Below are 56,681 nucleotides of genomic sequence, written 5' to 3' on the forward strand. Positions count from 1 at the left end.
TTGTTCGTCAGTTCTAAATTTATACGACAAAACAATCAATTGATTTCAGCGGGAACTGTGAGGCGCTCAGCGCATGCCGTCGATATGCCACCATTCGGGGCAAACATCGGCGAACGCGTGCGAGACCGGGCGCAGCTCCGGCAGATCGGCCCGATCGAAGCTGCCGGTGCTCAACGCCACCGTCGGCTCGTCGTCGATCGCCCCCAGCGTGCTGCCGCAGCGCGGGCAAAAGGCGCGGCTGGAATAGGGGGAAGAGCGGTAGAGCGTGGGCATGCCGCCCGGGCCGTTCCACTCGACGGCCTGACGCGGAAATTCGACCCAGCAGAGCGTCGGTGCACCGGAGTGGCGCCGGCAAAATTCGCAGGAACAGCTGTGTGGGTTACCGGGCAGGCCGTGCACCTGAAAGCGAATATGTCCGCACAGGCAGCCGCCGCTATAGCCTGGATTTTCCATGAGTTCTCCGTCATAAACGCGGGAATGGCGATGAAAATCACTATAGCGGCATCGCGAAAAAATAACAGGCCCCGTCGGTGGCTTACCAGAGTAACGGCGCCGGCTCGCGGCCGTTTTCGGCATAGTACAGCGATGGCAGGAACTGTGCCAGATAGCTGAACTCGTTGTAGCAGTGGCGCATCAGGTTAAACCCGATGTCGTCCGAGAGTTCGTCGTGGGCGTTGGCGCAGGCTTTACCCAGCAGGAAACGGCTGCGCAGCACGCACCCGTACGGCGTATCGCGCGCCAGATGCAGCATCTCGCCGTCGCAGGGATCGCCGTTGTCATCCAACGCCACCTGATCGCCGAAGCCGATGCGCGCACACACGGCGGCGGAGAGCGCCTGCGCATCACGCGCCTGGCGCAGCGGCTGCGGCGCGAAGAAGTCCTCGGCGGCGTGAAACTTGAGGCGTGCCGCGACCGGCGGCAGTTCCGCCAGCCATTCGACCGCTTCGATGCTGGCGCCGACGTAGCTTTCCCCTTTTTTCCAATGGCGATCCCAGCCGCGATGTTCGACGTGATCGTGCGGGTGCCACCAGTTGATGTGCTGCGTGTTCTCAAAGAAGGTGAACCACCAATCCAGCATGCGCCCCTTGCAGCCGTGCAGATCGGTACGGACCGCGACGGTCAGCAAACCGTCGGCGCTGCGACTCAGCCCCATCTCCAGCCGCAGCGGTTCAGGTTTGAGCAACTCGTTGATATCGTTAACGCCCCAGGGCGCCAGCAAGGAAGGATGTGTCATAATGGGTTCCTGTTTTATTTTGGAAACGAATTGTGTTTCCAAAATAAAACTATGCCGCTATGCTGAGTCTGTCAATGCTTGTGAGGAATAAATATGGCGAACCCGAATGAAGAACCGCCGCGCGCTCGCGGCCGGCCGGCCACGCCGGAAACGGCGCTGCGAGCCGCGCTGGCGCAAGCGACGCTGGCGTTGCTGCTCGACGGCGGCTATGCCGCAGCAACGGTGGACGCGGTGGCGAAACGCGCCGGGGTGGCTAAAAAAACCCTGTATCGGTTTGCGGCCAATCGCGACGAACTGGTCGCGCAGGCGGTGAGCGGCTGGACCGAGGCGTTTCAGCCGGCCTTCGCCCAGGATGCCGGGCAACGGGCGGCGGTGGTGCCACTGTTGGAAAAGGGGCTGAAGGCCATAGCGCAGCAGGTATTGAGCGCCGAGGCGGTAGGGATGTTTCGGCTGCTGCAAAGCGAGTTTCCGGGGCGCGAGGCGCTGCTGGACAGCTATCAGCGCAACGGCATTCAGCGCGGCCGGGCTACGGTGGCGGACTGGCTGCAGCGCCAGCAGCAGTGCGGCTGGCTGCGTGCGCGCGACTGGGCGCAAACCAGCGACTTGCTGTTGGCGATGACCATCGCCGAACCGCTACGGCAGATGACGCTGGGACTGTTGCCGCCGGGCAGCGCGATCGACGAGCGCATCGCGGCGGCGGTGGCGCTGGTGATGCCGGGTTTGCTGGCGGAAGCGTGAATACAAAAAAGGGCCGACGAATCGGCCCTTGAACAACAGGATGCAAAACGTCTGCGTTACAGCTTCGGCCCAGCGTTCACCAGCTTTTCGCCCGCCGGGGTGACGGTATATTTGGCGAAGTTATCGATAAAGCGCTGGGCCAGATCCTGCGCTTTCTCCTGCCACAGCGATTCGTCGGCATAGGTTTTGCGCGGATCGAGAATCGACGGATCGACGCCCGGCAGCGCGGTCGGCACTGCCAGCCCGAAGATCGGCAGCGTGAAGGTCTCGGCCTGCTCAATGTCGCCATTCAGAATAGCGTCGATAATGCCGCGCGTATCTTTGATAGAAATACGTTTGCCGCTGCCGTTCCAGCCGGTGTTGACCAGGTAAGCCTGGGCGCCGGCGGCCTCCATGCGTTTCACCAGCACTTCGGCGTACTGCGTCGGGTGCAGCGTCAGGAAAGCGGCGCCGAAGCAGGCGGAGAAGGTCGGCGTCGGGGCGGTGATGCCGCGCTCGGTGCCGGCCAGCTTGGCGGTGAAGCCGGACAGGAAGTGGTACTGGGTTTGCTCAGGCGTCAGGCGCGATACCGGCGGCAGTACGCCAAAGGCGTCGGCGGTCAGGAAGATGATCTTGCGCGCATGGCCGGCTTTGGACACCGGTTTGACGATGTTCTCGATGTGATAAATCGGATAGGAGACGCGGGTGTTCTCGGTTTTGCTGGCATCGTCGAAGTCGATGCTGCCGTCGGCCAGCACGGTGACGTTTTCCAGCAGCGCATCGCGGCGGATCGCCTGATAGATTTCCGGCTCCGCCTGCGGCGACAGCTTGATGGTCTTGGCGTAGCAGCCGCCTTCGAAGTTGAACACGCCGTCGTCGTCCCAGCCGTGCTCGTCATCGCCGATAAGCTGGCGTTTCGGATCGGTGGAGAGGGTGGTTTTGCCGGTGCCGGACAGGCCGAAGAACACCGCCACGTCGCCTTTCTCGCCCACGTTGGCCGAGCAGTGCATCGAGGCGATGCCCTTCAGCGGCAGCAGGTAGTTCATGATCGAGAACAGGCCTTTTTTCATTTCGCCGCCGTACCAGGTGCCGCCGATCAGCTGCATGCGTTCCGTCAGGTTGAAGGCGACGAAGTTCTCCGAATGCAGCCCTTGCTGCTGCCAGTCCGGGTTGGTGCATTTGGCGCCGTTCATTACCACGAAGTCCGGCTCGAAGTCCGCCAGTTCGGCGTCGCTCGGGCGAATAAACATGTTTTTCACGAAGTGCGCCTGCCAGGCCACCTCGGTAATGAAGCGCACTTTCAGGCGCGTGTCGGCGTTGGCGCCGCAGAACGCGTCCACCACGAACAAACGCTTGCCGGAGAGCTGGTTGCCCACCAGCGTCTTCAGATGCTGCCAGACTTCCGGCGAGAGCGGCTGGTTGTCGTTCTTGCCGGTGCCGTTGTCCGACCACCAGACGGTATCGCGCGTGGTGTCGTCGCGCACGATGTATTTGTCCTTCGGCGAACGGCCGGTGAACTCACCGGTCGCGACGTTGACCGCACCCAGTTGGGTGAGGGTGCCGCGTTCCAGCGGCGGCAGGTCGGCGCGGGTCTCTTCGGCGAACAGCAATTCATAGCTAGGGTTATAGACGATATCGGCGGCCTGATGGATGCCGTAGCGAGCGAGAGTTTGTGGGGTAACAGCGCGTGAAGACATATTCTACTTCCTTATGAGTCATATTATGCCTCTTTCCCGAGCGGTGCCGCGCGCAGGATTAAGGTTCGGATCAAGCTGACCGGATTCAGCTACTGCGTTTCCGGTTCTTTATTAATAAATCAGGGGGCTTTTTCGCCCTCCTATAGCATAGCAGCGAATTTAAACCTGCTTACTTTAATTACAAAATGCTGACGATAATTAATTAAAACCAACCTTGGCGGAGGGTCACAATATTGAATTTCGTCGGTGTAATTTAGTTTTGCATTTTTATTTTTTATCATATCTTCAGGGCTGTCTACTGTTTTATTTCTTATTAGAAAAAGCGAAATCCACAATAGGATTTTTCGTAATCATTTGTTTTTGCTTGGCAATGGCGGGATGTTGCGCCAGGTGAATCTAACCGTACTGTACGCTTGTCAGCAGGGTGAATAATGAAACAGATAAATGCAGAACTGGCCTGTGATAAAAATACGGCATCGTCCGAATCCTCAGGATTAATTAATCAACTTCGTCAAATGGATATCGGCGCGGTACCGATCGCGTTGTTTATCACGATTTGCGCCATCGTGGCGATTTCTGCCTATGCCAACTTCCTGCCGAAAAATATGATCGGCGGCCTGGCAGTGATAATGACGCTGGGCTTTGCGCTGGCTCAGTTGGGAAAAAGCATTCCCGTGCTGCGCGATATCGGCGGGCCGGCCATTCTGTGTTTGATGGTGCCCTCGGTGCTGGTCTACTTCAACGTGTTCCAGCCCAACGTCATGGGCACGGTCCATCTGCTGATGAAAGACGCCAACCTGCTTTATTTCGTCATCGCCAGTCTGGTGGTCGGCAGCATTCTCGGCATGAACCGGGTGATCCTGATCCAGGGGATGATTCGCATGTTCGTGCCGCTGGTGGTGGGTACGATCACGGCGGTGATCACCGGGCTGCTGGTGGGCAAGCTGTTCGGCTTTACCTTCTATCACACCTTCTTCTTCATCATCGTGCCAATCATCGGTGGCGGCATCGGCGAGGGGATTTTACCGCTGTCGCTGGCCTATTCGGCGATCCTGGGCTCGACGCCGGACGTCTATGTCGCGCAGCTGGCGCCGGCGGCGGTGCTGGGTAACATCTTCGCCATCGTGACCGCCGGGGTGTTGGCGCGTATCGGCATGCAGCGCAAGGCGCTGAGCGGCGACGGCATGCTGATCCGTTCGGCGCAGGAGAACGCGATGTTCGCCATCAAGGAGCAAAGCGGCAACGTCGATTTCCAACTGATGGGCGGCGGGCTGCTGGTGATCTGCGCCTTCTTTATCGTCGGCGGCCTGTTCGAACACATCGTGCATATTCCCGGCCCGGTGCTGATGATCCTGTTCGCGGTGCTGTGCAAGTACTGCCGGGTGATCCCGGCCTCGATGGAAACCGGCGCGCACAGTTTCTACAAGTTCGTCTCCACGGCGCTGGTGTGGCCGCTGATGATCGGTCTGGGCATGCTGTACGTGCCGCTGGAAAGCGTGGTGGCAGTGTTCTCGGTCGGTTATGTGGTGGTCTGCGGCTCGGTGGTGCTGTCGATGGGGCTGGTCAGTTTCCTGATTGCGCCTTACCTGAAGATGTTCCCGGTGGAGGCGGCAATCGTCACCTGTTGTCACAGTGGCCTGGGCGGCACCGGCGATGTGGCGATCCTGTCGGCGTCGAACCGTATGGGGCTGATGCCATTCGCCCAAATCGCCACGCGCATTGGCGGCGCTTCCACGGTCATTGGCGCGACGCTGTTGCTCGGTTGGTTAGTCTGAGTCCAGAGTTTCTTATGGATAACCGGGGTTGGATTGCCCCGGTTTTTTTATGCTTTTTTCCGCTCATCGTGATAATGCTGATGATTATCTTGAAAATCATTCGTATGGCGCAAATGCATAGTCGGACTTTATCTGAGAAAATTCTGTACTCGACGAAAATGTGTCTATTCTTTTCTCTTAAGGGATTATCGTTCTCATTCAGAGTGCCGAGGGAAGGCGCCACCGCATTACCGATATCCCCGTATTGATTCAACACCGGGCCGCTGCCGTTCAGGCAATCCGCCAGTTGGGGCATCCCCCCGATTGAATTGACGAATATGGAGATAAGGTTATGTCATCAAGCAATGCTTCCGTTAAGGCCGAAGGCGTATTAGCCCTGTTGGGCGCTTATAAACCCGATGAAGACGACACCATTACCGTGCTTCATCCGTCGAAAACGTTCGAAAACGCCGGCCTGGAGCTGGTGCGCGGCGATCGCAGTTGGCACGACAAGGGCGTGACCGACACGCCGGTCTCTCTGACCTACAGCTTCTGGGAAAAGGCGCCGGGCAACATGTCGAGCATGGGCATCAGCGGCTTCAGCAGCTTTAACGCCGAACAGCGCGAGCAGGCTAAACTGTCGCTGCAGTCATGGTCAGACGTGGCTAACATCACCTTCACCGAAACCAGCAACACCGCCGCTGCCAGCATCAAATTCGGCCTGTTCGACTACAGCTCGCGCGGCTCCTATGCCTTTGCGTATAACCCGGACACCTCGCCTTCGGTCGCCGGGCAAACCTGGTATAACGCCAAGAACCATACCTTCGTCAACAACCAGATCCATGAGAACGAGTACGGTCGCCAGACCTTCACCCATGAAATCGGCCATGCGCTGGGGTTGCAGCACCCGGGCGACTATAACGCCGCGCCGGGCGTCAGCATCACCTACGCTAAAGACGCGACCTACTTTGAGGACAGCCGCGCGCACAGCCTGATGAGCTATTTCAGCGAAAGTAACACCGGGCAGGACTTTAAAGGCGCGTACTCTTCCGGGCCGTTGCTCAACGACATCACGGCGATCCAGCATTTCTACGGTGCCAACATGGACACCCGCACCGGCGATACGGTTTACGGATTCAATTCCAACACCGATCGCGACTTCCTCACCGCCACCGGCGCGCAGGACAAGATAATTTTCACCGCCTGGGATGCCGGCGGCAACGACACCTTCGACTTCTCCGGCTTCGGTCAAAATCAGCGCATCAACCTGAATGAAAAGGCGTTCTCGGACGTTGGTGGCCTGAAAGGCAATGTGTCTATCGCCGCAGGCGTGACGATTGAAAATGCCATCGGCGGGTCGGGTAACGATGTGCTGGTCGGGAACGCCGCCGATAACGTGCTCAAGGGCGGCGCGGGCGATGACGTGCTGTACGGCGGCAAAGGGGCGGATCAGCTGTGGGGCGGTGCCGGCAAGGACACCTTCGTCTACTTTGCGGCGGATGAGTCGACGGCGGCGGCGCCGGATTGGATCCGCGACTTCGTGCGCGGCGAGGACAAGATCGATCTGACGTTGTTCAACACCGGCAGCGCCGACGGCATCCGCTTCGTCGATCAGTTCAGCGGCAAGGCGGGCGAGGCGAAGCTGAGCTACGATGAGCAAAATCACGTCAGCGATGTGGCGATCAACCTGGGCGGCGCCTTTGACGGCAACGACTTCCTGGTGAAAGTGGTGGGGCAGCCGCTGGATGCCGGCGATTTCGTGTTGGCGTAATGCAGGCAACAAAAATAGGGCGTTTTGGGCAAAAACCCGACAATTCCTATTAATTACGTCATATTAGCGTGACATAGTAGCGCGCAGAAGGCCGGGCTTGCATACCTCGGGCTTCTGTCGAATCGCCAACCTTTTCGGTTGGCGATTCATTTTCCGCCTTTCAGCATGTTGATGGCGGCGCCGAGTAGGATGCGCCGTTCGATATCGTTGCTGTCCGCCAACTGCCGCGCCAGATGTTTTTCCAGCGTTTCCACCGACAGCGCTTCACCGCGATGGCGCAGCTGCATCACGCCGTCGCCGATCAGGCGTGCGACCTCATCCCATACGGGTTTAATCTCCTGTTCCGAGAACGTCATGGTCTACACCTCGGTGGGTTGATTTTTGCCCAATGTAACAGCTGAACTGCGGCTTCGCTACCCGCCGCCTAAAACAGGAAGCATAAAAAACAAGCCATCAGTATTTCTTCTGGTTTTTACGCTCAATACTGACGGTGTCGAAAAGCAGGAGAAAACATCATGAACTGGGTCGAAACCTTGGCGGAGTACTACCGCCTGAGCCGCACGGGTGAAACGCAGCATTGGCTGTGTCGCCGCTGGTTGCTTCAGGGGGAGGCGCGTTTGGCCTATTTGCAGGAGTTGCTGGAGCCGACCGCGCCACGGCGGCGATGAACAGGGCGCCGGCGTTCGGCCGGCGTCGTCTCGCGGCATTAACCGAAGGCGATCGCCGCCCAACGCAACAGCAGCAACGCCAGGCAGATCAGCAGCAGCACCACGACCATTTTACTGAGCTTGTTGCCCATGCGTTTTGTTGCCACGTTGCGCCCCTTTTAGCTGAAATACCACCCGCCGGCGAGGGTGATGAGGACAAGCGTCACTAACGCGACGCCGTTGAGTAAATCGCTGAAGGTATCGTCAGCATCGATGTCATTTTGCTGCATGTTACCGCCTGGCAGTCGCCATTGGGTGAATAATGTTCACAGTATGCGCCCGGCAGCGCGGCAGGCACAGCGAAGAAAGGTAAAAACGCGTAAAAGTGGCGCTGGCAAAACGCGCAGTCGCGCTTGCGACGGATGCAGACGGCCGGCAATACGTTGTACTATCCTGTCTGCATTGATGCATTTTTCCTAAAGGTATAATCATGGCGACGGCAATTCCACAGAAATACGAGCACCTTGAGCGCTGGGCGTTCGGCGATACCGAGCAGCAGGCCGATGAAGTCGTGCAATTGATCCTCAATGGCACCAAAACGGCCACCTGTTCTAACCTGGACGGCGAAGGGATCCCACAGGCCGGCGATCTGTTCCTGGTGGTGGACGGCAAGGGTGAGCCGGTTTGCGCAGTCGAGTTGACCGCGGTGGAAATGAAAACTTACGATCAGGTTGATGAAGCGCACGCCTTTGCCGAAGGCGAGGGCGATCGCTCGCTGGCGCACTGGCGCAAAGAGCTGCAGCGCTTCTTCGAAGAGTATGACCTGTTCTCGCCGGACATGACGCTGGTGCTGATGAATTTCAACGTCGTCGACAAATTTTAATCTTATGCGCGCCGTTCCCTACGAGTGCCAGTGGGCGAGCCCGGAGCTGGCCGCCGATCTGATCGCCGGCCGCGCGACGTTGGCGCAAGACGAAAATTGGGCGCGCAGCGGCGCCCGCGATCGGGCAGAGTACGTCGAGTGGGCCAACCACGTGTGCGGCATGGCCTGCCTGAAAATGGTGCTGGGCCACCGCGACGGCGAAGCGCCGCCGCTGCTGGAGCTGGCGCGCCGCAGCCTGCCCTACGGCGCCTATGTACGCGAAGGTGAGCGGATAAAGGGGCTGATTTATGCGCCGTTCGTCGAGTATGTGCGCGAGCAGTTCGCGCTGCAAGCGGAGGTGAAGGTGGGGCTAGAGGCCGCCGAGGTGCCGGCGCTGCTTCATGAATGCCGCTACTTTATCGCCTCGGTGCATCCCTCCATTCGCCGGCCGGAGAGTACGCCGCCGCAGCGGGGCGGGCATCTGGTGCTGATCACCGCCGCCGATGCGCAAAGCGTGATCTTCCACAATCCTTCGGGCGACAGCCCGGCGACGCGGGAGCGGGTGCACCTGCCGCTCAGCCGCTTTGCCCCTTTCTTTGCCGGCCGCGGCATCGCCATCGCATAAAAAAACGCGCTGTTTCCGATGAAAACAGCGCGTCGTCAGCAGTTCTGATGCATTTTCATGCCAGCCGCATCACCCAGGCGTCCGCTTGCCGATCGTAGTGTTGCTTGTACAGCAGCGACTGTTTGCCGTCGAGGATGGCCGGGATGCTGGTATGTTCATCCCAGCCGTCCAGCTGCATGCACAGATCCGGATCGGACTTGCAGGGAATGCTCAGGGTGCCGGTGCGGTCGGCGCCGGCGTGAAGATGCGCGTCATCGACCTCGAAGCTGCCAATTTTTACGACGGTTTTGCTCATGGGAACTCCTTGCTCAATGGTGTGGTAGGAGGTTAGACCAGTTTGGCCGTTGGTAAGAGCATAGCCAAATGAGCAAAAAATGCCACATAAAAATTACATTTTGGAAACAATTTCCACGCCGGCAAAACACAACGCCTAGTACTCCACCACAAAACTGAGCGTGTCCTGATAGCTGCCGACCGCCACTTCCGTCTGCGCCGCATTGACCGCCGCCTTATACGGGATGCTTTGCGCCAGGCCGGTGCCAGCGCCGCTCTGTTTGTTGGTGCTATCCCAAACGGTCGTCGTATTAGGCAAGTAAATCTGGTACTGCATGAAATTACTGGTACCGCTTTTCATGCGTCGCCAACCGGAAACCGGGTTATTGCCGTTGGTGAAATAGGTGTTGTATCCCTCGGTTTTGGTGCAGGTCAGGGTGATGCTCTGATTGACAGGATTGAACTGCCCGACCAACGCCATGCTGCCGAAGTTGACGTTGGGCGCGGTGCCGATCAGGCAGTCTTTGGTGATGGTGACGCTGACGCTGACCGTGCTGGGTTTGTCGACGCCGTCCCACCAAACGCACAGGCCGAGCACGCCCAGGCCGCAAATATGGTAATTCCAGATCAGGTTGATGCTGTCGGTATAGGTACCTGCGCGCACGTTGGCGCCGGCGGTGGTTTTGATATACAGCGGAAAGTTGACGTTGGAGGAAATCAGGATCAGCGACAGCAGGTTCAGCGAGCTGTAGTCGATGGTTTGGCCGATGCTGTAAGGATATTGGTAGTTGGCGTCGGGGTAGATCAGGTAAGCGATTTTATCGCCGGAACCGTCGGTGTTGGCAACCGCCATATTGTTGGTGGTGGAGGCGATCTTGACCGTGACGGTGTTTTGCGTGAGCAAATTGAGGCCGAGGCCGGTGCAGTTGAGGCCGGCGGTGCCCTGGGCGTTGATCTGCCCATTGTAGACCACGAAAGAGCTGCTCCCCGGTAAGGTGACGGTGCCGTTGGTGGTGGCGCAGTCGGCGAATGCGCGCTGACAGAGCAGCAGCGAAAGGGTTAACAATAAGGCTTTCAATCCCCGAAACATAGTGACTCTCCGTCGTTGAATTAGCGGCAGACAACCGGGCCGACGCGCTGGATGCCCTGAGGCTTCGCCAGACTGAATTCCGCCTGGCACGGCGGGCCGCCGTCGGCCGGGATCACGCTCAGGCGATTGTGTTGTTGCACCGGGTCGATATAGGTCATGCCATCCCAACCGACATAGCTTTGCTGATGGCCGCCAACCACCGCCACCTGGCTGCCGTTGGCCAGCGGTTTGCCTTGCTCGTCAACCAGTTCGACGTCGGCGGCGGAGATGGGTTGGATGGGAAACTCGACCAGAAAACCGCTGTGATCGCGAATGGCGACGGTTTTTTCCACCGTCGGCAGCGCGACGTCGGCGGGCAGGCTGAGCGGATCAATCTGGAATTTCGCATGGTAGTAAGAGGTGACGGTCGGCACCAGTAAATAGCCCTGGGCATCGGTCTTGCCGATCGGCTGGTTCTCATAGCTCACCGGAATGTCGGCGTATCCTTGCGTGGACACCAGCGCAAAGGCATCGTTGATGGTGTTGGTGGCGTACACGCCGCCGTTCATCGCCACCAGCGAACCGCTGATTTCTCCCCAGTGGTTGGTTTCATCACGGGTACCGTATACGCCCGCTCGGGCTTCGAGCCTGCGGGTGCGCCAGGTCAGATCCGCCTGGCGGTAATCGCCGCCGCTCGGGTTATTGGCGTAGGCCAGATTCCAACCGAAACCGCCATCAGTCGGCGCGGCGCGGCTGTAGCTGACGCGTTCGCTCCAGCGGTTGTTGTTGTCGCGCGCGGCGCTGAAGCTGGCGGTACCCCAACTGTCGAACGGAATGGAGAGCTGCAGTTGGGCACTGTAACCGCTGCTGCCGATTTCCCGGTTCAGCGAGGCGTACAGGCTGCTGTTGCGCCAAAGCGACACACTGTAGGACAGGTTCATCAGGCGAGTTCGTTGGGCGATGGCGTCGCGTACGTCAAAATAACCGGCGCCGAGGCTGCCGAGCCGGCCCAGGCTGACGCTGCCGGTCAATTGATCGGTGCGGCGGCTCAGACGGTAGTCGCTTTTATACACGGAAATGTCGCCAAAATCGGCGCTGCGCAGGATACGTTGCGCGTTGAGGCTGAAGCGTGAGTTGCTGTAGGTGTAGCCAAAACTGCTCTGATCGCCGTGGTTGCCGGTGTAGCGATAGACGGGCTGGGGATCCGGCTGTTGCAACGGCCTGCCGGTCAGCGGGTCATAATACGTGGGGGATTGTATCGGCCGGCCACCGTTAAACGCTTCGTCGCCGGCCTGGCTGACGCTGTAGGACGCGTTGAAAACCCCCCATTGCCCAACGCGAATGTCGGCGCCGCCGCCGCCGACCGCCAATTCGGCTGCGCCTTCGGCGCGTCCTTCCAGGGTTAACCAATCAGTGACGCCGTAACGTAAACTGGCGCTACCAACCCATTGCCCGTAATCGGCAGAATTCAACCCGTAGTTGCGCCGCAGCAAACCGGTGGAAACGCTGAAATCGCTCATGCCGGTCTGCAGCAGGTTGCTGGCCACGTAGAACGGTACCGTGGTGCTGACCTGACGCCCGAGGGCGTCGGTGGTGATGACCGTGGCCTGACCCGCACCGTTAATGTAGGGCACGCTGTTGAGGGTGAACGGCCCGGGATTGATGTTGGTGGTGCTGTTTTTATAGCTGTTGATGTATAAATCGACGCTGCTGGGCAATGCTGCCTGGCCGGAAAATTGCGGTAGCGGATAGGTGATAATATCCGGGCGTACCGCGAAATTGCGCGCCAATTGCAAGCCGCCGATGCGCACGGCGCTGCTCCAGGGGAGCGAGCCGGTGGTTAAGTCACCGGCGATCACACTCAGCATCCGCTGGTCATCGTTGAAGCGCCAGTAGCTGTCGTATCGAATATAGCGGCCGCCATCGTCGTTTGGCCCGCCGTTAAACCCGCTGCGGTAGATGCCGGTGTTGGCGATGACGCCGAAACCGTCGAACAGCCGCTGTTCGCTCCACGCCGACAGGTAGCCTGGTCGGCCATTGCCGTTGCTTTGGCTGGCATAGATGTCGTAGTTAAACAGCAAACCCAGGCTGCTTTGCGCCGGCAAGCGTTGCAGCGGTGAATGGGCGCCGATGGTTTGCTGCGGCAACCAGTCGTTGGGCACGTTGATCAGCAACTGCTGGCTCTCGCCGCTGTAGCTGACATCCACCTTCTCCAGCCGATCGACGGCGATGTCTTTCGCCTGTTTATCCGCTACCGGCAGCCCGGCGTCGAGCAGTTGCTGGGGCGTCATGTAGTAATGGCCGCCGCGATAGTTGACTGGCACGACGTTGCCGGTTTGGCGCCCGTTGACGACCGGCTCCAGATACAGCGTGGTGTCCGGCATGCTGACGGCACTGGGCGGTGGGGGCAGATCGTCGCCGAACGCAAACGGCAGCCAGCCGCCGGCCGCCATGCTCAGCATGGCAAACGCCAGCGGCTTGAGGTTGAAACGCCGCGTCGATAGCCTCTCTATCGGCTGCACCTGGGCCTCAATAAGACGGAATGGCTACGGGCTGTTTGTTGTCATTGACCGTGGCCATCAGCTTGCCGCTGCTGAAACCGCCGGCGGGTGGCAAAGCGAAGCGCATCTGTGAACCGGGCAGCACGTATCCCATCAGGCCGGGATTTAGGCTGCGCCCTTGCAGCGTCACTTTCGAGATTCGGGCATGCACTGCGCCTTGATTTCGCACCTCCAGCCAGCGTTCGCTGCTTTGCTGCTGTAAACGATAGCTGAGCTTGGGTTGGCTGGCGGTCGCGTAATCGCGCGGTTTTTCGCTGTCCTGTTTGGTCCAAATCCCCTTGCCGCTGACGAACAGCGGCACCGAGTAGCGCATCTGGAATTTCAGCCCCATCTCTGCACCGCCGGGGGCGGCATCCGATGATTGTTCTTTCACCGGCACTTCATCGACCAAAATGCGATAGGCGCGCTCCTGTCCCGCCGCCGGCGCCGACTGTTTGATCAGGCGTATCAGCTGGCGTTTGCCTGGCGCGATCGACGCCACCGGCGGACTGGCGATCACGTCGCTTTGGTTGCTGTAATCGTCTTTGCCGGCGGTTTGCTTCCAACCCAACACGCGAATTTGCATATAGACCGGTTTGCTGTCGCGATTTTCAAGCCACAGCGCGGTGGCCTGTTGTTGATCTTCAATCACCGGATCGATCGGCCAAATGAGTATGGAAGCCGCGGCCAGGGCGTGCTGTTGGCTTGCCAGGAGCAAGGCTGCCGTTAACGGCAGACGGAAGGGTATGCGCATAACTCAATCCTTATTGCAAAAAAACTTAATAAGTGACCGTCAACAAGACCGTATCGCTGTAAACGCCACTGGTGGGCAGGGTACTGGTCGAAAACAGACGGGCGTAAACCTTGATTTCTTGCGTGCTGCCGGTGGCGGCGACGGTCTGCGCCGCGCCGCCGTTAGCGCCATCGCCCCAAAGGGTGGCGTAGTTGCTGTCTTGAAAAAGTTGATACAGCAGCGTTTCCGACGTGACGGTGTTTTGTAATTTTCTGCCGCCGGCGATGGATCCGGTCACGTGATTGCCGACGCCGAGGGCCAGCGTGACGCTCAGCCCCGGGTTGCAGCGAAACAGCACCGAACCGGCGCCGCTGCTGGATACGACGCTGACTGCGTTGCTCAGTGAGGACAACTGGCCGAAGTTCAGGGTGCCGAAGGTGGTCACGTCACTGACGCCGCTGCCCAATACGCAGCCTTTAACCACGGTTGCATTGACGGTGAACGGCTGGCTTTTGGCTAAGTCGTTGACGCCGGTATCGCTTTGGGCCGGGGAAAGCGGCAGGCAGAACAGCAAACCGCAAATTGAAGCGCGCATCGTCATTACCAATTGATCGTGACCTGTACCGTATCGGTGTAGCTGCCTGTCGGAGGTGTGGATTGCGCCGGAATCATGCCATAGACCGGCAGCCAGTTGTCCGAACCGTTGGCGGTTTGTGACACGCCCGTCAGATTATCCCAAATGGTGCTGTGGGCGGCGTTGGTATACAGGTTGTAATTCACCCGTTGGCCGGCCGCGCTTTGCAGGTAGCGGGCAGCGGTATTGCCGCTTTGCCCGCCGCCAAGCAGAACGCTGTAGCTGGTGCCGTTGGTGCATTTCACCCGAATGGCGCCGGCGTTTTGTTGCCCGGCGACGCTGGTTGCGGTGCTGAGAAAATACAGCGTGCCGAAATTCAGCGTGCCGAAGCTGACATTGCCGCCTGAGCTGCTGCCGGCCTCACAGGCGCTGAGCAAGGTCGCGCTGACGCCGAGGGTCGCGGTTTTACTGTCGGCCTGCGCCAACAGGCTGCACGCCCATAATCCGCAGCAGCAAAGCGCGCGCCGCACCGTTACCAGGTGACCGTCATCGTGACGGTGTCGTTATAGGTGTCTGCCGCCGGGGTAGAACCGGCCGCCGGGACGCGGCCATACACGATCAGCGGAACGGCGGCGCCGGTGCCGGTGCCGGTCCGCGCGTTGGCGCCGCTGCCCCAGGCGGTGGTGCGTGCGGCATCCTGGTACAGGTTATAGCTGATGAAGGCACCTGCCGTGCTGGCCATGCGGCGTTGGGTGCCTGAAGTGACATGGAGCCCGTTGTCCAGCGCCACCGTGTAGTCTGTGCCGGTAGTGCAGGTCAATGACAGCGTACCGGCCCCCCCTGCGCCGGTGGCGCTGGCGTCGATGATGTTGGCCAGTGAAGAGTAAGTACCGAAGCTGATGGAGCCGAAGTCGTTGACGGAACCGCTGCTGCTGCCGCCCCCCACGACGCAACCGGCGCCGATGGTCAGCGTCACGCCTAACGTGCCTTGAATGGTGCCTGCTGCGTTAGCCGCGCCGTTGGCGCACAGCAGGGTTGCTACCGAGGTCAATGCCATCAGAGTTTTTTTCATCTTATATTCCTTGCCGTATGAGAGAAAGCCCGCAAAGACGCCACCCAGAGGTGAGTTGAACGTATTCATTTAGCTGCACTTTAATTAATAGAATAAGAATCGGGAATTGTCTTGATGAAAACGAGAAACTTTTTATTCTCATTCCCCCGGTTGACGGGGCTTGTAGGCGAGGTATACCGATAAAGTGAAATGATTAGAATAATAACGAACGGCGATGGGAATATTATTAGCGTTATTTTATTGCCGGGGAATTTCATTCCCCGGCGCGGTATCGTTTACAGGTGGAAATCCAGCACGCCGTCGCGCACCAGTTCGCGCGGCAGGTTATTCTTTATGCGGCTGCCGATGCGTTTGGCGATGCCCAGCGGTTGCCCCTGATAGGTGACGATGCACTCGTCGCCCGCCGGCGGCTGCTCAGGGTAGAGATCGCGGCCGTGATACCACTCCTGGGCCAGCGCGGCGTCCAGCTCGAAATGCTGTTTGCCGCCGGCACCCGCGAGGGCGATCGCCGCTTCGTGCTGCCAACGGAAACCTTTCGGGAAGCGCTCCGCCAGCTTGAGGCCGATACGCGAGAAGCGCACTTTGCCAAACAGCGGCTCCAGCTCGGCCGGGAAGAGCCAGATTTCCTTGTCGCGCTCCCACAGTCGGCTGTCATCGCCCCAGGTTAAGCCGGATGCGGCGGCGGCTTGGGCGACCAGCGCCGCCTCTTTGCCGGACAGCGGGCTGAACGGGAATTTACCGACTTTATAGGTCGGCTTCGCCAACGGCGCCACGGCGTGTTTTTTACGCAGGCGGGCGACGAAAAACCCTTCGCTGTCGTAAATCTGCGGGAAGACGTGCAGGAAGCCTTCGGCGGTCAACGCCTTGTCGGCGCCGGGGAACAGCTCACCCAGCGGCTCGACGCTGACTGCGTCGCCATAGGTATCCAGCAGCCAGCGCACCACCTGCTGATTTTCCTGAGCATTGAGCGTGCAGGTGGAATAAACCATCACGCCGCTCGGTGCCAGCGCATGAAACGCGCTGTCGATCAGCTCGCGCTGGGTGGCGGCGATCTCGGCGACGCTGTCCGGCGACCAGTTGCTCATGGCGTCCGGATCCTTGCGCACCACACCTTCGCCGGAACAAGGGGCGTCGAGCAGAATGGCGTCGAAACTCTCCGGCAATGCAGCGCCGAACACCCGGCCATCGAAGTGGGTCAGCGCGGTGTTCTTCACGCCGCAGCGGCTGATATTGGCGTGCAGCACTTTCACCCGGCTGGCGGAGTATTCGTTGGCGACGATGCCGCCCTGGTTGCCCATCAACGCGGCGATCTGGGTGGTTTTGGAGCCCGGCGCCGCCGCCACGTCCAGCACTCGAGTAGGCGCCGCGTCGCCCGAGAACAGCGCGCTGACCGGCAACATCGAGCTGGCCTCCTGAATATAGAACAGACCGCTCAGGTGTTCGGCGGCGCTGCCTAATCGCAGCTCTTCATCGTCGCGCTCGATCCAGAACCCTTCCGCGCACCAGGGAATGGGCTCCAATCGCCAGTCGTAATCCTGCACCAGCGCCAGGAAGTCGGCGACGCTGATTTTCAGCGTGTTGACGCGCAGACTGCGGCGCAGGGGGCGCTGGCAAGCGGCGATAAAATCGTCCATCGCCAGCTCGGCGGGCATGATGGCGCGGGTGGCGTCGAGGAAAGCGGGGGGCAGAAAAACGGCGGTGGATTTGGCCACGGGGCGAACTCTCAGGGTGCAATAAAGACAAGGGCGAGAGTTTATCACAAAGCGGAAAAAAACAGGGCCCGGCATTGCCGGGCCCTGAGGAAAACGCGAAAGTTAATCGCGCGGAATGGCGGTGCCCCAGGTTTTCCAGTCCTTCGGCTCCTCCGGATTCAGCAGGAAGTGCTTGTTCGGCGTCGCTTTCGGCGCCAGCGGAATAGTCGGCGGGGTGGCGAAGGCGATACCGCCGCGAATGAACTGCTGGAAGGTGCCGCTCTTGATCACGCCGCCGGTCAGGCCGAACTGCAGGTTGTAACCCGACGCCAGCCAGAACACGCTGTTGTTGCGCACCAGATGTTGATACTTCTTGCTGATGCGCAGCGCAACGTGCACCCGGTCGGACATGGCGCCAAGGTAGAAACCGGTGATGGTGCCGACCTCTACGCCGCGGAACAGCACCGGCGTGCCGATCTGCAGCGAGCCGGTTTCGGCGGCGTCGAGCACGACGCTCAGGCCGTCGAGATAGCGCGAGTCGGTGATGCTGGCCTGCTGCAGTTCGAAAGTGCGCAGCTCGCGGCCGCGCCCCGGCTCCACGTTGATATAAGGCTGGAGCAGGGTATCGAGGTTGCTGACGCCGGCGGCGGAGATCTCCGGCGACACGATCGAGAAGCGGCTGCCGAGGCGCGCGAAGGTCTGCACGTATTCCGGATACAGCACCGCTTTAGCCAACACTTCGTTGCGCTCCGGCGCCAGCTGCAGCGACTCCACCTGGCCGACGTCGATGCCGAGGTAACGCAGCGGCATGCCCGCCGACAGCTTGCTGGCGTCGTAGGTTTTCAGCGTGATTTGGCTGCCCACCGCGCGAGCGGCGGTTTCGCTGGCGTAGAGCACGCGGTTGGCGCCCTTGTTCAGCGTCACGCCCTGTAGATTATCGAAGCTGATGGCGCCTTTCAGCGCGCGGTTGAGCGGGGAGGCCTGCACCGTCAGGCCGCTGCCGTTGAGCTGCACTTTGGCGCCGCCTTCGGCCCAGAAGATGCTTTCGCGAGTCAGCAACTTGCGGTATTCCGGGCTGATGTAGACGTCCACCTCAAACTCGTTGGCCTTCGGCCGGACGTTGACGATCTCGCCCACCTGGAATTTGCGGTACAGCACCACCGAGCCGGCCTGCACGTCCGGCAGGCTGGTGGCGCTGAGGGTCAGGGTGGTAGAAGGGGCGTTGCCGACGATGCCTTCCTCGGCTTTTTCGCTGTTGGCGTACAGCGGGTACTGGCCGCCTGGTTCCCCTTTGCTGCCGGGGATAATGCGCACGCCGCCGTCCACCCATTCCTGGGCGCTGGCGCCGAGCACTTCCATACCGTCAATGCCCAGTTTGACGTCGAGACGGCTGTTGACCACGAATTTGCTGTCTTTATGCAGCAGGCCGCGGTACTGCGCGTCGATGGCGGCGGTGAACACCACGCCGCCGGCGGTCAAGGTGCGGCTCAGGATTTGGCCGACTTTCACGCCGTGCACCACCAGCGGCTGCCCGACGTCGATGCCGTAGCTTTGCGGCGCATTCAGCGTGACGGTCAGCACACCCGGCTGTTGCAACAGCGTTTCGCTGCTGTCCAGCACGTTGAAGCGCTGCTGCGGTTCGCCTTCACCCGGCACCAGTTCCAGCGTGGTGCCGGTCAGCAGTTGGCTGAGCTTGGCGTCGTTGAGGCTGATGCGCGGGCTGCGCATCACGATGCGGGTGCCGCTGCGCATCAGATCGACCACCGAAGGATCGATGGTCAGTTCACCGATGACTTTGCTGTCCTGTTGCAACGTCAGCTTGGTCAGGGTGCCGACCTGCAGTCCCTGGTACATCAGCGGCGTGCGGTTTTCACTCAGGCTGTTGCCGCTCGGCAGATCCAGCAAAATATTGACGCCGCGCTGGCTGTGGGCCAGATCCGGATACAGGGTATAGCTCTGATCGCCCTTGGCCTGCTGGCCATCGGCCGGCGAATCGAAGGCGATGGCGCCGTTGACCAGCGCCGCCAGGCTCTCCATTTGCACCGTGGCGCCGGACAGGCTGAAATCGCCCTTGAAGCCGGAGACATTCCAGAAGCGGCTGTTGCTCTTCACCAGGTTGGCGAAGCGGCGGTCGATCAGCACGTCGATGGTCACGCCCTTGTTGCCTTCGCTGATGGTGTAGTCATACACCTTACCGACCGGGATTTTACGGTAATAGACCAGCGAGCCGCTGTTGAGCGAACCCAGGTCGTCGGCATGCAGGTGAATCATCAGTTCGCCGGTGTTTAGGCGGTACTTCGGCTGGGTATCGAGCGCGGTGAAGTGGGTTTGCTCCTTGCCGCTGCCGGGCATCATGCCGATATAGTTACCGCCGACCAGCGCATCGAGCCCGGATACCCCGGCCAGCGAGGCCTTGGGCGTCACTAGCCAGAACTGGGTGCCTTCGCGCAGCGAGTCTTCCAGATCGCTTTTGATGCTGGCTTCCACCACGATGCTGCGTAAATCTTTGCTCAGGCTGATTTTTTGCACCGTGCCGACCTCAACGCCCTGGTAGCGCACCGGCGTGCGGCCGGCGACGATGCCTGCCGCTGATTGGAAATCGATGGTGACGGTGGTGCCGCGCTCCTGGAAATTGTTATAGACCAGCCACCCGGCGATCAGCAGGGCGATGAACGGCAGTAACCAGAACGGTGAAATGCGGCGTTTGTTCTTGACCCGCGCTTCAGTCGGTGTAGTCGGCGTTTCCTGTTGCATGTGCATCCCAAATCAATCGGCTATCGAGCCATTCAACGGCAAGAATAGTCAAAATGACCGCCGAGCCAAAGTAAAACGCGGCCGGTCCCATAGTAAAAGATAACAGTTGATCGCGATTTACCAGCGACATCATCAAGGCGATAACGAACAGATCGAGCATCGACCAACGGCCGATCCAGGTGACCAGGCGCAGCAGACGAATGCGCGTTTTCAGGCTGTGCGAGGTTTTGAAGTGGATGCTCAGCAACAGCATGATCAGCACGATCACCTTGGTGAAGGGCACCAGCACGCTGGCGATGAACACGATAGCGGCGATCGGCACGTTGCCGGAGGTGGCCAATGAGACCACGCCGGAGAAAATGGTGTCTTCCAGCCGTGTGCCGTTGGCGTAAATGATGGAAATCGGCAGCAGGTTGGCCGGTATCAGCAGGATCATCGCGGCGATCAGCGCCGCCCAGGTTTTCTGCAGGCTGTAGGGCTGGCGATGGCACATCGGCACATGGCAACGCGGGCAGCGGCCGCGCGCGTCGGGATAGCCGGTATAGTGGCAGGACAGACAAATGTGCAGCGCCGTCGGCGGGCCTTCCGGCTGTTCCTGCGGATAGTAGCGCTCCCACAGCTGCTCCAGGTTGACGTGGATCAGCGTCAGGATGCTCAGCACCGTGAGCGACAGGTAAGCGATCAGCGCGCTGCCGGGCTGGATGTCGGCGTAATCCTGCACTTTGATCGCCGCCACCGCCATGCCGATCAGATAAATGTCCAGCATTACCCACTCTTTGAGCCGCTCCAGCATCAGCAGCACCGGGCGCAGGTTCATGCCGAGCGCATGACCGACGCGCAGGTACAGCAGCGACAGCACCAGCGTCAGCGGGGCGCCGAGGGTGCAAAACGCCACCATGCTGGCGGTGAGCGGATCGCCCTGGCGGCTCATCTGCCAGATGCCCTCCAGCAAACTGGCGTCGATGCGCGTGCCGAGCAGACGAATGCTGATCAGCGGTTCGGTGAAGGCGAACGGCATCAGCAGCAGCATGGCGATCGCCATGGCGGTCAGGCGCGTCATCGACCAGTCGCGGCCGTTCACCACCTTGGCGTTGCAGCGCGGGCAATAGGCGGCCTGATTGCCGCTGAGCGGCGGCAGCACGAACAGCAGGTCGCACTCGCAGCAGCGCTGGTGACGCGCTTTGGAAAGGGGAGCGGTGATCGCGTGTATTTTCATTTTTGACAAGTAGCTGCCCTTGAGCCCGCCGGAAGTGTCAGCGTAGCTGAAAAATAAACCGGCCGCGTCACCGGCGATCGGGCGCCGGACGGTAAAACGAGGTAAACCGGGATTCTGAGCCGCAAACATACCCCGAGCGACGGGGTTTTGTGAAGCAACAGATGATTAACCTTGTGGCTATACGCATTTAATGCTTATTTTATAGGGCCTAAGCTTTGGGCTTCTGGCCATCTTCACTGTTTCAATGGTTAACACATGACAAAAGAACAATTCTACGCGGAATTAAAACGTGACCTGAGCGCGTTGCTCGGCGGGGAAACCAACTTTATCGCGGCGCTGTCCAACGCCAGCGCGTTGCTCAATGAGCGCCTGGATGACGTGAACTGGGTCGGTTTCTATCTGATGGAGGGCGACCAGCTGGTGCTGGGGCCGTTCCAGGGCAAGATTGCCTGCGTGCGCATTCCGGTGGGCAAGGGCGTGTGCGGCACGGCGGTGGCGGAAAATCGCGTGCAGCGCGTCGGTGACGTGCATGCGTTTCCGGGCCATATCGCCTGCGATGCGGCCAGCAACGCGGAAATCGTGCTGCCGCTGGCGGTTGGCGGCCGAGCGATCGGCGTTTTGGATATCGACAGCACGGTTTATCAACGCTTCGACGAACAGGATGAAGTGGGCCTGAAAGCAGTGGTGGCGGGGCTTTGTGAGCAACTGGAACAGTGTGACAGTGCGAAATATGTGACTGTAGCGGCAAGTTGATCGACGGTTAACGTGGCAATTACCGATGGCGTCATTATAATGACGCCTGTTCATGCCTGTGGCTTGTTGGCAATACCGTTGTAATCAGGAAATTTCATGGAAAATCAACCTAAGTTGAACTCTAGTAAAGAAGTCATTGCTTTTCTTGCCGAGCGTTTTCCGCTCTGCTTTAGCGCCGAAGGCGAAGCTCGTCCGCTGAAAATCGGTATTTTTCAGGATTTGGTAGAGCGCGTGCAGGGGGAAGAAAATCTCAGCAAAACGCAATTGCGTTCTGCCCTGCGCCTATATACCTCAAGCTGGCGTTATCTGTACGGTGTCAAGGTTGGCGCACAGCGCGTCGATCTGGACGGCAATCCGTGCGGTGAACTTGAGCAGCAGCATGTCGATCATGCTCGCCAGCAGCTTGAAGAAGCCAAAGCGCGCGTTCAGGCACAGCGTGCCGAACAAAACGCCAAAAAACGTGAAGCCGCCGGCGAATCTGCCGATGCCGCTCCGCGCCGTCCGCGTCCAGCCGGTAAAAAACCCGCTGCACGTCGCGAAGGCGGAGCCGCGCCGGAAAACCGCAAGCCGCGCCCACAAACTCGCCCACAGCCCGCTCGCCAACCTCGTGCAGCCAAAGAGGAAAGCCAGCCGCGTTATGCGCCAGTCACGGATATCTCTAAACTGCAAATTGGCCAGGAAATCAAAGTCAGAGCAGGCAAGAGCGCGATGGATGCTACCGTACTCGAAATCGCTAAAGATGGCGTACGTGTGCAGCTCTCTTCCGGTCTGGCGATGATTGTGCGCGCAGAACACTTGCAGTTCTGATACGGAGGCCAACCCAGGCATGAACAAATTCGTCAGATTAACAGCGATTGCAGGGCTGCTGTGGGCGGGTGTCAGTTACGGCGCGGAAACAGCCAACATCCGCATCGGCCAACTGCCCCAACTGCAACAGGAACCCCAGCACGCTACGGTGAGTGAGCGCGTCACCTCGCGCTTCACTCGCTCTCATTACCGCCAGTTCGCCCTCGATGCGGAGTTTTCAGGCAAGATCTTCGATCGCTACCTGAACATGCTGGACTACAACCATAACGTGCTGCTGGCCTCCGACGTGGCGCAGTTCGCCGGCAAACGCAATCAGGTTGGCGAAGAGCTGAAAACCGGCAAGCTGGACACCTTCTACGCGCTGTTCAATCTGGCGCAGAAACGCCGCTTTGAGCGTTACACCTATGCGTTGTCGTTGCTGGACAAGCCGATGAACTTCACCGGCAACGGCACTATCGATCTCGACCGCAGCAAAGCGCCGTGGCCGAAAGACAAGGCCGAGCTGGATAGCCTGTGGGATGCGAAAGTCACGTATGACGAGCTGAACCTCAAGCTGACCGGCAAGACCGACAAAGAAATCCGCGACACGCTGACCAAGCGTTATCAGTTCGCCATCAAGCGCCTGACGCAAAGCAACAGTGAAGACGTCTTCCAGCTGGCGATGAATGCCTTTGCGCATGAAATCGACCCGCACACCAACTATCTGTCTCCGCGCAACACCGAGCAGTTCAACACCGAGATGAGCCTGTCGCTGGAAGGCATCGGCGCGGTGCTGCAGATGGATGACGACTACACCCTGATCAACTCGATGGTGCCGGGCGGACCGGCGGCGAAGAGCAAGGCGATCACCGTAGGCGATCGCATCGTCGGCGTCGGCCAGGCCGGCAAACCGATGGTGGACGTGATCGGCTGGCGCCTGGACGACGTGGTGTCGTTGATCAAAGGGCCGAAGGGCAGCAAGGTGCGCCTTGAGATCCTGCCGGCCGGCAAGGGCACCAAAACCCGCGTGGTCACCTTGACCCGCGAGCGCATCCGTCTGGAAGACCGCGCGGTGAAAATGACCATTAAGACCGTCGGCAAAGAGAAGGTGGCGGTGTTCGACATCCCTGGCTTCTATGTCGGTCTGACCGATGACGTGAAAGTGCAGCTGCAGAAGATGGCCAAGCAGAACGTCAAGAGCGTGATCATCGATCTGCGCACCAACGGCGGCGGCGCGCTGACCGAAGCGGTGTCGCTGTCCGGCCTGTTCATTCCGAGCGGCCCGGTGGTGCAGGTGCGCGACAACAACGGCAAAGTGCGTGAAGACGCCGACACCGACGGCGTGACCTACTACAAAGGCCCGCTGGTGGTGCTGGTCGATCGCTTCAGCGCCTCCGCCTCCGAGATCTTCGCGGCGGCAATGCAGGATTACGGCCGTGCGCTGATCGTCGGCGAACCGACCTTCGGTAAAGGCACCGTGCAGCAGTACCGTTCGCTGAACCGCATCTACGACCAGATGCTGCGCCCTGAGTGGCCAGCGCTTGGCTCGGTGCAGTACACCATTCAGAAGTTCTACCGCGTCAATGGCGGCAGTACCCAGCGCAAGGGCGTGACGCCGGACATTCTGATGCCGACCGGCGTCGATCCGGCGGAAACCGGCGAAGCGTTTGAAGACAACGCTATGCCGTGGGACAGCATCAATGCGGCGACCTACAGCAAGACAGGCGATATGACGCCGTTCGAGCCGGAGCTGCTGAAAGATCACCAGCAGCGCATTGCGCAAAATCCAGAGTTCCAGTACATCGCGCAGGATATCGCGCATTACAAGGCGCTGAAGGATAAACGCAACATTGTGTCCCTCAATCTGGCGGTGCGCGAGAAAGAGAACCACGATGACGACGCGACCCGTCTGAAACGCATCAACGAGCGTCTGGAACGCGCGGGCAAGAAGCCGCTGAAATCGCTCGACGATCTGCCGAAGGATTACCAGGAACCGGATCCGTACCTGGATGAATCTGTGCATATCGCGCTGGACCTGGCTCATCTGGAAAAAGATCAGCCCGCTCAGCAGCCAACGCCGGCCAAATAAGGCCGCCTACGGCAGGATGAAAAACGCACCCTCGGGTGCGTTTTTTTATGGCGACGCGAAGGCCCGCCTCCCTGCTGGATGAAGGGAGGCGGGCTGATGCATCGCCTGACAAATTTAGGGTAAAAAACCCTACGCCTTACGCAACAATCGTTTACAATTTGCCAAATCCCGGTCGCGTGCCGTTTTTGTAAAGTTTCGTATTTTTAGTAGGTTAATGACGCGCGACTCTTGAAACTGTGACGAATGCCCATACGATCTAGGGTATCTTAGACAGCGTTTTGTTAACATTTATGAGGAAGTAAACAATTTATGATGCGTATAGCTCTGTTCCTGCTCACCAACCTGGCGGTGATGTTGGTTTTCGGGCTGGTGCTCAGCCTGACAGGAATCCAATCCAGTAGCGTTCAGGGCCTGATGATCATGGCTGGTCTGTTCGGCTTCGGCGGCGCTTTCGTGTCGTTGCTGATGTCCAAATGGATGGCGCTGCGCTCCGTCGGCGGGGAAGTGATTGAACAACCGCGTAACGAAACAGAAAACTGGCTGCTGGAAACGGTACGCCGTCAGTCGCAGCAGGCGGGCATCGCCATGCCGCAGGTCGCTATCTACCACGCGCCGGACATCAACGCCTTCGCTACCGGCGCACGCCGCGACGCCTCGCTGGTCGCCGTCAGCACCGGCCTGCTGCAGAGCATGAGCCGCGACGAAGCGGAAGCGGTCATCGCGCACGAAATCAGCCACGTCGCCAACGGCGATATGGTGACCATGACCCTGATTCAGGGCATCGTGAACACCTTTGTCATCTTCATTTCACGCCTGATCGCGCAGGTCGCCGCCGGTTTCCTCGGCAACCGCGACGGTGATGGCGAAGGGGAAGGCAACGGCAACCCGATGATTTACTTCGCCGTGTCGATGGTGCTGGAACTGGTGTTCGGCATCCTGGCGAGCATCATCACCATGTGGTTCTCGCGTCACCGCGAGTTCTATGCCGACGCAGGCTCTGCCAAACTGGTAGGCCGCGAGAAGATGATCGCCGCCTTGCAGCGCCTGAAAACCAGCTACGAACCGCAGGAAGCGGGCAGCATGATGGCGTTCTGCATCAACGGCAAATCCAAGTCGTTCAGCGAGCTGTTCATGTCGCACCCGCCGCTCGACAAGCGTATCGAAGCGCTGCGTTCCGGCCAGTACCTGAAGTAATCGGCTGAATGAAAGGAAAAACCCCGGCTTGCCGGGGTTTTTTTATGGCATGCCTGAACCGCTTTTTCAGCGGCGGCGGATTCAGCAATGAAATTCGGCGATGAATGGGGTAAAGCGCTTTACCAGAATTTACGGGCGTTAACGCGGTGCAGCAGCGTCCGAAGTCCCTGAAGCCCACCTGCAAACAGCGTCTTTCGGCTTCTCGGTCTGGGCCGGCACGGTGCCAGTCCATCCGGTGAGAGGGCAAGCCGCATCGGGCTCGGTCACGACCGCCTGTTTGGCTTTGGATGCGCATGTTATATGCTTTGGCGCAATGACATTTGTCCCTGAGGCCCTATGAAAATCAACCACCTTCCCTTACTCAACGGTGATGAGGTGTCGGCGCGCCTGGCCGCATTGGCTGGCGGTGTCGCCGATGCGGTTGCGGAATTGTTGAACCGGCATGATGACGATGATGAACCGCCGGCTATTCGCTGGCATTCAGGCGATCTGCGCCTGCCGGCGTTTTTCCCCGACGAGCACGACGGCCACGATTACGATTACCTGATCGTGGACGGCGATGTGATCGTGGAGGGATGCCTGGCGGTGTCACCGCAGCGAGAGGACGGCGGCATTGTCGTGCTGGGGCGGCTGCAGGCGGATACGCTGATTTGCTGGGGCGGACTGGTCGTGCGTGACGATGTCCGCATACGCCATGCCTATTGCAGCTCAGGAAACGACGGCGCGTTCGTGGTGGGGGGAGACCTGACCGTGCTCACCCTGGTAGAAACGGGGGAGTTTATCCATGTCCATGGCGACCTCGACGCGCGATGTCTCGCGTCGTTGCAGAACTTCGTTCAGGTTGACGGAGAGACGCGCTGTGACTGTCGAATCGACAGCGCGCAGTCCGAAGATCTGATAAAGCGCATGTTCACCCCCGGCCTACTGAAAGCCTTCGAGGGGATGGATCACGACGGCCAACGCATTGTTGGCTGGTATCCGGATGACGACGCCTATTTAGCCTGTTTACGACAAGGCCGAAGCCCCTTGAGGCACGGCGACTGACGCCTGGCCTGCAATGCTCACGGCATTGCATCCGACGCGGCCCGGCTCAGGCCGGCCGTCAGTGCTGGCCCCGTCGGTTTTACAATCGATGGGAGCCCGGCTCGTTTATGCCCGCTATTTCACCTCGCGGCTCGGCTGCGCCGCTTGCGCCGTCGATTGGGTGATGCGCAGGCTGCTGACGGCCGCCGCCAGGGTGGCGAACACCCCAGCCAGGATCAGTGAAGCGTGGGTGCCGGATGTGGGGAACAGGTTGAACATCAGCGCCACCAGCGCAGCCCCCGAGGTTTGCCCCAGCAGGCGCGCGGTGCCCAGCATGCCGCTGGCGCCGCCGCTGCGGTTGCGCGGCGCGGCGGAGATGATGGTGTGGTTGTTGGGCGACTGGAACAGGCCGAAACCGGCGCCGCACAGTATCATGCGCCAGATGATGTCCATATTCGACGGCGTCGCCGGCAGCAACGCCAGAGAGAACAGTCCGAGCGCGAACACCGCCAGCCCAATGCAGCCCAGTAGGCCGGCGTGCACGCGCTCCACCAGCCGGCCGGCGATCGGCGCCATCACCACGATCGCCAGCGGCCACGGCGTCAGCAGCAGCCCGGTCGCCACCTCGTCGCGGCCCAATGCACTTTGCAGGAAGAACGGCAACGACACCATCGCCAGCATTTGCGCGGCGAACGAACAGATTGATGTGCCCATCGACAGGGCGAAGATCGGGATGCGCAGCAGGTCGACGGGCAGCAGAGGGAATTCCTGGCGTAACTGACGGCGCACGAACACCGCGCCAATCGCCAGCAGCGCGGCGATCTCGCTGAAGATCAGCGTCAGGCTCTGGCCCTGGGCGAAGCCGCTGATGGCGGTGATCAGCAGGCCGAAGGTCAGCGCGTTCAGCACGGCGCTGGTGGGATCGAAACGGCGGTTATCGCTTTTTTGGCCGTTGGCCGGCAGGAATTTCATCCCCAGCAGCAGCGCGACGATGCCGATCGGCAGGTTGATGGCGAACAGCCATTGCCAGGATGCGACCGACAGGATCGCCGCCGCCACCGTCGGCCCGGCCGCCGAGGAGCAGGCGACGATCAGCGAGTTGATGCCCATGCCGCGGCCGAGAAAACGCTGCGGGTAGATGATGCGGATCAGCGCGGTGTTGACGCTCATGATAGCGGCGGCGCCAAAGCCTTGCAGCACGCGGGCGATGGTCAGCGTGAGCAGCGAGTCGGACAGGGCGCAGAACAGTGAGGTGATGCTGAACACCAGCAACCCGGCCTGATAGATGCGGCGGTAGCCGACCAGATCGCCGAGCGACGCCAGCGACAGCAGAGAGACGGTGATCGCCAACTGATAGGCGTTGACCACCCAAATGGAACTGGCCGGGCTGGCGTTGAGATCGCGAGCGATGGTGGGCAGCGCCACGTTGGCTATCGCGCCGTCGAGCACGGATACGGTAATGCCGAGGGCGATGGCGAGGATCGCCCCATAGCGTTGCGGGACGGGGAGGCCGTCGGAACAAGGACGCATGTTGGTCTCAGCGGTATTTATTCAGGGGAGTATTATCATGCTAATCATATTCGCCCGTGATTGCATGCCCCTTGTCCGCTTAATTGTAAACGGCGGTGAGCGGGCCAACGGTTATCCATTTGGCTTCAATTGCTTAGCGCTCAGCTGCGTTGCGCGCTGCGATCTGTTCCGATTATACTGAAACCCTTGTTTAAATTTCCTGAAACAAAACCGTTAAGTAGGGTATGCACCATGGCTAACGCAGATTCAGACAAGCAACCGGATGCCGTTTCATCCGTGATGAAAGTGTTCGGCATTTTGCAGGCGCTCGGCGATGAGCGCGAGATTGGCATTACCGAACTGTCCCAGCGGGTGATGATGTCTAAAAGCACTGTCTACCGTTTTCTGCAGACCATGAAAGCGCTGGGCTACGTTTCACAGGAGGGCGAGACGGAAAAGTATGCGCTGACGCTCAAGCTGTTCGAGCTAGGCGCCAAATCGTTGCAGAACGTCGATCTGATCCGCAGCGCCGACGTGCAGATGCGCGAATTGTCGAATCTTACCCGCGAGACCATCCACCTCGGCGCTCTGGACGAAGATGGCATCGTCTACATCCACAAGATCGACGCGATGTATAACCTGCGTATGTATTCGCGCATCGGTCGCCGCAACCCGCTGCACAGCACCGCCATCGGTAAAGTGCTGCTGGCCTGGCGCGAGCGGGATGAGGTGGCGCAGATCCTGTCGCAGATTGAGTTTACCCGCAGCACCGAACATACGTTGGCCAGCGCCGCCGAACTGTTGCCGGTGCTGGATCGGGTTCGAGCGCAGGGATACGGCGAAGATGCCGAAGAGCAAGAAGCGGGGATCCGCTGCATCGCGGTACCGGTCTTTGACAGGTTCGGGGTAGCGATCGCCGGGCTGAGCATCTCTTTCCCGACGCTGCGCTTTTCCGAAGCGGCGCGGGAGGAGTATGTGGCGTTGCTGCACGTCGCCGCCCGACGCATTTCCGAACAGCAGGGCTATCACGACTACCCGTTCTGACCCTTCGCTTCGAAGAACAAGGCGCCGCCATGGCAGCGCCTTGTTGCTATTTTGCGCCCGGCGTCAGCCGCTGAGCAATCCGCTCCAGTACTAACATCAGCAACAGCGTGGCCGCCACCAGGATCATGGTCAGCGTCGCGCCGTTGGCGATGCTGCCGCGATCGGTCAGGCTAAAAATGGTGACCGGCAGCGTTGCCCAACTCGGCGGGTAGATCATCATGGTCGCGCCCAGCTCCCCCATCGACAGCGACAGGCTGAGCGCGAAGGCGGAGATCATATAGGGGGCGATCATCGGCAGGGTGACGTGGCGCAGGCGAAACAGCGGCGACGCGCCCAGGCTGGCGGCGACGTTCTCGTAGTCGCCAGGTAGCCGGGTCAGCCCGGCCATCACGTTGCCGAAGGTAAAGGCGGAAATCAGCACGAAGTGAGCGGCGGGCACGATCAGGAAGGTGCCGTTCATCTGCAGCGGCCCCTGGCTGAACGCCACCAGCATCCCCAAACCGATAGAGACCGAAGGCACCGCGCTGGGAATGAAAAACAGCGTGCCCAGCAGCTGTCGGCCGCGTTCAGGCACGTGGCGCAGCGCCAGCGCCGCCCAGGTACCGCACAGCAGCGCGAACAGGCTGGCGCTGAAACCGATAGCCAGGCTGGCGACCAGCGCGTCCCAGGAGGCGCCGCTGAACGCTTGGCGGAAGTGGTTGAGGGTGAAACCGCTCGGCAGCACGCCGTTCCACTGCTCACTGAGGCTGGACATCAGGATCACCGCCAGCGGCAGGCAGAAGAACAGGGCGAACAGCGTGATCGTCAACGTGCAGGTCAGGGTGCGTCCGGTGCGGGACCAAATCAACATTGTCAGTTCCTCAGCCCGGCGCGCGCCGCGGCGTAGCGGTAAAGGGAGAACAGCCCGAGCGACAGCGCGATATTCACGACGGCGATCGTGCAGGCGACGGCGTAATCCGACTCCAGAATCGCTTTGGAGTAGACCATCATCGGCAGCGTGGTGACGCCCTTGGCGCCGATAAACAGCACGATGCCGAACTCATTGGTGGTCAACAACAGGCACAGGCTGCCGCCGGCCAGCAAGGCCGGCAGCGCGGCCGGCAAAATCACCTGGCGCACCACGCGCCCCGGCCGGGCGCCGAGAATGCTGGCGGCCTCGAGCTGGCTGCGATCGATCTGCGACAATGCCGCCATCAGCGGGCGCATCACCAGCGGCGTAAACACGGTGATTTCCGCCAGGATCACCCCCCAGATGGAGTAAAGAAAGTCTACCGGCGGCAGGGTGAAACCGAAGGTCGCCATCAGCGTGCCGTTCAGCAGGCCGGCGGAGCCGTAGATAAAGGTGAAGGCCAGCGTGATCAGGAAGGTCGGCATGGCGATAAAGGTATCGATCACCCGGGCGATCGGTCGGCTGCCGGGGAACGGCGTGAACACCAGCAGCAGCGACAGCAGGGTGCCGAGCACCAGGCAGCCCAGCGTCGCCAGCAGCGCAATCTGCAGCGTGTTGAGCAGGGCGCCGACAAAGCGTCGGGATTCGAACACCTGCTGCAGCGCGTCGGCGCTGAATAGCCCCTGATCGTCGGTAAATGCCTGTTTGACGATCAGCGCCAACGGGTAGAAAAACAGCGTCGCCAGCACCAGCAGCGGCAGCAGGATCCACAGGCGGCGCGGGAAACGCAGCCGCAGGGCCGGGCGAATAAGCGTAGAGTCGATCATGTCAGTCCTCGATCAGTACCGCATCGTCGGGGGCGAAATAGAGCGGCACGCGTTCGCCGATCTGCGGCATCCGGCTGCGATGGGTGGTGACCACGCGCAGAGGATGGCCTTGAACGTCGAACTGCAGGTGCGTCAGTTCCCCCTGCCAGTGAATATCGCGCAGCGTGCCGATGAGGTTGTTGCTGCGCTGGGCGTCGGCATCGAGCGCAATATGCTGCGGCCGGATGCACAGCAGCTTGTCGAAGCCGCGTTGTGCGCCGTAGGTGAAACAGCCGATCACTTTGCCGGCGCAGCTGACGGTGGTCATGCCTTGCCCGGTAGTGGTCTCCAGCGCGGTGGCCGGCAGCAGGTTGGCGCGGCCGAGGAACTCGGCGGCGAAGCGGTTCGTGGGATGATGGTAAAGCGCGCGGGTCTCGCCGTGGGCGATCAGGTGGCCGTCGCGCATGATGCCGATCTTGTCCGCCAGCGTCAGCGCTTCGCCCTGATCGTGGGTGACGTACAGGATGGTCAGCTCTGGGAGCTCGCGGTGCAGGCGGGCGATCTCTTCCACCATGCTGTGGCGAATTTGCGCGTCCAACGCCGACAGCGGCTCATCCAGTAACAGCACTTTGGGGCGCACCGCGATGGCGCGGGCGATAGCCACCCGCTGCTGCTGGCCGCCGGAAAGCTGGCTGGGATAGCGCTTGGCGTAGGCGGACATGCCGACGATGGCCAGCGCTTCTTCGACGCGCTCGGCGGTGAGGCCGCGCGGCTTGCCTTGCGCGCGCAGGCCGAACGCCACATTGTCTTCGACGCGCATATGCGGAAACAGCGCGTAGTTCTGTACCACCATGCCCAGGCCGCGCTCATAAGGCGGCACGTCGGTGACATCGACGTCACCGATGGCAATACGCCCGGCGGACGGCTGCACGAATCCGGCAATGGCCCGCAGCACGGTGGTTTTGCCCGAGCCTGAGGGGCCGATCAGCGCCAGCACTTCGCCGGGGGCGATGGTGAGCGTCAGGGGTTTCAGCACCTCGGTGCCGCGATACGACACGCTGACGCGGTCGAGCTGAATGCCCGACGGCCCGGCGATGTCCTGGCTGCGATCCCGCGCCTCGGCGCGGGAAGAGAGGGGAGAAGGCATCGTCAGCGTCATTCGGTCACCTGGTGCCAGCGGGAGATATCGGCGGACAGGCTGCTCACCACCTGATTCCAGTCCGGCGCCCAGATGTCCACGCCTTTCAGCGCCGCCTGCGACTGCTTGAAGTTATCGTCGGTCGGGGTGACGTCCTTACGCACCGGCATACCGTAGGAAATGGCGCTGACGCTGCTTTGCGCTTCTTTGCTCAGCAGGAAGTCGATCAGCTTTTTGCCGTTGGCGCTTTGCGGCGCGCCTTGCACCAGGCCGACATAGTAAGGCAGCACCAGCGTGCTGCGCTTGCCGTCCGGCCCGGCCGGCCAGAACACCTTCACGTTCGGGTTGCTGCGCATCTGCGCTAGGTTCATCTGCAGATCGCCGTTGGCCACCAGCAGCTCCCCTTTATTGACCAGCGCGGTCAGCTTGCCGGTGGAGGCCGAAGGGCCGACGTTGTTGCTTTGCAGCTTGCCGAGGTAGTCGAAACCGGCGTCTTTGCTGCCGAAGCTGTGGAACGCCTGCAGCATCACCGCGGTGCCGTCACCCGCCTGGCCCGGCGTGGAGTACTGCAGCTTGTTGCGGAACTGCGCGTCCAGCAGCTGTTGGTAGCTGGCGGGCGCCTGCGGCAGCAGTTTGGCGTTATAGATGAAGCTCAGGTAGTTGTTCACCAGCGGCACGAACTGCGGCTGGGCGTTGGCGATCTGCGCCGCATCCTGCGGGGTGAAGTCCTGCAGCAGTTTTTCCGCGGCGGCGCGCTGGATGAACGGTGGCAGCGTCACCAGCACGTCGGCCTGCGGGTTGCTGCGCTCTTTCGACAGCCGCTCGACGATGGCGCCGGAACCGCCTTCGACGTACTGCACCTTGACCCCGGTTGCCTGAGTGAAGGCGTCAAACTGGGTTTGATACCAGCTGTGATCGCCGTCGTGCAGGCCATCGGCGGAGTAGACGGTCACCACCGCATCGGCGGCCCAGGCCGGCGCGGAGCCGAGTGCGATGGCGGTCATCACGACCAGACGAGAAAGTTTCATAGCTTCAGCCTCACTGTTGCGGGTTAATGCGAAACTGGTATACACCAGATATGCGGCCAAGCTAATCGGCGAATATGACAAACAAATGAAAGCGGCAAAATATATTTACCGGCAACGGGGATTGGGCGTGGGAGAGAAAAGGGGGCGGCAGGCGCAGCCCCGATATTCAGGAGATTAAAGCGTATCGACTTCGATGCGCAGGCTGTCGTGGCGCCAGTATTCGATATCGAAATCGAGAATGCGGCCGTGCTGATCGTAATTCAAGCGGCGCAGCAGCAACGCGGGCAGGCCGACCATGGCACCCAGCGCGTTGGCGGCGCGATAAGGCAGGGCGGTCGGGTAGAACGACAGGTGCATGTTGCTGTAAATCAAATCGTAATGCTGCTGATAAACCTCGGTCAGGCTGCCGTTGAGATCGTGGCGGAGCAGTTCCGGCACCCGTTGCGGCAGGCAGTGGTTCTCGCAATAGCAGATGGCGCGGCCGTCGGCATAGCGCACCCGGCGCAGCAGATACACCTGATCGAACGGTTCGAGCGCCAGCGGCTGCATCACGTCGAGCGGCACCGTGGTTTTTTCGCCGGACAGCAGCGCGGTGCGCGGCGTGCGCCCTTGCTCCTGACAGAGACGGTGGAAGTTGGTGTTTTGCGTCGGATCCAGCCACAGCCGCTCCGGCGTGACGAACCAGCCGCGGCGATCGGCGCGGTAGATGGCGCCGGTGGCTTCCAGCTGCGCCAGGCTCTCGCGAATGGTAACGCGGGTGGTGGAGAAGATGGCGCACAGCTCGCGCTCCGAAGGCAGCTTGTCGCCCGCCTGCAGCGCGCCGCGGGTGATGCGCGCCTGAAGCTGATCCTTGATCTGCAGGTAGTGGGGCATATCGCCCTGATGTTCTTTCATTTCATCTCGCTATGGCATCGGCCTGGCATTCCGGCCCGCTTATTATACATAGCCAGATGAATTTTTTGTTTCACCGCGCTTTGTCGTTTGACCGGGGAAGGAATTTGCCGCCACAATGCCTGCAATCTGGTATAGACCAAATAGGTGAATGACATGTCCGATCGTAACTACCTGCTGTTGACCCCCGGTCCGCTGACCACATCGAAAACGGTGAAAGAGGCGATGCTGTATGACAGCTGCACCTGGGATGAAGATTACAACCTGGGCGTGGTGCAGCGCATCCGCCAACGGTTGGTGGCGCTGGCGACGCCGTCCGCCGGTTACACCTCGGTGCTGCTGCAGGGCAGCGGCAGTTTTGCGGTGGAAGGCGTGTTGGGCACGGTCATCGGCCCGCAGGACAAGCTGCTGATCGTCAACAACGGCGCCTATGGGGCGCGAATGATCGAAATGGCGCGGCTGATGGATATTGACCACCACGCTTTCGACTGCGGCGAGGTCAATGAGCCGGACGTGGCGGCGATGGAGGCGGTGCTGAAAAGCGATGCGCGCATCAGCCATATCGCCATGGTGCACTGTGAAACCACCACCGGCATGCTCAACCCGCTGCAGAAGGTCGCCGGTCTGGCGGCGCGCAACGGTAAAACCTTTATCGTTGACGCCATGAGCAGCTTCGGCGGCATTCCGTTGGATGTGGACGCGCTGGGCATCGATTTTCTGATCAGCTCCGCCAACAAATGCATTCAGGGCGTGCCGGGCTTCGCTTTCGTCATCGCCCGCCGCAGCGAGCTGGAGAAATGCGCCGGCCGTTCGCGCTCGCTGTCGCTGGATCTGTATGCCCAGTGGCGCTGTATGGAAGACCAGGCCGGCAAATGGCGCTTTACGTCGCCGACCCACACCGTGCTGGCCTTCGCGCAGGCGCTGAAAGAGCTGGAACAAGAGGGCGGTATTGCCGCGCGCCACCACCGCTATCAGACCAATCAGCGTCGGCTGGTGGCGGGCATGCGTGAACTGGGCTTTGAGACCCTGCTGGACGATGCGCTGCACTCGCCGATCATCACCGCGTTCTATTCGCCGAAGGCCGACACTTACCGCTTCGCCGAGTTTTATCAGCGCCTGAAGCAGCAAGGCTTCGTGATTTATCCCGGCAAAGTGTCGCAGAGCGACTGTTTCCGCATCGGCAACATCGGCGAAATTTATCCGCAGGATATCGAACGCTTGCTGGCGGCCGTCGGGCAGGCGATGTACTGGAATCAATAAGGATTAACCATGAAACAGATCAACGCAGTGATCCTCGACTGGGCCGGCACCACGGTGGACTTCGGCTCCTTTGCGCCAACGCAGATTTTTGTCGAGGCGTTCAAGCAAACCTTCGATATCGACATCAGCCTGGCGGAGGCGCGCATTCCGATGGGGCTCGGCAAATGGCAGCACATCGAGGCGCTGGGCAAACTGCCGGCGGTTGACGCGCGCTGGCGGCAGAAGCTGGGCCGCTCGATGAGCCACCAGGATATCGACGCGCTGTATCAGGCGTTTATGCCGCTGCAAATCGCCAAAGTGATCGACTTTGCCGATCCCATCGAGGGCGTGCCGCAGGTGATTGCCGGGCTGCGCGAACAGGGCATCAAAATCGGTTCCTGCTCCGGTTATCCGCGCGCGGTGATGGAGGTGCTGGCGCCGGCCGCCGCGCAGCGCGGCTATGCGCCGGATTATTGGGTCGCCACCGACGATCTTGCGGCCGGCGGCCGACCGGGGCCGTGGATGGCGTTGCAGAACGTCATCGCGCTGGGCATCGATGCGGTGGCGCACTGCGTGAAGGTCGATGACGCGGTGCCGGGCATTGCCGAAGGGCTGAACGCCGGGATGTGGAGCGTCGGGCTGGCGCTGTCCGGCAACGAGTTCGGCGCTACCTGGTCGGAGTACCGTCAAATGGCGGCAGGGGAAATAGAGCAGCGCCGCACGGCGGCCGCCGATAAGCTGTACGCGGCGGGCGCGCATTATGTGATAGACACGCTGGCGCAATTACCGGATGTGATCGCCGATATCAACCGGCGGCTGGCGAACGGCGAGCGGCCGTAACGACCGAACGCGGGGCATAAAAAAACCGGGGATAATCCCCGGTTTTTTCGATCTGAGAGGGCGTTAGCTGTGAGCCAATTCGACTTCGTCTTCGCTGTCCATCACGGCTTTGTCGGTTTGCTTCATCAGCTGGCTGGTGATGGTGCCTGCCGCCATGGAGCCGTTGACGTTTAGCGCGGTACGGCCCATGTCGATCAGTGGTTCGACCGAGATCAGCAGCGCGACCAGCGTCACCGGCAGGCCCATCGCCGGCAGTACGATCAGCGCGGCGAAGGTGGCGCCGCCGCCCACGCCCGCCACACCGGCGGAGCTGAGGGTGACGATGCCAACCAGGGTGGCGATCCACACCGGATCCAGCGGGTTGATGCCGACGGTCGGCGCAACCATTACCGCCAGCATCGCCGGGTAGAGACCCGCACAGCCGTTCTGGCCGATGGTGGCGCCGAACGACGCCGAGAAGCTGGCGATGGATTCCGGCACGCCCAGACGACGGGTCTGCGCTTCCACGTTCAATGGAATGCTGGCGGCGCTGGAGCGGCTGGTGAAGGCGAAGGTGATCACCGGCCACACCTTGCGGAAGAACTTCATCGGGTTAACGCCGGTGAAGGCCAGCAGCACAGCGTGCACCACGAACATGATGGCCAGGCCGATGTACGAGGCCACCACGAAGCTGCCGAGCTTGACGATGTCGTGAATGTTGGAACCGGCGACCACTTTGGTCATCAGCGCCAGCACGCCGTACGGCGTCAGCTTCATGACCAGACGCACCAGCTTCATCACCCAGGCCTGCAAGGTGTCGATAGCCACCAGCACGCGCTCGCCTTTCGGCTTGTCGTCTTTCAGCAGCTGCAGCGACGCCACGCCGAGGAAGGTGGCGAAAATCACCACGCTAATGATCGACGTCGGGCTGGCGCCGGTCAGATCGGCGAACGGGTTTTTCGGGATGAACGACAGCACCATCTGCGGCACGGTCAGATCGGCCAGTTTACCCACGTAGTTGGTCTGGATCGCCGTCAGGCGCGCGCTTTCCTGCGCGCCCTGCACCAGGCCTTCGGCGGTCAGGCCGAACAGGTTGGTGACCAGCACGCCCACCAGCGCCGAGATCAGCGTGGTGAACAGCAGCGTGCCGATAGTCAGGACGCTGATTTTGCCCAGAGAAGAGGCGTTATGCAGTTTGGCGACCGCGCTCAGGATTGAGGCGAACACCAGCGGCATGACGATCATTTGCAGCAGTTGCACATAGCCGTTGCCGACGATGTTGAACCAGCTGATGGATTCTTTCAGTACCGGGTTGTCGGCGCCGTACACCAGCTGCAGGCCCAGACCGAATACTACGCCGACCACCAGGCCGACCAGCACTTTTTTCGCCAGGCTCCATTGCTTGTGGCGGGTTTGCGCCAGCAGCAAAAGAAGCGCGACAAACACCAGCACGTTAATCACGAGCGGAAGATTCATCCCCAATGTCTCCAATAATCTTTCTTATAAAAACGACTACGCATCACGTATGTCGCGATGTAAATATCGTAACAGTTTGCTGAGTGGCCTACTTATATCCAAATGGAATTTGATATAGCTTTTTGTGTGTTTTTGTTTGTTTTATATACATCAAGATGATGGGTTGAGCGAATTTTTGTGATCAGAGTCTGATATTTCTGATTTGCTCGACATAGGATTGCACCGGCAGGGTGAAATCGCCTTGCCAGCAGATGGCAAACGCCACCAGGCACAGACACAGTACGCGCTCCAGCTGGTTGCCTTTTTGCGAGTTGAGCAGGGGCAGGCGAAAACGCCAGCGGCACGGCCACAGCAGCGGCACGCCGGCGGGCGTGAGCATGTCGGCCAGCAGATGGCTGAAGTAACCGATGATCATGGCGTGCAGCGCATCGGCCGGGATCGGCCAGCTACGCGGCACGTCCAGCTGAAACAGCGCCATGCCGCCGGCGATCGCCAGCAGGCTGTGGGTGAAACCGCGGTGGCCGAAGGCGCGGGCGATGGGCAGGGCGATCCAGCGCAGGCGCTGGCCCAGTACCGACTTGGGGTGATCGATGTCCGGCAGCAGCGAGGTGAGCAGCGCGGCGGGTATGATGTGCCACCAGTCGCCGGTAGCCAGCTCTGGCGTCACTTCCGCCTTCTTGGCGAAGATCGCGCAAGCGACAGAGAAAATGAGATGTCCTTCCGCGGTCATGCTGTTGCGATTCCGGCTGGTAAACTGTTAATTTATCCAGTATATGGGAAAATTCCCAGTAGTGGAAGCAGTTACCCTGTAACCAATTGTTTATTTCTCCCTGTTTTACAACGGCTTGTTACGGTGCTGCGTAACAAATCATCGATTTTGACTGGCGAGAACAAAAAGCGGGCGATGGGCGATGCATGAAGATGAGAAAAAAGACGGTGGCTTGGCGTGTGGCGGGAGGAAGCGGCGGCCTTGAACCGCGCTGCGTGGCAGTGACAACGCGCCGTGGGCCGTCGCTTTCCCTGCCACCCAGCATAATAACAACAGCATGCCGATTCAATAATAATGAAACGATGTTTCGTTTGTTTTGCGGCACGGATCCCTTTTATGGCGCAGAGCGGAAAGCCAGGGCGCCGATGGCCGGCGCCGCAGGTCAGGCAAAGTGGGCGGGAGTGAGCTGTTCCAGGGTCTCCAGCTTGTGGTCCGCCAGCGCCCAGCGCGGATCGTGACGGTATTCGGCCGCCGGGATGACGATGGAACGCATGCGTGCGGCCTTGGTGGCGATCATGCCGTTAAAGGAGTCTTCCAGCGTGATGCAGCGCAGCGGATCGCTGCCCAGGCGCTCGGCGGCGATCAGGTAGACCTCAGGGTGTGGTTTGCTGTACGGCAGGTATTCGGCGGAAACCAGCTGATCGAAGTAACCTTCAAGATCGAACATCTTCAGCACCTGCTGTTGCATGTGCAGCGGCGAGGCGGAGGCGAGGCCAATGTTCAGCCCCTGGCTGCGGCACAGCTCCAGCGCCTGCTGAACGCCCGGCAGCAGCGGGCGCGTCTCGTGCACCAGCTCGATGGCGCGCTCGATAATCCGCGCCGACACCTCATCGAGCGAAACCCCTTGCCACGGCATCGCCTGGTACCACATCTTCACCACCAGATCGATGCGCAACCCCAACGTGTCCGGCAGCTTGTGACGGTCAGACAGATCCAAACCCAGCGCGCCGAAGATATCCAGCTCGGCCTGCAGCCACAGCGGTTCCGAGTCGATCAACAAGCCGTCCATATCAAAAATTGCGGTTTCAATGCGTTGCGAATAAGCCATTAACGGTTAACTCCTGCCGGCGCGGGTGAATGTGCCCGACACTTTATCATCGCCGGTGACGAGACTAAAACCTTTGCCTGCGCGTTTGGCTTTTGCCAAAACGCAGGATATTCCACGCCTCGCGCAATTTTAGCCACCAGCGCTGATGTTGACGCTCGGTGACCTGTTGCAACATGCGTGCGTAGTCCAGCACCAAACCCGGCGTCCAGGTCATGCTTTCGCCGCGGCTGCGCAGTACCGCCAGCATCCACAGATTGGGATCCAGCACCAGCAACAGAAAGCGGCGCCACAGGTGTTTATCGCCCAGTACGCCTTCCAACGCGCTGTCGAGCGCGCCGATGACCGTGGTGGAACAGTTGCGTCGGGTCAGATTGTAGGTGGCGTCTTGCCGATAACGCAGCCAGAATGCGCGCAGCGCCGCCGGGTTATAGCGGTAGAATTGAATTTTCTTGTCCGGTGGGCACCAGGCGGCGATCTCACCCGGCAGGTCGGGCAGGAAACGCCCGTCGACGTTGTTCTGCTCGCCGGCATGCAACAACTGGCGGAAATCCTGAACGGAATGGCTGATGTCGTTGAGCGGGTAGTGACTGATATACACATCCGGCGCAAGCGCCAGGGCGGCATGACCGGTGGAGATATTGCCGCCGCCGTCGACCGCCGCGATGTATCGGTCGACGATGTAACGCCGGCGCGGATCTTTAGCCGCACCAATCGGTGTCCAGACGTACACCGTGAGTGGCGCAGTCTCATCCTCCGGGTGCGGTGGCTGCCGCGCGGGGTGCTGATTCAGAGAGAAGCTTGTCAGTCTCCGGGCGATACGCAATAAGGCCCAGCCGGAAAGCACCATCATCACGCCGAGGCAAAAGGGCACCGTCATCCGATGCGGCGCCGGCCAGCCGACAAAAATCATCAACGAAAGCAGGATCTCGCCGCCACCCGCCAGCGCCACGCCTTTCCATCGACTGTGTTGAATCACCGTGGAGGAGGCGATGCGCACGGCGCCGTCAAGCAGCAGCGCGCTGCCAAACACCACGGTGGCGACGATGTTATCGTCTGCGGGCACGTCCAGCATTAAAAAGGCCATAAACACGAAACCCAATCCCTTCAGCAACACCGGCCTGCTGGCCGAAGAGCCGATCACCAGCGCAGCGGATATCGCCACTAGCCCCTCCAGCGCCAGGATGACCGCCAGCGCATCCAGCGCCAGCACCGACCGGCCATCCTGCAGTATGTCGAACAACATCAGCGCCCCTGCGGCTATCCACAGCCAACCGAACAGCACCAGCAGGCGGCGCTGGCCGTGCAGCGCCTGGGCGCCCAGCAATAAGATAATCAGTCGAATCATGGCGGCCTCTGTCCGAATGGATAACGTTACCCCTTCAATGATAGTGTGCCGGCGCCGTTAAGTTTTTGATTTCGACGAATTCGGCTAAGCTTGTAGCACAGAGGGAGTGAAGAAAACGGTGGGCGAGTTTCGCCAACAGCAGGTAGACTTAGCCGATTCGGTTACGTCGCTAACAAGGGGAACACATGACGTATCAACAGGCCGGGCGTCTCGCCATTTTGAAACGCATTCTCGGATGGGTGGTTTTTATCCCGGCGTTGCTGTCGACGCTGATTTCCGTGCTGGGCTTTATCTATCAGCACAGTGAAAAAACCAAGGGCATCAACGCAGTGATGCTGGATTTTGTCCACGTGATGGTGGACATGGTGCGTTTCAACACGCCGTTCCTGAACCTTTTCTGGTACAACTCACCGGTGCCTGACGTGGATAAAAGCCTGTTCAGCGGCGCCAATCTGATGTTCATCATCATCTATATTCTGATCTTCGTCGGGCTGGCGCTGCAGGCCTCCGGCGCGCGCATGTCGCGTCAGGTCAAGTTCATCCGCGAAGGGTTGGAAGACCAGATGATCCTGGAGCAGGCCAAGGGCAGCGAAGGGCACACGCGCCAACAGCTTGAGGAACGCATTACGCTGCCGCACCACACCATCTTCCTGCAATACTTCCCGCTGTACATCCTGCCTATCGTGATTGCGGTGATCGCCTGGTTCGTGATCCGCCTGTTGGGGCAGTTGGCCGGCGCGGCCTGAACCATGATCGGGGCGCCGCACGGCGCCCCGGTACGTTACGACGCCTCGGGCTGCAGCAGCGCCTCCACCGCGCGTTGGGCAGCCACCAAATGCTGGCCGCCGAACAGGTTGCTGCGGTTGAGCAGGTAGTACAGCTGATACAGCGGCTGGCGTTCGATAAATCCGGCCCCCAGCGGCCACACGCTCTGATAGCCGTCGTAGATCTGCGGCGGCAGCTCCGGATGCAGCGGCAGCATCGCCAAGTCGCACTCTCGGTCGCCCCAGTAGCTGGCCGGATCGAACAGGATCGGCCCGTTGGCGGTCATCGCGCAGTTGCCCGGCCACAGGTTGCCATGCAGCAGCGAAGGCTGCGGCTGGTGGTGCTGCAAGCGCAGATACACCCGATCGACAATGTCGTCGATGTCGCCGAAGGTCATGCCTTTTTCCGCCGCCAGCTGCAGCTGCCAGCCGATGCGCTGTTCGGCGAAAAATTCCGACCAGCGGCGCTGCCAGGCGTTGGGTTGCGGGGTAGTGGTCAGATCGCTGTCGAAGTCGAGACCGAACTGCGGTTGCTCGCTCCACTGATGCAGGTGCGCCAACTGCTGGCCCAGACAGTAGGCGCCGTGGGCGTCGAGGGGTTTCAACTGCTGATACTCCAGCAGCAGGAAGCTGTAGTCGCGATCGCTGCCGACGCCATACACTTCCGGTACCCGCACGCTTTTGCTGCGCGCCAGCAACGCCAGCTGATCGGCCTCGGCGGTGAATATCGGCAGTTGCTCACGGGCGTCGCATTTCACGAACACCTCGTTGTCACCGTAACTCACGCGCCACGCCGGGTGAATGTCGCCCCCTGGCAGTTCAATCCTTTCGCGTATCTCTGCGCTGCCAAGATGTTCACTTAACAGACGGCTAACGGCTTGCCACATGGTATTTCCCCCTCTGTGCTGCCTGATAATTCATTAGGTTAGCGTCTTTCCCGTGGTGAAAACACGACGCGGCGCACAGCCGGCGTCAAAGGCGGCGATTTTTTCAGCGCCTCGCCAGCTCAAAGTATATACCCTATTGATTAATTTAAGCGCAATACCGATTGCAACTTGATGACAACGGATAAGCCAGCGGAGGAATAGGATGCGGCGGGGCACACCGCCGCATCAGAGGGGCGTTTAACTGCCCATCGGGGCATTTTGGTTACCCTGTAACGGGCGCAGCTTGCTGTACAACAAGGCGACAACGAACAGCACGGCCTGCACGATGACGATACAGGGCCCGGTGGCGCCGTCGATGTGGAAGCTGATCAGGGTGCCGAGCACGCAAGAGAACACCGACACCACCGTTGCCACCATCAGCATGCGATCAAACCGGCGGCACAGCATAAAGGCGATGATGCCGGGGGCGATCAGCATGGCGATCACCAGGATCACCCCCACGGCCTGCAGCGAGGCGACGATGGTCATCGCCAGCAGGCAAAGCAGCCCGTAGTGCAGCAGCTTGACCGGCAGGCCAATCACCCGGGCGTGGTGCGGGTCGAAACAGTACAGCATGAAGTCTTTGCGCTTGAGCAACACCACCGCCAGGGTGATGCCGGCAATCAGCAGGGTTTGCTTGAGCTCGCCGTCGGTGATGCCCAGCATGTTGCCGAACAGAATGTGGCTTAGGTGTTGGTCGGTGTCGATGCGCGAGAACAGCACCAGGCCGAAGGCGAACATGCCGGAAAAGACGATGCCCATCACCGTGTCTTCTTTCACCCGGCTGTTCTCTTTCAGGTAGCCGGTGGCCACCGCGCAAAAGATGCCGGAGAGGAAGGCGCCGATCGCCAGCGGGATGCCGACCACGAACGCCACCACGATGCCGGGCAGTACCGCGTGCGAGATGGCGTCGCCCATCAGCGACCAGCCTTTGAGCACCAGATAGCAGGAGAGCACGGCGCACACTACGCCGGTGACGATGGCGGCGACGATCGCCCGCTGCATGAACGGGTAGGCGAAGGGTTCGCTGAGCAGTTGATACAGGGTGTCCATCAGCGGCCTCCGGTTTGCGAATGCGCCACACGGCGCCGGGACGCCAACAGGCCGTGTTTCGGCGCGAAGAAGAACGCCGCCAGGAACACCAGCGTTTGCAGGGTGACGATCACCCCGCCGGTGGCACCGTCGAGGAAGAAACTCAGGTAGGCGCCGATGCCGCTGGTCAATGCGCCGATGATGATGGCGATGATCACCAGCCGGCTGAAGCGGTCGGTCAGCAGATAGGCGGTGGCGCCCGGCGTGATCACCATGGCGATCACCAAAATGGCGCCGACGGTTTGCAGCGCGGCGACGGTGCAGGCGCTGAGCAGGGTGAAGAACAGGATCTTCAGCTTCAGCGGCGACAGGCCGATCGAGACCGCGTGGCTTTCGTCGAAGAACACCGCCAGCAGGTCTTTCCACACCAGACACAGGATCAGCAGCGAAACGCCGATGATGATTTCCACCTGCAGCACGTCTTCGTCGGCGATGCCGAGGATATTGCCGAAGATGATCGACTGTACGTTGACTGAGGTGGGGTTGAGCGACACGATCAGCAGGCCGACGGCGAAGAAGGTGGAGAAGATGAAGCCGATGATGGCGTCTTCGCGCAGGCGGGTGATGTGGCGCACCAGCGTCATCGCCAGCGCCGCCAGCATGCCGGTAAAGAAGGCGCCGGCGGCGTAGGGCAGGCCAAGGGCGTAGGCGCCGGCCACGCCGGGCACCACCGAGTGCGACAGCGCATCGCCCATCAACGACCATCCTTTCAGCATCAGATAGGCGGACAGGAACGCGCAGGCGGCGCCGACGATGGCGCTGACCCAGATGGCTTTCACCATGTAGTTATAACTGAAAGGTTGCAGCAGAAGGTCCAGCATCAGGATTGTTTCTCCCTGGCCTGGCTGTTGGCCGGCGGATCGCTCTTGGTGTGGCCGTAGAACACCGCCGGGCGCTCATCGTCGGTCAATACCGTAACGGTGCGCGGATCGTTGTCGTCGTGCAGATCCGGGCCTGAGAGGTTGATATGGCGCAGCACGCCGCCGAATGCCTGCTCCAGGTTGCTCTGCGTGAAGGTGGTTTCGGTTGGGCCGGCGGCCAGCACCGTGCGGTTGATGAGGATCACCCGATCGCAAAACTCCGGCACGCTGCCGAGGTTGTGGGTGGAGACCAGGATCAGATGCCCCTCGTCGCGCAATGCGCGCAGCAGCTCGATAATGGCATTCTCGGTTTTCACATCCACGCCGGTGAACGGTTCATCCAGCAGCAGCACGGTGCCCTGTTGCGCCAGCGCGCGCGCCAGAAACACGCGCTTTTTCTGGCCGCCGGACAGCTCGCCGATCTGCCGACCGCGCAGCTCGCTGAGGCCGACCCGCTCCAGCGCCTTGTCAACCCGCAACCGGTCCTCTCGCGACGGAATGCGCAGGAAATTCATCTTGCCGTAGCGGCCCATCATCACCACATCTTCCACCAGCACCGGGAAGTTCCAGTCGACGTCCTCGGTCTGCGGCACGTAGGCGATCAGGTTCTTTTTCAGCGCGTCCGCTACCGGTTTGTCGCTGAGCGACACCCGGCCGCTGGTGGGCCTGACCAGGCCCATGATGCTTTTGAACAACGTCGATTTACCGCTGCCGTTGACGCCGACCAGTGCGCAGATCGAACCGCCGCTCAGGGTAAAGCTGGCGTTGTGAATGGCGGTGTGTCCGTTGTTGTAGGTCACGGTGACGTCGTCCACGTTCAATTCAGGGCGGACAAACGGTTCATGGGTCATTGATCGAATCCTTTGGCGATGGTTTGCACGGTGGTGTTAAGCAGGTCGATATAGGTCGGCACCGGGCCGTCGCGGGTGGACAGCGAATCCACGTAGAGCACTCCGCCATATTTGGCGCCGGTTTCTTTCGCTACCTGCTTGGCCGGCTTGTCGGAAATGGTGCTTTCGCTGAACACCACCGGAATATGGTGGGCGCGCACCGCGTCGATTACCCGGCGCACCTGCTGCGGCGAACCTTGCTCATCGGCGTTGATCGGCCACAGATAGACTTCTTTCAGCTGATAGTCCTGCGCCAGGTAGCTGAAAGCGCCTTCGCTGGTCACCAGCCAACGCTGTGCGGTCGGAATGCGCGCCAGGCGTTCGCGCAGTGGGGCGTCCAGTGCGCCGATTTTCTCTGCGTAGGCTTTGGCGTTGCGGTTATAGGTTTCCGCATGTGCCGGATCGTGCTCCACCAGGGCTTTGCGAATGTTCTCGATGTACACCAGCGCGTTGCTTGGCGACATCCAGGCATGCGGGTTCGGGTTGCCGTTATACGGCCCTTCGCGGATCGGCAGCGGGGTGATGCCTTCGGTCACAACCGCCGCCGGCACCTGTTTGATGTTTTCGAAGAAGCGCTGGAACCAACGTTCCAGGTTCATGCCGTTCCACAGGATCAGGTCGGCGTGCTGCGCTTTGACGATGTCGCGTGGGGTCGGTTGATAGTCGTGGATCTCGGCGCCCGGCTTGGTGATGGATTCCACCACGGCGGCGTCACCGGCCACGTTCTGGGCAATGTCCTGAATGATGGTAAAGGTCGTCACCACGCGCAGCTTTTTATCCGCCAGCGCGTGTTGACTGACCAAGGCGGTGCCGAGCAGCAGGCAGGCGAGCGTAAAAGGGCGTAACAGTGCGGCAGCGCGGGAAGGGCGACTGCGACGAAAAGCGCAACTTATCAATGGCATGATGACGTCTCCTGGTTCAAATGAAAATGATTATCAATATCAATTGAAGCGAAGTCAAGCGTCACTTGCCCACCGCCGGCGGGGTATTTCTCCAACTGAAAAAATAATACCGTCCGGGGAGTTATAGCATTTTATGTATCAGTATGTAACCGCTGAAGGTAGTCCTCACAGGCGCATATCGTCACCTCCGGCTGTTTTCCCAATGCCAACTGCCCGAACCCCTGCGCCAGGCGCAGTACATCCTCTTGATCCAGCACGGTTATGAACGCGAAACTGTTGCTGCCGAGCTCATGGTGAACGCCATTTTCGTCTGTCACCGACGTGACAAAACCTTCGCGCGTCAATTGCCCGGTCAGCTTCGCCAGGTCGGTTAATCCCGCTTCCTGATAGCGAAAAGTCACCACAAAGCAGTTTGTTGCAGATTGACTCATAAATCACCTCTTGGTATATGGATAGCTTGAGATTAGCCCAAAAAATTACTGCAGGTGTCCTTACAAGTTGTATATGCTACGCAACTCATTGAAAGGAGTGAGGGATTCTGTGAAAACAAAAATAGGTTGCCTTACGGCAATTTTGCTTTTGTCGGGGTGCGCCAAAGACCCGCAAACGGCAAGCAATATTTCAGGCAGTGGCACAACGCGCGGCGGTTGGTTAAAACCCCCTCCGCAGGCACCGGTAAACCGCACAGGCACCCCGGTTGCTTATAACGATTACATTCGTCAGGCCGCCAGCAACTACGGCGTTGACGAAACGCTGATTAAAGCGATTATTCAGGTGGAGTCCGGGTTTAACCCGAACGTGGTCAGCACCTCGAACGCAGTGGGATTGATGCAGCTTAAGGCTTCTACCGCCGGCCGCGACGCCTATCGCATGAAAGGACGAAACGGGCAACCCAGCTCGCGTGAGCTGAAGGATCCGGCGGTCAATATTGATCTGGGAACGGCCTATATCAATATTCTTCAAAGCCAGCAGCTAGCCGGGATCAACAACCCTCAGACTCTGCGTTATGCCACCATCGTTTCGTACGTGAACGGGGCGGGTGCCATGTTACGCACCTTCTCCTCGGACAAGCGTGTGGCGGTGAATCGCATCAATCAGATGAGTCCGGACGAGTTTTATCAGCACATCCAGAAAAAGCACCCGGCACCGCAGGCGCCGCGCTATTTGTGGAAGGTGACCACCGCCTACCAGGCGATGTCGCAGTAACCCTCTCTTTTGTCGAATCGGCCGCTGAACGCGGCCGATTTTGTTTATGGCGCCGCTTAAGAGCACGACGCACCTCTCATTTTTCGTTATTTCCTCGCCGGTTATCAGAAAAACCGCACAAAAAGTTAAATTTACGTTAGCAGATAAATCTTTACGTTCATTCAATAAGTTACCGGTAACATTTTTGCATTTGCTCGCATTCTGACCTTCAATAAATAGACAAATAAGTAACAAATTATTTTAAAAACCCGTATCGACCGCAAGGTTGCGGTTAAATAGTTGTGACTATCTTTGGATGGAATGTGACATGTCGAATCATAAAACCAACAATTCGCGGCGCGATTTCTTGTTGAAATCGATGACCTTAATTCCTGCGGCGGTAATTGGTGGCAGTGGCGTTGGCGCGCTGACGGCACCGGCACCAGCGGTCGCGGCCCCGAACACTTCAACGCAGAACGATTACCAACCGACCTTTTTCACCCCGGAAGAGTGGGCCTTCATCAGGGCCGCCGTCGCGCGCCTGATCCCGGCCGACGAACGCGGCCCTGGCGCACTGGAAGCCGGCGTACCGGAGTTTATCGATCGCCAGATGAATACCCCATACGCCACCGGCTCCATCTGGTACATGCAGGGGCCATTCAACCCCGATGTGCCGAAGGAGATGGGTTATCAGCTGCCGCTGGTGCCCAAGCAAATCTACAACCTCGGCATCAGTGACGCCGACGCCTACAGCAAGAAAACCGCCGGCAAGCCCTTCGCCGAACTGGATGGCGCGCAGCAAGACGCCATGCTGCAAAAGTTCGAGTCCGGCGAGGCGGAGTTCCAGCAGCTGCCGTCGAAACTGTTCTTCTCCTATCTGTTGCAAAACACCCGCGAAGGTTTCTTCAGCGATCCTATCCATGGCGGCAACAAAGACATGGTGGGCTGGAAGCTGATTAATTTTCCGGGCGCGCGCGCCGATTTTATGGACTGGGTTGAGCGAGGGGAGCGTTATCCCTTCCCGCCCGTCTCGATTCGTGGGGAGAGGGGCTGATCATGGCAACGGTAATGAAAAAAGTAGATGCGGTGATCGTCGGTTTCGGCTGGGTGGGCGCGATCATGGCCAAAGAGCTGACCGAGGCCGGCCTCAACGTGGTGGCGTTGGAGCGTGGCCCGATGCGCGACACCTATCCGGACGGTTCTTATCCGCAGGTGATCGACGAGCTGACCTATAACATCCGCCGCAAACTGTTCCAGGATCTGTCGAAAAGCACCGTCACCATTCGCCACAACAGCAGCCAGACCGCGGTGCCTTACCGCCAGCTGGCGGCGTTCCTGCCGGGCACCGGCGTTGGCGGTGCCGGCCTGCACTGGTCGGGCGTGCATTTTCGCGTCGATCCGATCGAACTGCGCATGCGCAGCCACTATGAAGAGCGCTACGGCAAAAACTTCATTCCGAAGGACATGACCATCCAGGACTTCGGCGTGACCTACGACGAGCTGGAACCGTTCTTCGATAAAGCGGAGAAAGTGTTCGGCACCTCCGGCACCGCCTGGACCATCAAAGGGCAGAAAGTGGCGCAGAAGGGCGGCAACCGCTTTGCGGCGGATCGTTCCAGCGACTTCCCGCTGCCGGCGCAGAAAAATACCTACTCCGCCCAGCTGTTCGAGAAAGCGGCGCTGGAGGTGGGTTATCACCCTTACAACCTGCCGTCCGCCAACACCTCGGACTCTTACACCAACCCGTACGGCGCGCAGATGGGCCCGTGCAACTTCTGCGGTTTCTGCAGCGGCTACGCCTGCTACATGTATTCCAAAGCTTCGCCGAACGTCAACATTCTGCCGGCGCTGCGCATGGAAAAACGCTTCGAGCTGCGTACCAACGCCAACGTGCTGAAGGTCAACCTGACCGACGACAAGTCTCGCGCCACCGGCGTGAACTACGTCGATGCGCAGGGCCGCGAGATTGAACAGCCGGCCGATCTGGTGATCCTGGGCGCGTTCCAGTTCCACAACGTGCACCTGATGCTGCTGTCCGGCATCGGCAAGCCTTACGATCCGGTGACCGGCGAAGGCGTGGTCGGGCGCAACTTCGCCTACCAGAACATGACCACCATCAAGGCGTTCTTCGATAAAGACGTGTTCACCAACCCGTTCATCGGCGCCGGCGGCAACGGCGTGGGCGTGGACGACTTCAACGCCGATAACTTCGACCACGCTAAAGAAGGCTTCGTCGGCGGTTCGCCGTTCTGGGTCAACCAGGCGGGCACCAAGCCGATCTCCGGCCTGCCGACGCCTCCGGGCACCCCGGCCTGGGGCAGCAAATGGAAAGCGGCGGTGGCGGATGCCTACACCCACCACGTCTCGATGGACGCCCACGGCGCGCACCAGTCGTACCGCAACAACTATCTGGATCTTGATCCCAACTACAAGAACGTCTTTGGCCAGCCGCTGCTGCGCATGACGTTCGACTGGCAGGAAAACGACATCAAGATGGCGCAGTTCATGTACGACAAGATGGCGCCGATCGCTAAGGCGATGAACCCGAAACTGATCGCCGGCAGCCCGAAAAACGCCAACAGCCACTTCGACACCACCAGCTACCAGACCACCCACATGAACGGCGGCGCGGTAATGGGCGAGGATCCGAAGACCAGCGCGGTCAACCGCTATCTGCAGAGCTGGGACGTGCACAACGTGTTCTCGATCGGCGCATCGGCCTTCCCGCAGGGGCTGGGCTACAACCCGACCGGCACCGTGGCGGCATTGGCTTACTGGTCTGCCCGCGCCATTCGCGAGCAGTATCTGAAAAACCCAGGCCCATTGGTGCAGGCATAAGGACGGCGAACGATGAAAGCATTTGTACCGGCACTGGTTCTCAGTGCAGTGAGTTTTTCCGTTTGGGCGCAGGACGCCACCGTCAGCAGCGAGCTGATCAAGCGCGGTGAATACCTGGCGCGCGCCGGCGACTGCGTGGCTTGCCACACCGACGGCAAGAGCGGCAAAACCTTCGCCGGCGGTCTGGCGATGGAGACGCCGATCGGCACCATCTACTCGACCAACATTACGCCGGACAAGAAAACCGGCATCGGCGATTACAGCTTCGAGGATTTCGACAACGCGGTGCGTAAGGGCGTAGCCAAAAACGGCAGCACCCTGTACCCGGCGATGCCGTACCCGTCGTTCGCGCTGGTGAAAGAGGACGACATGCGCGCCATGTATGCCTATTTCATGCACGGCGTGCAGCCGGTGGAGCAGGCCAACAAGGACTCCGACATCCCGTGGCCGCTGTCGATGCGCTGGCCGCTGAGCATCTGGCGCGGCATGTTCGCGCCGTCGCCGGCGGATTTTGTCGCTGACGCCAAGGCCGATCCGGTGATTGAGCGCGGCCGCTACCTGGTGGAAGGCCTGGGCCACTGCGGCGCCTGCCATACCCCGCGCAGCATCACCATGCAGGAGAAAGCGTTGAGCAACAGCGAAAGCGACGACTACCTGTCCGGGAGCAACGCGCCGATCGATGGGTGGGTGGCTTCCAGCCTGCGCGGCGACCGCAAGGACGGCCTGGGCAGCTGGAGCGAAGCCGAGCTGACCGAGTTCCTGAAAACCGGCCGTAACGACAAAGCCATCGTGTTCGGCGGCATGAGCGACGTGGTGGAGCACAGCCTGCAATACCTGAGCGACGACGATCTGACCGCCATCGCGCGCTACCTGAAATCGCTGCCGCCGAAAGACGGCAAGCAGCAGGCGGCGCCGGTCGAAGACAGCGTGGCCAAGGATCTGTGGCGCGGGAATGACAGCAAGCCCGGCGCGGCCCTGTATGTTGATAACTGCGCGGCCTGCCACCGCACCGACGGCGTGGGCTACAAGCGCGCCTTCCCGTCGCTGAAGGGCAATCCGGTGGTGCAGACCGAGGACGCGACCTCGCTGATCCACATCGTGCTGACCGGCAACACCACGCCGGCGGTGCAGGGCGCGGTATCCAATATCACCATGCCGCCGTTTGGCTGGCGTCTGAACGATCAGCAGGTGGCGGACGTGGTGAACTTCATCCGTACCAGCTGGGGCAACAGCGCCAAACCGGTGAGCGCCTCCGACGTGGCCGACGTGCGTAAAGACCGCTCGATGATCCGCGACAAGAAGGAGATGGGCAGCGCCGAGGTGCCGGACCATCCGGACGCGAAGAAGTAAACCGCTTAAGGGCTCCGCAAGGAGCCCTTAGTTTTTCCTGCCCGTGCCGGTTTTTTCAGCATTTTCTGTTCGCAAATCATCCGTTCAGCCGATAAAACATAGACCCGCAGCGGATTTTTCATTATCCTTTGCCGTCCTTTCATCAGGCGTAAGTATGAAATATCGCTTTAATTCACTGATTACTATTAAAAAATTCGCGGAGAAGGATATCCCGTTAGGCGCAATCGTTGGCGCTGCAGATTAAGGTAGACTGTCTCATGAGTACGATTTCTCCCGATTCAGGCACGCTGACGGCCGCTCAGCCTGCCAAATGGAACAAAACCGACACCGTCTGGATGTTCGGTCTCTATGCCACCGCGGTGGGCGCCGGCACATTGTTCTTGCCGATCAACGCCGGTTTGAACGGCCCGCTGGTGCTGCTGTTGATGGCGCTGTTCGCTTTCCCGTTGACCTATTTGCCGCACCGCGCGCTCAGCCGCTTCGTGCTTTCTGGCTCCAGCCGCGACGGCAATATTCACGATGTGGTGGTGGAACACTTCGGCGTGCTGGCCGGAAAAATCATCATGATGCTGTATCTGATGGCGTTCTTCCCGATCGTGCTGGTGTACAGCATTTCGATCACCAACGCGCTGGACAGCTTCCTGATCCACCAGTTCCACGTGGCGCCGCTGCCGCGTATCTGGCTGAGTCTGGCGGTGGTCGTAGTGCTCAATCTGGTGCTGCTGCGTGGCAAAGACAGCATCGTGGCGGCGATGGGCATGCTGGTGTTCCCGCTGCTGGTGTTCCTGATGGGTATTTCGCTGTACCTGATGCCGAGCTGGAATACCGCCAACTTCGTGCACGGCCTGGCCACCACCCGCTTCGACACGCCGGGGCTGTGGCATTCACTGTGGCTGGCGGTGCCGGTGATGGTGTTTTCCTTCAGCCATGCGCCGATCATTTCCTCCTTCGCCTCGACCCAGAAGAGCCTGTATGGCGACAAGGCGGAGCGCCGCTGCGCGCGCATCATGCGCTACAGCTATGTGCTGATCTGCGTTACCGTGCTGTTTTTCGTGTTCAGCTGCGTGCTGAGCCTGTCCCATGAAGACATGCAGCAGGCGAAAGATCAGAACATCACGGTGCTGACCACGCTGGCCAACAAGTTTTCCAACCCGCTGATCGCCTATCTCGGCCCGGTGATGGCAATGCTGGCAATGGCTAAATCCTATCTCGGCACCTCGCTGGGGGTGACTGAAGGGGCGACCAGCCTGATCGATGGCGTCACGCGCGCGGTCGGCAAGCCGCTCAGCTCGCGCATGACGCACCGCATCTCGGCGGTGGCACTGTTCCTGCTCACCTGGGCGGCGACGGTGTGGAACCCCAGCGCGCTGCACATCATCGAAACCATCAGCGGCCCGCTGATTGCGGCGATCCTGTTCATCCTGCCGATGTACGCGGTGCGTGCGGTGCCGGCCATGCGCCAATATCGCGCGGCGAGCAACGTCTTCGTGCTGGTGATGGGCTTGATTGCGCTGTCGGCGCTGATCTACGGCCTGATGTGATCCCCTGGGCGCGCCGGCTCCGGCGCGCCTCTTATCCTTCCTTTACACATCCCTTTGCAATTAATCGCCGGCATGCTGGGCGTTATCTTTGATAATGCAAGCCATTCTCATTAGTATTTCCTGAATGTATTCATGACTAAGGAGTCTTTCGTGCACCGTCGAATCACTTTGCCGGCGCTGGTCTGCGCCGCCTTACTCGCCTCTCCGGCGATGGCCACTACCTATCCGTTGACCCTGACCGACACCTCCGGCCAGACGGTCACCCTCCCGCAGGAGCCGAAACGCATCGTGGTGCAGGACGGGCGCGACATTCTCACGCTGGCGCTGCTCGATCGCGCCAACCCGTTCGGCCGGCTGGTGGCCTGGAATAACCTGCTGAAGAAAAGCGACGCGGCGACCTGGGAAATCTTGCAGAGCAAATGGCCGGCGGCGAAAAACATCATCGACATGGGATTCAGCGATAAAGGCGAGGTGAATCTGGAGAGCGTGATCGCCAAGCGCCCCGATCTGATGATCGCCCAGCTGCGCTCCAAGCCTTCGCTGAGCCAAACCGGCGTGCTGGATAAGCTGAAGGCGCTGAACGTGCCGGTGCTGTTTATCGATACCATGCTCAAGCCGGTGGAAAACACGCCGAAAAGCGTGACGCTGTTGGGGGAAACCCTCAACCGTGAAAGCGAAGCCAAGCAATATACCGATTATTATCAGCAGCATTATCAGGCCATTCTGGCCAAAACGCAGGCGGTGGCACCCAAACCGTTGGTGTTCTTCGAAGCCAAGGCCGGCCTGAATGGCCTGGAATCTTGCTGCTTCACCCATGCGCACGTCGGCTGGGGGGCACTGGTCGAGGCGGTCGGCGCGCGCAACATCGGCTCTGCGCTGCTGCCGGGTGCGACCGGCGACGTGGCGCTGGAAAAAGTGATCGCTATGAAACCGGATGCGTATATCGTTTCCGGCTCGCAGTGGGCCAGCAAGACCAACGCCGCGGTGCCGTTCGGCTATGGCGTCACGCAGCAGCAGGTGGATGAGGCCTTCAACCGCATGAAGCAGCGCCCGGGGTTCTCGCAGGTGTCGGCGGTGAAGGAAGGGCGGTTCTACGGCATCTACCATAACTTCTACAACCACCCGTACAACATCGTCGGGCTGGAGTATCTGGCGAAGTTTATCTATCCGGCGCAGTTCCCGGATCTGGACCCGGCCAAGACCTACAGCGAGATCCTCAGTCGCTTTACCGAAGTGCCGGAAGGCAAGGGCATTTTGGGCGCGCAGGCGCCGGCGGGGAAATAACGGCAACGGGCGCGACGATCGCGCCCGTTTTGTATGATCAGGCGGTCGGCGTATAGGTGGAGATGATCTCCAGCACGCCGTTGATGATGAACTGTACCCCCATACACACCAGCAGGAACCCCATCAGGCGCGAGATCGCCTCGATGCCGCTTTTCCCCACCAACCGCATGATGGCACCGGAACTGAGCAGGCAGCCCCACAGGATCACCGCGACCGTCAGGAAAATGGCGACCGGCGCCACGGCCAACACCCAGGGTTCAAAGCCCAGCGAGTTCGCTTTGACGCTCGATGCCGAGCTGATGATCATCGCGATGGTGCCCGGCCCGGCGGTGCTCGGCATGGCCAGCGGCACGAAGGCGATGTTGGCCGACGTCTTGTGGCGCAGCTCGTGCGACTTGCTCTCCACCTCCGGCGCGTCTTCGGGGCTCTGCTGCGGGAACAGCATGCGAAAACCGATGAAGGCGACGATCAGGCCGGGGATCGAAATGCCGAAGGTGTTCATCACCACCTGCCCGGCGTAAAACGCCACCGTCATGATGCAGAACACATAAACCGAGGCCATCAGCGACTGCTGATTACGCTCTTCGCGCGTCATATTGCCGGACAACCCGAGCAGCAACGCCACCGTGGTCAGCGGGTTGGCCAGCGGCAACAGCAGCACCAAACCCAGTCCGATGGCCTGGAATAACTGCAAAATACCCGTCATAAAATAGACTCCCTGTGCAACGTTCAAGCCGCCAAACGGCGGCCCATGAGCTGAACAGCCTAGCCTGCCGTACGCCTGGCGGCAATGGGGATAGCTCGTAACGTTAATTAACCGTCGGCCCGGGCGTTCAGCGTCGCCGGCCGGCGAAATTCGTCGGCGGGAGCCTCATCGTCATCGCCGCACTCGCCGGCGAGCTCAGGTTCATCCTCACACCCCAGCGGCGCCTCGTTGACCGCAATCGCGCGCGGCACCGAACGCGCGCCAAAATGCACCAGCCCATATAACGTCGCCAATGCCGCGCACGCCACGATGAGGGCTGCGAGTAACCGGTTCATGTTTTGCATAAGTCTCGATTGGAACGGACAGCTTTCAGGATAGCGGCTGGCGGCAGAGAGCGCCACGCGAGGCGGCGGCATCACCGACAACGGCGACAAAATGGCCTGCGCTCAGAAAAAACGCGCAGTTTTTGTGTTTTATGGCCTTTTTCGGCGCAGTTGACCGGTAAAGACCGACGTTGCGCACCAATTGCTACACCCCACAGGCTCAGCTGCCTACCATAGGCGCGCTTTAAAACGATAACGAGATTGATTATGCAAGATGAACTGAAACTTTTACTGGGGAAAATCGGCGCATTCGCGCTTTCCGGCGCGTTTATGGCGGCCTTGGTCGGCCTGGTGTTTATCGATGTGCACTGGCTGCATAACTTCGTTCATGAAACCTCGCTGACCGAAGCGGCACAGGAACTGTTGCTGCTCGCCATCTCCGGCGGTTTTTTCGCCGCGGCCCGGCGACAGGCTGAACGGCGTTCCGCCTGGCTGCTGGTTGGCGGCTTCTTTCTCTGCATGCTGATCCGCGAGATGGACTTCGCGTTCGATGCGTTGTGGCATGGCGCCTGGGTGTGGTTCGCACTGGCGGTCGCCTTGGCCTGCCTGTGGCATGCGGCACGGCATATTGCGGCCACGGTGCGCGGTCTGGCCTATTTCGTGACGCATCCCGGCTACGGCATGATGTGCGCCGGCCTGCTGTGCATTCTGGTGTTTTCACGCCTGTTCGGCATGAGCGCGCTGTGGCAAACGCTGATGCTGGACGGCTACAACCGAGTGGTGAAAAACATGGTGGAAGAGGGGTGCGAACTGTTGGGCTACGGCCTGTGTCTGTTGGCTACCCTCAGCTATCTGAAAGGCGTTTTGGCATCGAATGAGGCGGAAGTGTGAGGGCGGCGGCACTTTATTTATCCGGAACAATTTTAGTGATACTATTCGCTTAGC

At 60.2% G+C, this 56,681-nt stretch carries 55 protein-coding genes; 22 read left to right on the top strand and 33 right to left on the bottom strand.

What is annotated here, in order from left to right; all coding sequences use genetic code 11:
• Positions 1-66: 66 nt before the first annotated feature.
• Entirely contained in the window at positions 67-453 is a 387-nt protein-coding gene (locus WA302_RS06930) for a GFA family protein (RefSeq protein ID WP_025302571.1), read from the bottom strand.
• An 82-nt stretch (positions 454-535) separates the two neighbouring features.
• Positions 536-1,234: a DAPG hydrolase family protein gene (locus WA302_RS06935; protein ID WP_025302572.1), complete on the bottom strand. Its 699-nt coding sequence runs from the start codon at positions 1,232-1,234 to the stop codon at positions 536-538.
• A 93-nt stretch (positions 1,235-1,327) separates the two neighbouring features.
• Between WA302_RS06935 and WA302_RS06940 the strand changes: the two genes are divergently transcribed.
• Entirely contained in the window at positions 1,328-1,972 is a 645-nt protein-coding gene (locus WA302_RS06940) for a TetR/AcrR family transcriptional regulator (RefSeq protein ID WP_261456312.1), read from the top strand.
• A gap of 56 nt (positions 1,973-2,028) precedes the next feature.
• On the opposite strand, the gene pckA is transcribed toward WA302_RS06940, so the two are convergent.
• Positions 2,029-3,648: a phosphoenolpyruvate carboxykinase (ATP) gene (pckA, locus tag WA302_RS06945; protein WP_049295451.1), complete on the bottom strand. Its 1,620-nt coding sequence runs from the start codon at positions 3,646-3,648 to the stop codon at positions 2,029-2,031.
• A gap of 431 nt (positions 3,649-4,079) precedes the next feature.
• Between pckA and WA302_RS06950 the strand changes: the two genes are divergently transcribed.
• Positions 4,080-5,423, top strand: a complete 1,344-nt coding sequence (locus WA302_RS06950) for a 2-hydroxycarboxylate transporter family protein (RefSeq protein ID WP_049295452.1) — start codon at positions 4,080-4,082, stop codon at positions 5,421-5,423.
• A gap of 331 nt (positions 5,424-5,754) precedes the next feature.
• Positions 5,755-7,173, top strand: coding sequence for a serralysin family metalloprotease (locus WA302_RS06955; RefSeq protein ID WP_148123368.1), 1,419 nt, complete (start codon positions 5,755-5,757; stop codon positions 7,171-7,173).
• Between the two features lie 146 nt (positions 7,174-7,319).
• On the opposite strand, the gene WA302_RS06960 is transcribed toward WA302_RS06955, so the two are convergent.
• Complete coding sequence (locus WA302_RS06960; protein ID WP_004931526.1) at positions 7,320-7,529, bottom strand: hypothetical protein; 210 nt, start codon at positions 7,527-7,529, stop codon at positions 7,320-7,322.
• A gap of 159 nt (positions 7,530-7,688) precedes the next feature.
• Here WA302_RS06960 and WA302_RS06965 point away from each other — a divergent pair, with 159 nt between their 5' ends.
• A complete protein-coding gene (locus tag WA302_RS06965; RefSeq protein ID WP_162837925.1) occupies positions 7,689-7,841 on the top strand; it encodes a hypothetical protein in 153 nt (50 codons plus the stop codon).
• A gap of 38 nt (positions 7,842-7,879) precedes the next feature.
• Here the strand turns inward: WA302_RS06965 and yniD are convergent, their stop codons facing one another.
• Positions 7,880-7,972, bottom strand: a complete 93-nt coding sequence (yniD, locus tag WA302_RS06970; protein ID WP_016928013.1) for a small membrane protein YniD — start codon at positions 7,970-7,972, stop codon at positions 7,880-7,882.
• A 338-nt stretch (positions 7,973-8,310) separates the two neighbouring features.
• On the opposite strand from yniD, the gene WA302_RS06975 reads away from it, so the two are divergent.
• Complete coding sequence (locus WA302_RS06975; RefSeq protein ID WP_049295454.1) at positions 8,311-8,703, top strand: ASCH domain-containing protein; 393 nt, start codon at positions 8,311-8,313, stop codon at positions 8,701-8,703.
• Between the two features lie 4 nt (positions 8,704-8,707).
• Positions 8,708-9,307 (top strand): C39 family peptidase, encoded by a 600-nt coding sequence (locus tag WA302_RS06980; protein WP_025302577.1) that lies wholly within the window; start codon positions 8,708-8,710, stop codon positions 9,305-9,307.
• Between the two features lie 55 nt (positions 9,308-9,362).
• Here the strand turns inward: WA302_RS06980 and WA302_RS06985 are convergent, their stop codons facing one another.
• The 10 genes from WA302_RS06985 to yebS form a co-directional block, all read right to left on the bottom strand.
• Positions 9,363-9,602, bottom strand: coding sequence for a DUF1480 family protein (locus WA302_RS06985; protein WP_025302578.1), 240 nt, complete (start codon positions 9,600-9,602; stop codon positions 9,363-9,365).
• 135 nt (positions 9,603-9,737) lie between these two features.
• On the bottom strand, positions 9,738-10,670 hold the full coding sequence (locus WA302_RS06990; protein ID WP_025302579.1) for a Csu type fimbrial protein: 933 nt from the start codon (positions 10,668-10,670) through the stop codon (positions 9,738-9,740).
• Positions 10,671-10,690: 20 nt separating this feature from the next.
• Complete coding sequence (locus WA302_RS06995; RefSeq protein ID WP_261456513.1) at positions 10,691-13,111, bottom strand: fimbria/pilus outer membrane usher protein; 2,421 nt, start codon at positions 13,109-13,111, stop codon at positions 10,691-10,693.
• A 67-nt stretch (positions 13,112-13,178) separates the two neighbouring features.
• Complete coding sequence (locus tag WA302_RS07000; protein ID WP_025302581.1) at positions 13,179-13,943, bottom strand: fimbrial biogenesis chaperone; 765 nt, start codon at positions 13,941-13,943, stop codon at positions 13,179-13,181.
• Positions 13,944-13,968: 25 nt separating this feature from the next.
• Positions 13,969-14,517, bottom strand: a complete 549-nt coding sequence (locus tag WA302_RS07005; RefSeq protein ID WP_336063342.1) for a Csu type fimbrial protein — start codon at positions 14,515-14,517, stop codon at positions 13,969-13,971.
• Positions 14,518-14,522: 5 nt separating this feature from the next.
• Complete coding sequence (locus tag WA302_RS07010; protein WP_025302583.1) at positions 14,523-15,026, bottom strand: Csu type fimbrial protein; 504 nt, start codon at positions 15,024-15,026, stop codon at positions 14,523-14,525.
• Between the two features lie 2 nt (positions 15,027-15,028).
• The gene (locus WA302_RS07015) at positions 15,029-15,568 is read right to left on the bottom strand and encodes a Csu type fimbrial protein (RefSeq protein WP_016928005.1); all 540 of its coding nucleotides are present in this window, start codon (positions 15,566-15,568) and stop codon (positions 15,029-15,031) included.
• A 275-nt stretch (positions 15,569-15,843) separates the two neighbouring features.
• Positions 15,844-17,280 carry a 16S rRNA (cytosine(1407)-C(5))-methyltransferase RsmF gene (gene rsmF, locus WA302_RS07020; RefSeq protein ID WP_197759549.1) on the bottom strand — a complete coding sequence of 479 codons (1,437 nt, stop codon included), beginning with the start codon at positions 17,278-17,280 and terminating at the stop codon, positions 15,844-15,846.
• A 102-nt stretch (positions 17,281-17,382) separates the two neighbouring features.
• The gene (locus WA302_RS07025; RefSeq protein ID WP_025302585.1) at positions 17,383-20,013 is read right to left on the bottom strand and encodes a PqiB family protein; all 2,631 of its coding nucleotides are present in this window, start codon (positions 20,011-20,013) and stop codon (positions 17,383-17,385) included.
• A complete protein-coding gene (yebS, locus tag WA302_RS07030) occupies positions 19,982-21,229 on the bottom strand; it encodes a membrane integrity lipid transport subunit YebS (protein WP_025302586.1) in 1,248 nt (415 codons plus the stop codon). The genes WA302_RS07025 and yebS overlap by 32 nt, the downstream gene beginning before the upstream one ends.
• A 255-nt stretch (positions 21,230-21,484) precedes the next feature.
• On the opposite strand from yebS, the gene WA302_RS07035 reads away from it, so the two are divergent.
• The 5 genes from WA302_RS07035 to WA302_RS07055 all read left to right on the top strand — a co-directional run bounded on the left by WA302_RS07035 (position 21,485) and on the right by WA302_RS07055 (position 27,095).
• Positions 21,485-21,982 carry a GAF domain-containing protein gene (locus WA302_RS07035; RefSeq protein WP_025302587.1) on the top strand — a complete coding sequence of 166 codons (498 nt, stop codon included), beginning with the start codon at positions 21,485-21,487 and terminating at the stop codon, positions 21,980-21,982.
• A 96-nt stretch (positions 21,983-22,078) separates the two neighbouring features.
• Entirely contained in the window at positions 22,079-22,789 is a 711-nt protein-coding gene (proQ, locus tag WA302_RS07040) for an RNA chaperone ProQ (RefSeq protein ID WP_004931497.1), read from the top strand.
• A gap of 19 nt (positions 22,790-22,808) precedes the next feature.
• Complete coding sequence (prc, locus tag WA302_RS07045; protein WP_060432937.1) at positions 22,809-24,857, top strand: carboxy terminal-processing peptidase; 2,049 nt, start codon at positions 22,809-22,811, stop codon at positions 24,855-24,857.
• Between the two features lie 309 nt (positions 24,858-25,166).
• A complete protein-coding gene (gene htpX, locus WA302_RS07050; RefSeq protein WP_016927998.1) occupies positions 25,167-26,051 on the top strand; it encodes a protease HtpX in 885 nt (294 codons plus the stop codon).
• 336 nt (positions 26,052-26,387) lie between these two features.
• On the top strand, positions 26,388-27,095 hold the full coding sequence (locus WA302_RS07055) for a hypothetical protein (protein WP_142590453.1): 708 nt from the start codon (positions 26,388-26,390) through the stop codon (positions 27,093-27,095).
• Between the two features lie 114 nt (positions 27,096-27,209).
• On the opposite strand, the gene WA302_RS07060 is transcribed toward WA302_RS07055, so the two are convergent.
• Entirely contained in the window at positions 27,210-28,604 is a 1,395-nt protein-coding gene (locus WA302_RS07060; protein WP_043143351.1) for an MFS transporter, read from the bottom strand.
• 231 nt (positions 28,605-28,835) lie between these two features.
• Here WA302_RS07060 and kdgR point away from each other — a divergent pair, with 231 nt between their 5' ends.
• The gene (gene kdgR / locus WA302_RS07065; protein ID WP_025302591.1) at positions 28,836-29,627 is read left to right on the top strand and encodes a DNA-binding transcriptional regulator KdgR; all 792 of its coding nucleotides are present in this window, start codon (positions 28,836-28,838) and stop codon (positions 29,625-29,627) included.
• A gap of 46 nt (positions 29,628-29,673) precedes the next feature.
• Here the strand turns inward: kdgR and WA302_RS07070 are convergent, their stop codons facing one another.
• The 5 genes from WA302_RS07070 to phnR all read right to left on the bottom strand — a co-directional run bounded on the left by WA302_RS07070 (position 29,674) and on the right by phnR (position 34,382).
• Positions 29,674-30,477: an ABC transporter permease gene (locus tag WA302_RS07070; RefSeq protein WP_025302592.1), complete on the bottom strand. Its 804-nt coding sequence runs from the start codon at positions 30,475-30,477 to the stop codon at positions 29,674-29,676.
• A gap of 2 nt (positions 30,478-30,479) precedes the next feature.
• Positions 30,480-31,343 (bottom strand): 2-aminoethylphosphonate ABC transporter permease subunit, encoded by an 864-nt coding sequence (gene phnU / locus WA302_RS07075; protein ID WP_025302593.1) that lies wholly within the window; start codon positions 31,341-31,343, stop codon positions 30,480-30,482.
• Between the two features lies 1 nt (position 31,344).
• Positions 31,345-32,469, bottom strand: a complete 1,125-nt coding sequence (gene phnT / locus WA302_RS07080) for a 2-aminoethylphosphonate ABC transport system ATP-binding subunit PhnT (protein ID WP_261456514.1) — start codon at positions 32,467-32,469, stop codon at positions 31,345-31,347.
• An 8-nt stretch (positions 32,470-32,477) separates the two neighbouring features.
• Positions 32,478-33,488 (bottom strand): 2-aminoethylphosphonate ABC transporter substrate-binding protein, encoded by a 1,011-nt coding sequence (locus WA302_RS07085; protein WP_049205185.1) that lies wholly within the window; start codon positions 33,486-33,488, stop codon positions 32,478-32,480.
• Positions 33,489-33,662: 174 nt separating this feature from the next.
• Positions 33,663-34,382, bottom strand: coding sequence for a phosphonate utilization transcriptional regulator PhnR (gene phnR / locus WA302_RS07090; protein ID WP_033633223.1), 720 nt, complete (start codon positions 34,380-34,382; stop codon positions 33,663-33,665).
• A 153-nt stretch (positions 34,383-34,535) separates the two neighbouring features.
• Between phnR and phnW the strand changes: the two genes are divergently transcribed.
• Positions 34,536-35,639, top strand: coding sequence for a 2-aminoethylphosphonate--pyruvate transaminase (gene phnW / locus WA302_RS07095; RefSeq protein WP_261456316.1), 1,104 nt, complete (start codon positions 34,536-34,538; stop codon positions 35,637-35,639).
• Positions 35,640-35,648: 9 nt separating this feature from the next.
• Complete coding sequence (phnX, locus tag WA302_RS07100; protein WP_025302597.1) at positions 35,649-36,458, top strand: phosphonoacetaldehyde hydrolase; 810 nt, start codon at positions 35,649-35,651, stop codon at positions 36,456-36,458.
• A 63-nt stretch (positions 36,459-36,521) separates the two neighbouring features.
• Here phnX and WA302_RS07105 read toward each other — a convergent pair whose 3' ends face one another.
• The 4 genes from WA302_RS07105 to WA302_RS07120 all read right to left on the bottom strand — a co-directional run bounded on the left by WA302_RS07105 (position 36,522) and on the right by WA302_RS07120 (position 41,075).
• A complete protein-coding gene (locus WA302_RS07105; RefSeq protein WP_025302598.1) occupies positions 36,522-37,913 on the bottom strand; it encodes an L-cystine transporter in 1,392 nt (463 codons plus the stop codon).
• Positions 37,914-38,094: 181 nt separating this feature from the next.
• Entirely contained in the window at positions 38,095-38,643 is a 549-nt protein-coding gene (locus WA302_RS07110) for a metal-dependent hydrolase (protein ID WP_004931456.1), read from the bottom strand.
• Between the two features lie 421 nt (positions 38,644-39,064).
• Positions 39,065-39,730 carry a hexitol phosphatase HxpB gene (hxpB, locus tag WA302_RS07115; RefSeq protein ID WP_043143363.1) on the bottom strand — a complete coding sequence of 222 codons (666 nt, stop codon included), beginning with the start codon at positions 39,728-39,730 and terminating at the stop codon, positions 39,065-39,067.
• Between the two features lie 64 nt (positions 39,731-39,794).
• On the bottom strand, positions 39,795-41,075 hold the full coding sequence (locus tag WA302_RS07120; RefSeq protein ID WP_025302600.1) for an HdeD family acid-resistance protein: 1,281 nt from the start codon (positions 41,073-41,075) through the stop codon (positions 39,795-39,797).
• A gap of 185 nt (positions 41,076-41,260) precedes the next feature.
• Between WA302_RS07120 and WA302_RS07125 the strand changes: the two genes are divergently transcribed.
• Positions 41,261-41,821: a YniB family protein gene (locus tag WA302_RS07125; protein WP_025302601.1), complete on the top strand. Its 561-nt coding sequence runs from the start codon at positions 41,261-41,263 to the stop codon at positions 41,819-41,821.
• 35 nt (positions 41,822-41,856) lie between these two features.
• Here the strand turns inward: WA302_RS07125 and WA302_RS07130 are convergent, their stop codons facing one another.
• The 6 genes from WA302_RS07130 to ghoS all read right to left on the bottom strand — a co-directional run bounded on the left by WA302_RS07130 (position 41,857) and on the right by ghoS (position 46,940).
• Positions 41,857-42,726: a fructosamine kinase family protein gene (locus WA302_RS07130; RefSeq protein WP_049295465.1), complete on the bottom strand. Its 870-nt coding sequence runs from the start codon at positions 42,724-42,726 to the stop codon at positions 41,857-41,859.
• 237 nt (positions 42,727-42,963) lie between these two features.
• Positions 42,964-43,818 (bottom strand): metal ABC transporter permease, encoded by an 855-nt coding sequence (locus WA302_RS07135; RefSeq protein WP_025302603.1) that lies wholly within the window; start codon positions 43,816-43,818, stop codon positions 42,964-42,966.
• Positions 43,818-44,678, bottom strand: coding sequence for an iron/manganese ABC transporter permease subunit YfeC (yfeC, locus tag WA302_RS07140; RefSeq protein WP_015377686.1), 861 nt, complete (start codon positions 44,676-44,678; stop codon positions 43,818-43,820). The genes WA302_RS07135 and yfeC overlap by 1 nt, the downstream gene beginning before the upstream one ends.
• Positions 44,678-45,568, bottom strand: coding sequence for a manganese/iron ABC transporter ATP-binding protein (locus tag WA302_RS07145; RefSeq protein WP_043143367.1), 891 nt, complete (start codon positions 45,566-45,568; stop codon positions 44,678-44,680). Before WA302_RS07145 ends, yfeC begins: the two co-directional genes overlap by 1 nt.
• Positions 45,565-46,509, bottom strand: a complete 945-nt coding sequence (locus tag WA302_RS07150) for a metal ABC transporter substrate-binding protein (RefSeq protein ID WP_025302605.1) — start codon at positions 46,507-46,509, stop codon at positions 45,565-45,567. The genes WA302_RS07145 and WA302_RS07150 overlap by 4 nt, the downstream gene beginning before the upstream one ends.
• A gap of 131 nt (positions 46,510-46,640) precedes the next feature.
• Positions 46,641-46,940 (bottom strand): type V toxin-antitoxin system endoribonuclease antitoxin GhoS, encoded by a 300-nt coding sequence (gene ghoS / locus WA302_RS07155; protein ID WP_025302606.1) that lies wholly within the window; start codon positions 46,938-46,940, stop codon positions 46,641-46,643.
• A gap of 109 nt (positions 46,941-47,049) precedes the next feature.
• Between ghoS and WA302_RS07160 the strand changes: the two genes are divergently transcribed.
• The 6 genes from WA302_RS07160 to WA302_RS07185 all read left to right on the top strand — a co-directional run bounded on the left by WA302_RS07160 (position 47,050) and on the right by WA302_RS07185 (position 54,707).
• Positions 47,050-47,715, top strand: a complete 666-nt coding sequence (locus WA302_RS07160; RefSeq protein ID WP_025302607.1) for a transglycosylase SLT domain-containing protein — start codon at positions 47,050-47,052, stop codon at positions 47,713-47,715.
• A gap of 307 nt (positions 47,716-48,022) precedes the next feature.
• Positions 48,023-48,748, top strand: coding sequence for a gluconate 2-dehydrogenase subunit 3 family protein (locus WA302_RS07165; protein WP_025302608.1), 726 nt, complete (start codon positions 48,023-48,025; stop codon positions 48,746-48,748).
• Positions 48,749-48,750: 2 nt separating this feature from the next.
• Entirely contained in the window at positions 48,751-50,532 is a 1,782-nt protein-coding gene (locus WA302_RS07170; RefSeq protein WP_025302609.1) for a GMC family oxidoreductase, read from the top strand.
• A gap of 12 nt (positions 50,533-50,544) precedes the next feature.
• Positions 50,545-51,882 (top strand): c-type cytochrome, encoded by a 1,338-nt coding sequence (locus WA302_RS07175; protein WP_164067553.1) that lies wholly within the window; start codon positions 50,545-50,547, stop codon positions 51,880-51,882.
• 257 nt (positions 51,883-52,139) lie between these two features.
• Positions 52,140-53,423, top strand: coding sequence for a serine/threonine protein kinase (locus WA302_RS07180; protein WP_043143391.1), 1,284 nt, complete (start codon positions 52,140-52,142; stop codon positions 53,421-53,423).
• 150 nt (positions 53,424-53,573) lie between these two features.
• On the top strand, positions 53,574-54,707 hold the full coding sequence (locus WA302_RS07185) for an ABC transporter substrate-binding protein (RefSeq protein ID WP_072627712.1): 1,134 nt from the start codon (positions 53,574-53,576) through the stop codon (positions 54,705-54,707).
• 37 nt (positions 54,708-54,744) lie between these two features.
• Here the strand turns inward: WA302_RS07185 and WA302_RS07190 are convergent, their stop codons facing one another.
• Both WA302_RS07190 and WA302_RS07195 read right to left on the bottom strand, forming a co-directional pair.
• Positions 54,745-55,413: a MarC family NAAT transporter gene (locus WA302_RS07190; RefSeq protein WP_336063343.1), complete on the bottom strand. Its 669-nt coding sequence runs from the start codon at positions 55,411-55,413 to the stop codon at positions 54,745-54,747.
• A gap of 107 nt (positions 55,414-55,520) precedes the next feature.
• Positions 55,521-55,748 carry a hypothetical protein gene (locus WA302_RS07195; RefSeq protein WP_025302614.1) on the bottom strand — a complete coding sequence of 76 codons (228 nt, stop codon included), beginning with the start codon at positions 55,746-55,748 and terminating at the stop codon, positions 55,521-55,523.
• 255 nt (positions 55,749-56,003) lie between these two features.
• Between WA302_RS07195 and WA302_RS07200 the strand changes: the two genes are divergently transcribed.
• Positions 56,004-56,627: a hypothetical protein gene (locus WA302_RS07200; RefSeq protein WP_261456317.1), complete on the top strand. Its 624-nt coding sequence runs from the start codon at positions 56,004-56,006 to the stop codon at positions 56,625-56,627.
• Positions 56,628-56,681: the final 54 nt, after the last annotated feature.

Source organism: Serratia sp. 201, from assembly GCF_037027545.1.
Classification (GTDB): domain Bacteria; phylum Pseudomonadota; class Gammaproteobacteria; order Enterobacterales; family Enterobacteriaceae; genus Serratia; species Serratia bockelmannii.

Bases quoted from the DNA above. Each gene is read 5' to 3' on its own strand.
- WA302_RS06965 (WP_162837925.1), top strand. From the start codon at position 7,689: ATGAACTGGGTCGAAACCTTGGCGGAGTACTACCGCCTGAGCCGCACG.
- WA302_RS07110 (WP_004931456.1), bottom strand. From the start codon at position 38,643: ATGACCGCGGAAGGACATCTCATTTTCTCTGTCGCTTGCGCGATCTTC.
- WA302_RS07175 (WP_164067553.1), top strand. From the start codon at position 50,545: ATGAAAGCATTTGTACCGGCACTGGTTCTCAGTGCAGTGAGTTTTTCC.
- WA302_RS07060 (WP_043143351.1), bottom strand. From the start codon at position 28,604: ATGCGTCCTTGTTCCGACGGCCTCCCCGTCCCGCAACGCTATGGGGCG.
- WA302_RS06990 (WP_025302579.1), bottom strand. From the start codon at position 10,670: ATGTTTCGGGGATTGAAAGCCTTATTGTTAACCCTTTCGCTGCTGCTC.
- WA302_RS07180 (WP_043143391.1), top strand. From the start codon at position 52,140: ATGAGTACGATTTCTCCCGATTCAGGCACGCTGACGGCCGCTCAGCCT.
- WA302_RS06940 (WP_261456312.1), top strand. From the start codon at position 1,328: ATGGCGAACCCGAATGAAGAACCGCCGCGCGCTCGCGGCCGGCCGGCC.
- WA302_RS06930 (WP_025302571.1), bottom strand. From the start codon at position 453: ATGGAAAATCCAGGCTATAGCGGCGGCTGCCTGTGCGGACATATTCGC.
- yfeC (WP_015377686.1), bottom strand. From the start codon at position 44,678: ATGCTGGACCTTCTGCTGCAACCTTTCAGTTATAACTACATGGTGAAA.
- WA302_RS06955 (WP_148123368.1), top strand. From the start codon at position 5,755: ATGTCATCAAGCAATGCTTCCGTTAAGGCCGAAGGCGTATTAGCCCTG.
- phnX (WP_025302597.1), top strand. From the start codon at position 35,649: ATGAAACAGATCAACGCAGTGATCCTCGACTGGGCCGGCACCACGGTG.
- WA302_RS06960 (WP_004931526.1), bottom strand. From the start codon at position 7,529: ATGACGTTCTCGGAACAGGAGATTAAACCCGTATGGGATGAGGTCGCA.
- WA302_RS07200 (WP_261456317.1), top strand. From the start codon at position 56,004: ATGCAAGATGAACTGAAACTTTTACTGGGGAAAATCGGCGCATTCGCG.
- WA302_RS07165 (WP_025302608.1), top strand. From the start codon at position 48,023: ATGTCGAATCATAAAACCAACAATTCGCGGCGCGATTTCTTGTTGAAA.
- proQ (WP_004931497.1), top strand. From the start codon at position 22,079: ATGGAAAATCAACCTAAGTTGAACTCTAGTAAAGAAGTCATTGCTTTT.
- kdgR (WP_025302591.1), top strand. From the start codon at position 28,836: ATGGCTAACGCAGATTCAGACAAGCAACCGGATGCCGTTTCATCCGTG.
- hxpB (WP_043143363.1), bottom strand. From the start codon at position 39,730: ATGGCTTATTCGCAACGCATTGAAACCGCAATTTTTGATATGGACGGC.
- WA302_RS07150 (WP_025302605.1), bottom strand. From the start codon at position 46,509: ATGCCATTGATAAGTTGCGCTTTTCGTCGCAGTCGCCCTTCCCGCGCT.
- phnT (WP_261456514.1), bottom strand. From the start codon at position 32,469: ATGCCTTCTCCCCTCTCTTCCCGCGCCGAGGCGCGGGATCGCAGCCAG.
- WA302_RS07070 (WP_025302592.1), bottom strand. From the start codon at position 30,477: ATGTTGATTTGGTCCCGCACCGGACGCACCCTGACCTGCACGTTGACG.
- WA302_RS07125 (WP_025302601.1), top strand. From the start codon at position 41,261: ATGACGTATCAACAGGCCGGGCGTCTCGCCATTTTGAAACGCATTCTC.
- WA302_RS07135 (WP_025302603.1), bottom strand. From the start codon at position 43,818: ATGGACACCCTGTATCAACTGCTCAGCGAACCCTTCGCCTACCCGTTC.
- WA302_RS07035 (WP_025302587.1), top strand. From the start codon at position 21,485: ATGACAAAAGAACAATTCTACGCGGAATTAAAACGTGACCTGAGCGCG.
- WA302_RS07055 (WP_142590453.1), top strand. From the start codon at position 26,388: ATGAAAATCAACCACCTTCCCTTACTCAACGGTGATGAGGTGTCGGCG.
- WA302_RS06995 (WP_261456513.1), bottom strand. From the start codon at position 13,111: ATGCTGAGCATGGCGGCCGGCGGCTGGCTGCCGTTTGCGTTCGGCGAC.
- WA302_RS07085 (WP_049205185.1), bottom strand. From the start codon at position 33,488: ATGAAACTTTCTCGTCTGGTCGTGATGACCGCCATCGCACTCGGCTCC.
- phnR (WP_033633223.1), bottom strand. From the start codon at position 34,382: ATGAAAGAACATCAGGGCGATATGCCCCACTACCTGCAGATCAAGGAT.
- WA302_RS06980 (WP_025302577.1), top strand. From the start codon at position 8,708: ATGCGCGCCGTTCCCTACGAGTGCCAGTGGGCGAGCCCGGAGCTGGCC.
- WA302_RS07105 (WP_025302598.1), bottom strand. From the start codon at position 37,913: ATGAATCTTCCGCTCGTGATTAACGTGCTGGTGTTTGTCGCGCTTCTT.
- WA302_RS06950 (WP_049295452.1), top strand. From the start codon at position 4,080: ATGAAACAGATAAATGCAGAACTGGCCTGTGATAAAAATACGGCATCG.
- WA302_RS07000 (WP_025302581.1), bottom strand. From the start codon at position 13,943: ATGCGCATACCCTTCCGTCTGCCGTTAACGGCAGCCTTGCTCCTGGCA.
- pckA (WP_049295451.1), bottom strand. From the start codon at position 3,648: ATGTCTTCACGCGCTGTTACCCCACAAACTCTCGCTCGCTACGGCATC.
- WA302_RS07005 (WP_336063342.1), bottom strand. From the start codon at position 14,517: ATGCGCGCTTCAATTTGCGGTTTGCTGTTCTGCCTGCCGCTTTCCCCG.
- WA302_RS06935 (WP_025302572.1), bottom strand. From the start codon at position 1,234: ATGACACATCCTTCCTTGCTGGCGCCCTGGGGCGTTAACGATATCAAC.
- prc (WP_060432937.1), top strand. From the start codon at position 22,809: ATGAACAAATTCGTCAGATTAACAGCGATTGCAGGGCTGCTGTGGGCG.
- WA302_RS07025 (WP_025302585.1), bottom strand. From the start codon at position 20,013: ATGCAACAGGAAACGCCGACTACACCGACTGAAGCGCGGGTCAAGAAC.
- yebS (WP_025302586.1), bottom strand. From the start codon at position 21,229: ATGAAAATACACGCGATCACCGCTCCCCTTTCCAAAGCGCGTCACCAG.
- phnU (WP_025302593.1), bottom strand. From the start codon at position 31,343: ATGATCGACTCTACGCTTATTCGCCCGGCCCTGCGGCTGCGTTTCCCG.
- WA302_RS07130 (WP_049295465.1), bottom strand. From the start codon at position 42,726: ATGTGGCAAGCCGTTAGCCGTCTGTTAAGTGAACATCTTGGCAGCGCA.
- WA302_RS07190 (WP_336063343.1), bottom strand. From the start codon at position 55,413: ATGACGGGTATTTTGCAGTTATTCCAGGCCATCGGACTGGGTTTGGTG.
- WA302_RS07120 (WP_025302600.1), bottom strand. From the start codon at position 41,075: ATGATTCGACTGATTATCTTATTGCTGGGCGCCCAGGCGCTGCACGGC.
- ghoS (WP_025302606.1), bottom strand. From the start codon at position 46,940: ATGAGTCAATCTGCAACAAACTGCTTTGTGGTGACTTTTCGCTATCAG.
- WA302_RS07195 (WP_025302614.1), bottom strand. From the start codon at position 55,748: ATGAACCGGTTACTCGCAGCCCTCATCGTGGCGTGCGCGGCATTGGCG.
- WA302_RS07015 (WP_016928005.1), bottom strand. From the start codon at position 15,568: ATGAAAAAAACTCTGATGGCATTGACCTCGGTAGCAACCCTGCTGTGC.
- htpX (WP_016927998.1), top strand. From the start codon at position 25,167: ATGATGCGTATAGCTCTGTTCCTGCTCACCAACCTGGCGGTGATGTTG.
- WA302_RS06975 (WP_049295454.1), top strand. From the start codon at position 8,311: ATGGCGACGGCAATTCCACAGAAATACGAGCACCTTGAGCGCTGGGCG.
- yniD (WP_016928013.1), bottom strand. From the start codon at position 7,972: ATGGGCAACAAGCTCAGTAAAATGGTCGTGGTGCTGCTGCTGATCTGC.
- WA302_RS07170 (WP_025302609.1), top strand. From the start codon at position 48,751: ATGGCAACGGTAATGAAAAAAGTAGATGCGGTGATCGTCGGTTTCGGC.
- WA302_RS06985 (WP_025302578.1), bottom strand. From the start codon at position 9,602: ATGAGCAAAACCGTCGTAAAAATTGGCAGCTTCGAGGTCGATGACGCG.
- phnW (WP_261456316.1), top strand. From the start codon at position 34,536: ATGTCCGATCGTAACTACCTGCTGTTGACCCCCGGTCCGCTGACCACA.
- WA302_RS07145 (WP_043143367.1), bottom strand. From the start codon at position 45,568: ATGACCCATGAACCGTTTGTCCGCCCTGAATTGAACGTGGACGACGTC.